This window comes from Ramlibacter lithotrophicus, assembly GCF_012184415.1.
Taxonomy (GTDB): Bacteria; Pseudomonadota; Gammaproteobacteria; order Burkholderiales; family Burkholderiaceae_C; genus Ramlibacter; species Ramlibacter lithotrophicus.
In genome coordinates, this window is sequence record NZ_VTOX01000005.1 from 1 (window position 1) to 54,030 (window position 54,030).

At 69.5% G+C, this 54,030-nt stretch carries 56 protein-coding genes, 3 tRNA genes and 1 pseudogene (1 of these 60 only partly in view); 21 read left to right on the forward strand and 39 right to left on the reverse strand.

Translation table 11 applies throughout. From position 1 onward, the window contains the following. Window positions 1–120 (forward strand): annotated as a pseudogene (locus RAMLITH_RS25790) (IS30 family transposase); the annotation flags it as partial. 159 nt (window positions 121–279) lie between these two features. Here RAMLITH_RS25790 and galE read toward each other — a convergent pair. The 8 genes from galE to epsA all read right to left on the reverse strand — a co-directional run bounded on the left by galE (window position 280) and on the right by epsA (window position 8,956). After that, the gene (galE, locus tag RAMLITH_RS14525; RefSeq protein WP_168108158.1) at window positions 280–1,314 is read right to left on the reverse strand and encodes a UDP-glucose 4-epimerase GalE; all 1,035 of its coding nucleotides are present in this window, start codon (window positions 1,312–1,314) and stop codon (window positions 280–282) included. Between the two features lie 8 nt (window positions 1,315–1,322). Beyond that, window positions 1,323–2,105 (reverse strand): WecB/TagA/CpsF family glycosyltransferase, encoded by a 783-nt coding sequence (locus RAMLITH_RS14530; protein WP_168108159.1) that lies wholly within the window; start codon window positions 2,103–2,105, stop codon window positions 1,323–1,325. Then, complete coding sequence (epsG, locus tag RAMLITH_RS14535; protein ID WP_168108160.1) at window positions 2,089–3,036, reverse strand: chain length determinant protein tyrosine kinase EpsG; 948 nt, start codon at window positions 3,034–3,036, stop codon at window positions 2,089–2,091. Before epsG ends, RAMLITH_RS14530 begins: the two co-directional genes overlap by 17 nt. Continuing rightward, window positions 3,033–4,415: a chain length determinant protein EpsF gene (epsF, locus tag RAMLITH_RS14540; protein ID WP_181017784.1), complete on the reverse strand. Its 1,383-nt coding sequence runs from the start codon at window positions 4,413–4,415 to the stop codon at window positions 3,033–3,035. The genes epsG and epsF overlap by 4 nt, the downstream gene beginning before the upstream one ends. Window positions 4,416–4,434: 19 nt before the next feature. Next, window positions 4,435–5,247: a polysaccharide export protein EpsE gene (epsE, locus tag RAMLITH_RS14545; RefSeq protein ID WP_168108161.1), complete on the reverse strand. Its 813-nt coding sequence runs from the start codon at window positions 5,245–5,247 to the stop codon at window positions 4,435–4,437. 24 nt (window positions 5,248–5,271) lie between these two features. After that, window positions 5,272–6,609 carry an outer membrane beta-barrel protein gene (locus RAMLITH_RS14550; RefSeq protein WP_168108162.1) on the reverse strand — a complete coding sequence of 446 codons (1,338 nt, stop codon included), beginning with the start codon at window positions 6,607–6,609 and terminating at the stop codon, window positions 5,272–5,274. Between the two features lie 138 nt (window positions 6,610–6,747). After that, window positions 6,748–8,175 carry an undecaprenyl-phosphate glucose phosphotransferase gene (locus RAMLITH_RS14555; protein ID WP_168108163.1) on the reverse strand — a complete coding sequence of 476 codons (1,428 nt, stop codon included), beginning with the start codon at window positions 8,173–8,175 and terminating at the stop codon, window positions 6,748–6,750. Next, window positions 8,168–8,956: an XrtB/PEP-CTERM-associated transcriptional regulator EpsA gene (gene epsA, locus RAMLITH_RS14560; RefSeq protein ID WP_168108164.1), complete on the reverse strand. Its 789-nt coding sequence runs from the start codon at window positions 8,954–8,956 to the stop codon at window positions 8,168–8,170. Before epsA ends, RAMLITH_RS14555 begins: the two co-directional genes overlap by 8 nt. Window positions 8,957–9,609: 653 nt before the next feature. Between epsA and RAMLITH_RS14565 the strand changes: the two genes are divergently transcribed. Next, on the forward strand, window positions 9,610–10,686 hold the full coding sequence (locus RAMLITH_RS14565; protein WP_168108165.1) for a glycoside hydrolase family 5 protein: 1,077 nt from the start codon (window positions 9,610–9,612) through the stop codon (window positions 10,684–10,686). A 15-nt stretch (window positions 10,687–10,701) separates the two neighbouring features. On the opposite strand, the gene RAMLITH_RS14570 is transcribed toward RAMLITH_RS14565, so the two are convergent. Genes RAMLITH_RS14570 through RAMLITH_RS14590 form a run of 5 tightly spaced genes read right to left on the reverse strand, consistent with a single transcriptional unit; the run spans window position 10,702 to window position 17,204 of the window. Further along, window positions 10,702–11,640 carry a dimethyl sulfoxide reductase anchor subunit family protein gene (locus RAMLITH_RS14570; RefSeq protein ID WP_168108166.1) on the reverse strand — a complete coding sequence of 313 codons (939 nt, stop codon included), beginning with the start codon at window positions 11,638–11,640 and terminating at the stop codon, window positions 10,702–10,704. After that, entirely contained in the window at window positions 11,637–12,347 is a 711-nt protein-coding gene (locus RAMLITH_RS14575) for a 4Fe-4S dicluster domain-containing protein (RefSeq protein ID WP_168108167.1), read from the reverse strand. The genes RAMLITH_RS14570 and RAMLITH_RS14575 overlap by 4 nt, the downstream gene beginning before the upstream one ends. Beyond that, window positions 12,344–15,250 carry a molybdopterin oxidoreductase family protein gene (locus tag RAMLITH_RS14580; RefSeq protein WP_168108168.1) on the reverse strand — a complete coding sequence of 969 codons (2,907 nt, stop codon included), beginning with the start codon at window positions 15,248–15,250 and terminating at the stop codon, window positions 12,344–12,346. Before RAMLITH_RS14580 ends, RAMLITH_RS14575 begins: the two co-directional genes overlap by 4 nt. Then, complete coding sequence (locus RAMLITH_RS14585; protein WP_168108169.1) at window positions 15,250–16,536, reverse strand: OmpP1/FadL family transporter; 1,287 nt, start codon at window positions 16,534–16,536, stop codon at window positions 15,250–15,252. The genes RAMLITH_RS14580 and RAMLITH_RS14585 overlap by 1 nt, the downstream gene beginning before the upstream one ends. A 47-nt stretch (window positions 16,537–16,583) precedes the next feature. Continuing rightward, window positions 16,584–17,204: a Rieske 2Fe-2S domain-containing protein gene (locus RAMLITH_RS14590; RefSeq protein ID WP_168108170.1), complete on the reverse strand. Its 621-nt coding sequence runs from the start codon at window positions 17,202–17,204 to the stop codon at window positions 16,584–16,586. 319 nt (window positions 17,205–17,523) lie between these two features. Here RAMLITH_RS14590 and RAMLITH_RS14595 point away from each other — a divergent pair, with 319 nt between their 5' ends. Together RAMLITH_RS14595 and RAMLITH_RS14600 are read left to right on the forward strand one after the other, a co-directional pair. Continuing rightward, window positions 17,524–18,681: a GAF domain-containing protein gene (locus RAMLITH_RS14595; RefSeq protein WP_168108171.1), complete on the forward strand. Its 1,158-nt coding sequence runs from the start codon at window positions 17,524–17,526 to the stop codon at window positions 18,679–18,681. After that, on the forward strand, window positions 18,678–19,334 hold the full coding sequence (locus RAMLITH_RS14600) for a response regulator (RefSeq protein ID WP_168108172.1): 657 nt from the start codon (window positions 18,678–18,680) through the stop codon (window positions 19,332–19,334). Before RAMLITH_RS14595 ends, RAMLITH_RS14600 begins: the two co-directional genes overlap by 4 nt. Before the next feature lie 576 nt (window positions 19,335–19,910). Here RAMLITH_RS14600 and RAMLITH_RS14605 read toward each other — a convergent pair. The 18 genes from RAMLITH_RS14605 to dsrA form a co-directional block, all read right to left on the reverse strand. Further along, a complete protein-coding gene (locus RAMLITH_RS14605; RefSeq protein ID WP_202883274.1) occupies window positions 19,911–20,429 on the reverse strand; it encodes an SCP2 sterol-binding domain-containing protein in 519 nt (172 codons plus the stop codon). 2 nt (window positions 20,430–20,431) lie between these two features. Continuing rightward, window positions 20,432–21,271 (reverse strand): uroporphyrinogen-III C-methyltransferase, encoded by an 840-nt coding sequence (gene cobA / locus RAMLITH_RS14610; protein ID WP_168108173.1) that lies wholly within the window; start codon window positions 21,269–21,271, stop codon window positions 20,432–20,434. A 23-nt stretch (window positions 21,272–21,294) separates the two neighbouring features. Then, on the reverse strand, window positions 21,295–21,642 hold the full coding sequence (locus tag RAMLITH_RS14615; RefSeq protein WP_168108174.1) for a HesB/IscA family protein: 348 nt from the start codon (window positions 21,640–21,642) through the stop codon (window positions 21,295–21,297). 11 nt (window positions 21,643–21,653) lie between these two features. Continuing rightward, on the reverse strand, window positions 21,654–22,013 hold the full coding sequence (locus RAMLITH_RS14620; RefSeq protein ID WP_168108175.1) for a TusE/DsrC/DsvC family sulfur relay protein: 360 nt from the start codon (window positions 22,011–22,013) through the stop codon (window positions 21,654–21,656). A 16-nt stretch (window positions 22,014–22,029) separates the two neighbouring features. Then, the gene (locus RAMLITH_RS14625) at window positions 22,030–23,436 is read right to left on the reverse strand and encodes a cobyrinic acid a,c-diamide synthase CobB (protein ID WP_168108176.1); all 1,407 of its coding nucleotides are present in this window, start codon (window positions 23,434–23,436) and stop codon (window positions 22,030–22,032) included. Continuing rightward, window positions 23,437–24,624: an NrfD/PsrC family molybdoenzyme membrane anchor subunit gene (gene nrfD, locus RAMLITH_RS14630; protein WP_168108177.1), complete on the reverse strand. Its 1,188-nt coding sequence runs from the start codon at window positions 24,622–24,624 to the stop codon at window positions 23,437–23,439. Between the two features lie 2 nt (window positions 24,625–24,626). After that, the gene (gene dsrO / locus RAMLITH_RS14635; RefSeq protein ID WP_337786157.1) at window positions 24,627–25,370 is read right to left on the reverse strand and encodes a sulfate reduction electron transfer complex DsrMKJOP subunit DsrO; all 744 of its coding nucleotides are present in this window, start codon (window positions 25,368–25,370) and stop codon (window positions 24,627–24,629) included. After that, window positions 25,367–25,795: a hypothetical protein gene (locus RAMLITH_RS14640; RefSeq protein ID WP_168108179.1), complete on the reverse strand. Its 429-nt coding sequence runs from the start codon at window positions 25,793–25,795 to the stop codon at window positions 25,367–25,369. Before RAMLITH_RS14640 ends, dsrO begins: the two co-directional genes overlap by 4 nt. Window positions 25,796–25,798: 3 nt before the next feature. Continuing rightward, window positions 25,799–27,757, reverse strand: a complete 1,959-nt coding sequence (locus RAMLITH_RS14645) for an NAD(P)-binding protein (RefSeq protein WP_168108180.1) — start codon at window positions 27,755–27,757, stop codon at window positions 25,799–25,801. Next, entirely contained in the window at window positions 27,741–29,069 is a 1,329-nt protein-coding gene (locus RAMLITH_RS14650) for an NAD(P)/FAD-dependent oxidoreductase (protein WP_168108181.1), read from the reverse strand. Before RAMLITH_RS14650 ends, RAMLITH_RS14645 begins: the two co-directional genes overlap by 17 nt. Window positions 29,070–29,173: 104 nt before the next feature. Then, window positions 29,174–30,670 carry a sulfate reduction electron transfer complex DsrMKJOP subunit DsrK gene (dsrK, locus tag RAMLITH_RS14655; protein WP_168108182.1) on the reverse strand — a complete coding sequence of 499 codons (1,497 nt, stop codon included), beginning with the start codon at window positions 30,668–30,670 and terminating at the stop codon, window positions 29,174–29,176. A gap of 11 nt (window positions 30,671–30,681) precedes the next feature. Further along, complete coding sequence (locus RAMLITH_RS14660; protein ID WP_168108183.1) at window positions 30,682–31,416, reverse strand: respiratory nitrate reductase subunit gamma; 735 nt, start codon at window positions 31,414–31,416, stop codon at window positions 30,682–30,684. A gap of 28 nt (window positions 31,417–31,444) precedes the next feature. Then, entirely contained in the window at window positions 31,445–31,777 is a 333-nt protein-coding gene (locus RAMLITH_RS14665; protein ID WP_168108184.1) for a TusE/DsrC/DsvC family sulfur relay protein, read from the reverse strand. A gap of 18 nt (window positions 31,778–31,795) precedes the next feature. Beyond that, window positions 31,796–32,095, reverse strand: coding sequence for a sulfurtransferase complex subunit TusB (tusB, locus tag RAMLITH_RS14670; RefSeq protein WP_168108185.1), 300 nt, complete (start codon window positions 32,093–32,095; stop codon window positions 31,796–31,798). A gap of 10 nt (window positions 32,096–32,105) precedes the next feature. After that, window positions 32,106–32,462: a sulfurtransferase complex subunit TusC gene (gene tusC / locus RAMLITH_RS14675; RefSeq protein WP_168108186.1), complete on the reverse strand. Its 357-nt coding sequence runs from the start codon at window positions 32,460–32,462 to the stop codon at window positions 32,106–32,108. Between the two features lie 192 nt (window positions 32,463–32,654). Further along, window positions 32,655–33,014, reverse strand: a complete 360-nt coding sequence (gene tusD / locus RAMLITH_RS14680) for a sulfurtransferase complex subunit TusD (RefSeq protein ID WP_168108187.1) — start codon at window positions 33,012–33,014, stop codon at window positions 32,655–32,657. Between the two features lie 2 nt (window positions 33,015–33,016). After that, window positions 33,017–34,084 carry a dissimilatory-type sulfite reductase subunit beta gene (gene dsrB, locus RAMLITH_RS14685; protein WP_168108188.1) on the reverse strand — a complete coding sequence of 356 codons (1,068 nt, stop codon included), beginning with the start codon at window positions 34,082–34,084 and terminating at the stop codon, window positions 33,017–33,019. Window positions 34,085–34,098: 14 nt separating this feature from the next. Then, a complete protein-coding gene (gene dsrA, locus RAMLITH_RS14690; protein ID WP_168108189.1) occupies window positions 34,099–35,391 on the reverse strand; it encodes a dissimilatory-type sulfite reductase subunit alpha in 1,293 nt (430 codons plus the stop codon). Window positions 35,392–35,582: 191 nt separating this feature from the next. On the opposite strand from dsrA, the gene RAMLITH_RS14695 reads away from it, so the two are divergent. The 10 genes from RAMLITH_RS14695 (at window position 35,583) to RAMLITH_RS14740 (ending at window position 41,953) form a co-directional block, all read left to right on the forward strand. Beyond that, a complete protein-coding gene (locus tag RAMLITH_RS14695) occupies window positions 35,583–35,798 on the forward strand; it encodes a DUF6967 family protein (protein WP_168108190.1) in 216 nt (71 codons plus the stop codon). Between the two features lies 1 nt (window position 35,799). Continuing rightward, on the forward strand, window positions 35,800–36,414 hold the full coding sequence (gene cas6 / locus RAMLITH_RS14700; RefSeq protein WP_168108191.1) for a type I-MYXAN CRISPR-associated protein Cas6/Cmx6: 615 nt from the start codon (window positions 35,800–35,802) through the stop codon (window positions 36,412–36,414). 29 nt (window positions 36,415–36,443) lie between these two features. Further along, window positions 36,444–36,773 (forward strand): TusE/DsrC/DsvC family sulfur relay protein, encoded by a 330-nt coding sequence (locus tag RAMLITH_RS14705; RefSeq protein WP_168108192.1) that lies wholly within the window; start codon window positions 36,444–36,446, stop codon window positions 36,771–36,773. A gap of 19 nt (window positions 36,774–36,792) precedes the next feature. Next, window positions 36,793–37,440 carry a hypothetical protein gene (locus RAMLITH_RS14710; protein WP_168108193.1) on the forward strand — a complete coding sequence of 216 codons (648 nt, stop codon included), beginning with the start codon at window positions 36,793–36,795 and terminating at the stop codon, window positions 37,438–37,440. Window positions 37,441–37,447: 7 nt separating this feature from the next. Beyond that, window positions 37,448–38,368, forward strand: a complete 921-nt coding sequence (locus RAMLITH_RS14715) for a TauD/TfdA family dioxygenase (protein WP_337786158.1) — start codon at window positions 37,448–37,450, stop codon at window positions 38,366–38,368. After that, complete coding sequence (locus RAMLITH_RS14720) at window positions 38,353–39,828, forward strand: 2Fe-2S iron-sulfur cluster-binding protein (RefSeq protein WP_168108195.1); 1,476 nt, start codon at window positions 38,353–38,355, stop codon at window positions 39,826–39,828. The genes RAMLITH_RS14715 and RAMLITH_RS14720 overlap by 16 nt, the downstream gene beginning before the upstream one ends. Further along, the gene (locus tag RAMLITH_RS14725) at window positions 39,825–40,184 is read left to right on the forward strand and encodes a S24 family peptidase (protein WP_168108196.1); all 360 of its coding nucleotides are present in this window, start codon (window positions 39,825–39,827) and stop codon (window positions 40,182–40,184) included. Before RAMLITH_RS14720 ends, RAMLITH_RS14725 begins: the two co-directional genes overlap by 4 nt. Before the next feature lies 1 nt (window position 40,185). Then, window positions 40,186–40,404, forward strand: coding sequence for a hypothetical protein (locus RAMLITH_RS14730; RefSeq protein WP_168108197.1), 219 nt, complete (start codon window positions 40,186–40,188; stop codon window positions 40,402–40,404). Beyond that, complete coding sequence (locus RAMLITH_RS14735; RefSeq protein ID WP_168108198.1) at window positions 40,404–40,838, forward strand: hypothetical protein; 435 nt, start codon at window positions 40,404–40,406, stop codon at window positions 40,836–40,838. The genes RAMLITH_RS14730 and RAMLITH_RS14735 overlap by 1 nt, the downstream gene beginning before the upstream one ends. Window positions 40,839–41,038: 200 nt before the next feature. After that, window positions 41,039–41,953 carry a hypothetical protein gene (locus RAMLITH_RS14740; protein WP_168108199.1) on the forward strand — a complete coding sequence of 305 codons (915 nt, stop codon included), beginning with the start codon at window positions 41,039–41,041 and terminating at the stop codon, window positions 41,951–41,953. Here RAMLITH_RS14740 and RAMLITH_RS14745 read toward each other — a convergent pair whose 3' ends face one another. Further along, entirely contained in the window at window positions 41,954–42,760 is an 807-nt protein-coding gene (locus RAMLITH_RS14745) for an alpha/beta hydrolase family protein (protein ID WP_168108200.1), read from the reverse strand. Then, a complete protein-coding gene (locus tag RAMLITH_RS14750; protein ID WP_337786159.1) occupies window positions 42,744–43,877 on the reverse strand; it encodes a DUF3182 family protein in 1,134 nt (377 codons plus the stop codon). Before RAMLITH_RS14750 ends, RAMLITH_RS14745 begins: the two co-directional genes overlap by 17 nt. Before the next feature lie 256 nt (window positions 43,878–44,133). Here RAMLITH_RS14750 and RAMLITH_RS14755 point away from each other — a divergent pair, with 256 nt between their 5' ends. The 7 genes from RAMLITH_RS14755 to RAMLITH_RS14785 all read left to right on the forward strand — a co-directional run bounded on the left by RAMLITH_RS14755 (window position 44,134) and on the right by RAMLITH_RS14785 (window position 49,819). Then, entirely contained in the window at window positions 44,134–45,309 is a 1,176-nt protein-coding gene (locus tag RAMLITH_RS14755; RefSeq protein WP_168108202.1) for a 2-hydroxyacyl-CoA dehydratase, read from the forward strand. 16 nt (window positions 45,310–45,325) lie between these two features. Next, window positions 45,326–46,675 (forward strand): 2-hydroxyacyl-CoA dehydratase subunit D, encoded by a 1,350-nt coding sequence (locus tag RAMLITH_RS14760; protein ID WP_168108203.1) that lies wholly within the window; start codon window positions 45,326–45,328, stop codon window positions 46,673–46,675. Next, window positions 46,672–47,496: an acyl-CoA dehydratase activase gene (locus RAMLITH_RS14765; RefSeq protein ID WP_168108204.1), complete on the forward strand. Its 825-nt coding sequence runs from the start codon at window positions 46,672–46,674 to the stop codon at window positions 47,494–47,496. Before RAMLITH_RS14760 ends, RAMLITH_RS14765 begins: the two co-directional genes overlap by 4 nt. Continuing rightward, window positions 47,493–48,479 (forward strand): acyl-CoA dehydratase activase, encoded by a 987-nt coding sequence (locus RAMLITH_RS14770; protein WP_168108205.1) that lies wholly within the window; start codon window positions 47,493–47,495, stop codon window positions 48,477–48,479. Before RAMLITH_RS14765 ends, RAMLITH_RS14770 begins: the two co-directional genes overlap by 4 nt. A 34-nt stretch (window positions 48,480–48,513) precedes the next feature. Then, window positions 48,514–48,840 (forward strand): ferredoxin FdxA, encoded by a 327-nt coding sequence (fdxA, locus tag RAMLITH_RS14775; protein WP_168108206.1) that lies wholly within the window; start codon window positions 48,514–48,516, stop codon window positions 48,838–48,840. Between the two features lie 26 nt (window positions 48,841–48,866). Further along, on the forward strand, window positions 48,867–49,310 hold the full coding sequence (locus RAMLITH_RS14780; protein WP_168108207.1) for a hemerythrin domain-containing protein: 444 nt from the start codon (window positions 48,867–48,869) through the stop codon (window positions 49,308–49,310). 95 nt (window positions 49,311–49,405) lie between these two features. Then, window positions 49,406–49,819, forward strand: coding sequence for a hypothetical protein (locus RAMLITH_RS14785; RefSeq protein WP_168108208.1), 414 nt, complete (start codon window positions 49,406–49,408; stop codon window positions 49,817–49,819). Between the two features lie 80 nt (window positions 49,820–49,899). On the opposite strand, the gene RAMLITH_RS14790 is transcribed toward RAMLITH_RS14785, so the two are convergent. From RAMLITH_RS14790 to purF, 6 genes are all read right to left on the reverse strand, one after another. Next, window positions 49,900–49,976, reverse strand: a tRNA-Asp gene (locus RAMLITH_RS14790). A gap of 68 nt (window positions 49,977–50,044) precedes the next feature. Beyond that, window positions 50,045–50,120 (reverse strand) — tRNA-Glu (locus tag RAMLITH_RS14795). A gap of 29 nt (window positions 50,121–50,149) precedes the next feature. Continuing rightward, window positions 50,150–50,225, reverse strand: a tRNA-Ala gene (locus tag RAMLITH_RS14800). Between the two features lie 90 nt (window positions 50,226–50,315). Continuing rightward, complete coding sequence (gltX, locus tag RAMLITH_RS14805) at window positions 50,316–51,725, reverse strand: glutamate--tRNA ligase (RefSeq protein WP_168108209.1); 1,410 nt, start codon at window positions 51,723–51,725, stop codon at window positions 50,316–50,318. Beyond that, window positions 51,722–52,933, reverse strand: coding sequence for an O-succinylhomoserine sulfhydrylase (locus RAMLITH_RS14810; RefSeq protein ID WP_168108210.1), 1,212 nt, complete (start codon window positions 52,931–52,933; stop codon window positions 51,722–51,724). The genes gltX and RAMLITH_RS14810 overlap by 4 nt, the downstream gene beginning before the upstream one ends. A 10-nt stretch (window positions 52,934–52,943) precedes the next feature. Beyond that, window positions 52,944–54,030, reverse strand: partial view of an amidophosphoribosyltransferase gene (gene purF, locus RAMLITH_RS14815; protein ID WP_168108211.1) — the 3' portion only. Its footprint extends 422 nt past the window's final position; the window shows 1,087 of its 1,509 coding nt (coding positions 423–1,509); its start codon lies off the right edge, out of view; its stop codon occupies window positions 52,944–52,946.

The following is a 54,030-nucleotide window of genomic DNA, read 5'->3' on the forward strand; positions in this document are numbered from 1 at the left end:
GGATTCACGCAGGAGCAACTCGATGCAGTGGCAGACAGGCTCAACACCCGTCCTCGCAAGACCCTCGGCTACAGAACGCCAGCGGATAAACTCGCCGAGACCGTTGCAACGACTGGTTGAACCCGCCCCGCAAAAGTTACGCAGAAGCCGCAAAGAAGACAAGGAAATGAAGAGAATTTTTCAATTCTTCTTTCCTGAATTTTCTGCGGCTTCTGCGTAACCTCTGCGGCTTCTGCGTTCGGCTGTCCGCTCCCGCTCCCGCTCCCGCTCCCGCTTCCTCTAACGCGAGACAGCCTCGCCCGCGTCGCGATAGCCGTTCGGATTCGCGCTCTGCCACCGCCATGCGTCCTCGCACATCTGCGCCAGCGTGCGCGTCGCGCGCCAGCCGAGCAGCCGCTGCGCCAGCGCCGGGTCGGCGTAGCACTGCGCGACGTCGCCGGGTCGCCGTGCCACCTGCTGGTACGGCACCGGCCGGCCGCTGGCCGCCTCGAACGCACGCACGACCTCCAGCACGCTGTGGCCGCTGCCGGTGCCCAGGTTCACGGTCAGGCTGCGGCCGCTCTCGATCAGCGTCCTGAGCGCCGCGACGTGGCCTTCGGCCAGGTCGCACACGTGGATGTAGTCGCGCACGCCGGTGCCGTCCGGCGTCGGGTAGTCGCTGCCGAACACCTGCAGGAACGGCCGCTGCCCGGTCGCCACCTGTGCGATGTACGGCATCAGGTTGTTGGGGATGCCCGCCGGGTCCTCGCCGATCAGGCCGCTCGGATGCGCGCCGACCGGATTGAAGTAGCGCAGCGTCGCCACTTTCCACGCGGGTTGCGCCACTTGCTGCGCCGCCAGCATGTCCTCGATCACCAGCTTGGTGTGGCCGTAGGGGTTGGTGTGGCTGCGCGGGAAGTCCTCGCGGATCGGCACGCTCGCCGGGTCGCCATAGACGGTGGCGCTGCTGGAGAACACCAGCGTGTCGCAGCCGGCCGCCTCCATCGCCTGCATCAGGCTGACGGCGCCGCCGAGGTTGTTGCGGTAGTACTTGAGCGGCTTGGCGACGCTCTCGCCCACCGCCTTGTCGCCGGCGAAATGGACCACGCCGCCGACGGCGTGGCGCCGCAGCACCTGTTCGACGAAGGGCGTGTCCAGCACGTCGCCGCGCTCGCACAGCACCGGCTTGCCGGTGATGGCCTGCAGCCGTTCCAGCACGCGCGGATGGCTGTTGGCGAAGTTGTCCAGGATCACGGGCGTGAAGCCGGCCTCGACGAGGGCCACGTACGTGTGGCTGCCGATGTAGCCGGCGCCGCCGGTCAGGAGGATGTTCATGAACGGGATCAGAGTGCCGTGCCGCGATTCGGTCTGGGGGTGCCCGCCGCCAGTGCCAGCGCGCGCGCGATGAACAGGGGATTGCCGATCACGTAGCGCTTGAACAGGCGACTGGGCTCGAGCGCGAGGCGGAACAGCCATTCCAGGCCGGCGCCGCGCATCCAGCGCGGCGCGCGCGAGGTCTTGCCGCCCATGAAGTCGATGATCGCGCCGCCGCAGACGATCAGGCACGGATGGTCGAGCGTCGCGCGCAGTTCGCGCGCCACCTCCTCCTGCCGGGGCATGCCCATGCCCAGCACGATCAGCGCGGGGCCATGGGCCACCGCCAGCCGGACGTACTCGGTCGTCGGCAGGAAGCCATGCGCCGTGTGGCACTCGCTGCCCGCCGCCAGCTCGGCCGTGACCTTCTCCCGCGCCCGCGACAGGTATGGCTCCTCGGTGCCGAACAGCGCGATCGGCCGGCCCGCGTAGCGCCGCAACAGCTTCGGGATCAGGTCGGTGCCGTTGAGGTTCAGGCCCGGATCCAGGTTCAGCAACTTGAGCAGGATCGCCATGCCACTGCCGTCGCGCAGCACCACGTCCGCCGCTCGCAGCGCCTCGAAGAAGTCGCGCGACGACGCCGCCGAATTCATGGCGTGGGCATTGACGAACGCCAGCACCGTCGGCTGCGCCGGCTGCGCCAAGTTGTCCAGCAGCCGGCGCTCGCCGCGTTCCGAATCGATGCGCACCAGCCCGCTCACCAGCTGCCGCCAGTGCCCTTGCCAGCCGCGCGCTTCAACGGCGATGGGCATGGTCGGGCGCTCCGTTGAGCACGGCGCCGACGACGGTGACGCCGAACTGGCGCAGGTCCTCGGACAGGCTGGCCAGCCGCGGCACCGAGCTGCGGTCGCGGCAGGCCACCATCAGCGCCGCGCCGGCTCGCGCGGCGATCGTCCCCGCGTCGGCGCAGGATTCGGCCGCCGGCGTGTCGACCAGGATCACCTCGTAGCTCGAACGCAGCGCCGAGATCAGGCGAGGAAAGCCCGGCCGCGCCAGCAGCTCCTGCGGGTTGGGCGGCACGGCGCCGGCCGGCAGCAGCCACAGGCCGGGCACGGCCTTGACTTCGCTCACGGCTTCCCAGCCGGCGCGGCCGGCCAGGAGCGCCGAGAGGCCGACGCGCCCGGGCACGCCGAACATCTGGTGCTGGCGCGGACGCCGCAGGTCGGCGTCGATGAGGATCGTGCGCTTGCCCAGTTGCGAGAACAGCACCGCCAGGTTGGCGGCGATCCAGCTGCGGCCCTCCCCGGCGCCGGGACTGACCACGGCCAGCGCGGCCTGGCGCTCGTCGTTCTCGAACCAGCGCAGCATCAGCTGGCTGCGCAGCGCCCGCAGGTGTTCCACGGCGTCGCTGTCGGGGTCGGTCGCGGCGACCAGTTCCGGCGCGAGGCCGGAATCGGGTGCCAGCGCGGAATGGCCGAACTGCGCCGCGAGCACCTGGTGCACGTCGTCGTCACCGAGCAGGCCGAGCGCCACGCCGGCGGCGCCGAACGGCAACCCGGCGCGGGTCTGGTAGTCGAGGATGCGCTGCACGTCCTCGGGGGCGAGCCGGCCGGACTCGACCAGCATGCGCCCCATCGGCTGCGCGGGCTCGCGCGTCGCGAGGCTGAAATCCATGTCGCCGCGCGCCGCCAGGCTGAGGTCGGTCTCGGAGCGTTGGGGCAGCGGATACACCTGGCTGTTCATGCAAGGCTCCTTTGGGGGGTGAGCGCCAGCCGGCGCGGGGCGTCCGCGAGGCGCAGCGGCGAAATGCGCGACCTGGGTGCGGGCACGACGCCCAGGATCGGCAGCTGGGTGACCATCTCGAGGTCCTCCACCGAGCGCACGCGGCGGTTGGCCAGTTCGGCCAGCAGCGCGCCGGCCATGCCGAGCAGCAGGCCGCCGCCCAGGGCGACCAGCATGGCCTGCAGCGGCGTGGGGCCGCTCGGCTCGAGCGGTTCGACGGCCGAGCCCAGGAACAGCACGTTGCTCTGGGTCGACAGGCTTTGCAGGCGCGACTGCGCCGCGCTCGCGCTGACGGTCTCGAACGCCTTCTGGGCGGAATCGACTTCCCGCTGCAGCACGCTCAATTCGCCGCGCTGCTTGTTGGTGGCCAGCACTCGTGCCTTCTGGGCCGCCAGCGCTTCCTGCAGGTCCCGCACCCGGTTGGCGCTGGCCTGGCTGGAGACGGCGGCCGCGGCGCCCAGGCGCGAGCTTTCCGACGCCAGCCGGCCCCGCATGGCGCGCAGCTCGGCTTCCATCTGCTGCATCTTGGGATGGTTGGGGCCCATGGTGGCGGAGGCCTCCTGGACCTTGGATTCCAGCTTGGCGACGTCGGCGCGCATGTTGTTCACCAGCGGGCTCTGCAGCACCTCGGTGGACGCTTCGCCGGCGCCGGCGCGGCGCCGGCCCTGCGCCACCATCAGCTGGGCCGACAGCTCGGCCAGGCGGGCCGTCTCGTAGTCGCCCTGCTCGTTGCTGGAGATGATGCCGGCCTTTTCCTGGAACGCGGACAGCTTCGTCTGCGCCTGCTCCAGGCGCTCGCGGGCGGCGGCAACCTGCTGGTCGAACCACTCGGAATAGCGCTTGGCCGGGGCCGTCTTCAGGTTGAGGTTGGTGTCGAGGTAGGCCTGCGCGAACGCGTTGGCTACGCGCGCGGCCTCGGACGGGCTGCGGCCGATCCACGAGATGTTGATGATGTTGCTTTCGCGGGCCGGCTTGACGTCCAGCTGGCGCTGGATGGCGTTCACGATCCACTGCTGAGGCGACGACCTCTTGCTCGCCTGCTCGCGCAGCCGCAGCATCGGCTGCTGGTCGGCCGGCAGCATCTCCACCACGCGCTCGGCCACCCGGTCGCTCTTGACGATGTCGATCTGGGTCGAGATGTAGCCGGGCGAGACCATGCCCTGCAGCGGCGTGGTCCCGGTCGGGTCGGTGCGCACGTCGACCAGCACCGGGGCCCGCGCCACGTAGGTCGCCGGGCGCAGGACGACCCAGGCGAGTGCGAGCGCGAGCGTCGCCAGCAGGATCAGCCCTGCCAGGCCGCGCCGCGCGCGCATGATCGAAAAGAATTGATGCAGACTCATCGGTGCTCCCTGGGACTCTTCAGAACAGGCTTTCCTTGACGAACAGGACGTCGCCGGGAAGGACGGGGTCGGTCAGCCGCGGCTCCAGCTGGACGACGGTGCCGTCCGGGCGCGTGCGGTTCAGGCGCACCCTCTCGCTGCCGCGATTGGTGGGGCCGCCGCCCTGGGCCAGGGCCTGCAGCACCGTCATCCCGCGCTCGATGCGGTAGGTGCCGGGGCGCTGCGCCTCGCCGTAGATGTAGAAGGTCGGAGCCTTGTTCACGTAGAGCGTGTCGCCGGGCTGCAGCAGGATGTCGTCGGCCGAGCGGTCGCCCTTGAATAAGTTGGGAATGTCGATGGACTTGCGGAACGGCTTGCCGTCGCGGTTGCCGCTGATGACGAGGACGTCGTCGCCGGTCGGCGTGACGCCGCCGGCCGCCGCGAGCATGTCGCTCACGCGGACGGTCGTGGTTTCCAGCGGGAAGCGGCCCGGCCGCTGCACCTGGCCGAGCACCGTCACCTGGTTGCCGCGCACCTGCAGCAGCACGATGTTGACCTGCGGCTGCTTGAGGATCTGCTTCTTCTGCAGCGCGTCGGCGATCTTCTTCTCGGCCTGGGAGATGCTCATGCCGCCGATCGGAACGCTGCCGACCAGCGGGTAGCTGATCGAGCCGCTTTCCGACACCCGTGCCTCCAGCGTCAGGTCCGGGTTCTGGTAGACCTGGACCTTGATGGCGTCGCCGGGCGAGAGCTTGTACTCCGGCGCGGCGGCCGCGGCGCTGTCCTGCGCCGACGCGAGCGTGGCGCAGACAGCGAAGACGAGCGCTATTGCTGATCGGAACAGGTGTGGCATGAGCAATCTCCCTTCATATGACCTCTAGAAAAATGCCTTCACGGCGGCCCCCACGGTGGTGTTGCGGTAGCCGGCGTTCAGGTTGGACTTCTGCCGCTCGCCGCGGATGTAGCCGGACACGGCGAGCCAGCGCCGCGGTTCCCACTCCACGCCTGCGGAGAGCATGCGGATGGATTCGTTGCGCCCGACCTCGCGCGAGCCGCCCGGAACGTCCTTCCAGTCGCGCGAGATGTAGTCGTAGCGTGCGTTGACGGCGATCAGCGACGTGGCCTTCCAGACCGGGCCGACGAAGAAGCGGTTGCTCTGGACGTGGCCACCGGTGGCCAGGCCCGTCGCCGTCAGGTCGCGGCTGACGCCGGCCAGCACGCGGGTCTTGCCGGTCACGTCCCAGGACACGGCGGCGCTGCCGACGATGCCGCTGAAGTCGCGCTGCGTGCCGGTGTCGTGGCTGCGGTCCAGGTGCGCCAGGCGTGCTTCCACCGCCGTCTTCCCGGTCACGGGCCACTTGAGGACGACGTCGAACTCGTCTTCCTCGAAGTCGCCGCGCGAAGCGCCGGGCGTCGGATCCGTGTACTCGCCATCGCCGCGGCGATAGCGCGCGGTGAGCGAGGTGCCGGAGCCGAGCTCGTACCCAACGCCGACGCGGCCGCTGCTGACTTCGGGGCTGGCGTCCCAGGTCGCGGGCTGGTCGCTGCTGGCCTTGCTGTGCGAGACCCCGGCCAGCAGCCGCAGCCGGGCGCCCGCTTCGTAGACGCCCTCGAGCACTTCGTTGCGTTCGGTGCGCCGGCCGACGCGGTTCACGAGCGCGACCGGGTCGGTGGCGACCTCGCGGTACTGCTTGCGGTCGGCGCTGGCCACGCCATGGAAGCGCGGCGTCAGAGCCCAGTCCCAGGCCAGCGAGTAATTGACGACGTTGTAGTCCAGGTCGGACTGCTTGTCGTACTTGTAGGTGTTGGCTTCGACGTCGGCGCGCAGGCGCTGCAGGCCGAAGCGGCGGTCGGCGCGCAGACCGACACCGAGGATGAACGCGGTGTCCGAAACGCCGCCGCCCGGCGTGCGCAGCACGTTGCTGTCGTGTTCGACGCCGGCCATGGCCCGCAGCTGGAATGGCGGGCTCTCCTGGTCTGAGACCGTGGAGGCCTGGGTGCCGGCCGGCTGGAAGCCGCCGCCGGCCGGATACCAGATGCTGCCCGGATACGGCATGCCCGCGGGCTGCGACGGCGTCGCCGGCAGCGTGGGCGTGGTCGGCACCGACGGCGCCGACGGTTGCGAGGCGGCCGGTGCCTGGGCGTGCACCGCCAGCGGCAGCACGCAGACCGATGCCACCGCGAGCAGGGGGCTGATGGTGAGATGTTTCTTCAAGGGAGTCCTCGCGCTTTCTTCTGAAGCGTCCCGTGCGCCGGGGCATGCGCCCATCGACTGCGCGCCATTCGGCATCGCATTGATGGGGATCTTCGCGTACACCCGGGTTCTCACCAATGGCTCCGTCGGACTAGTGGGCTAGTAGGCGGCGCTGTCCTGGAAGACCAGGCGTACGGTCTTCCAGATTATGTACAGGTCGAGTCGCAGCGACCAGTTGCGCAGGTAGTCGAGATCGCAGTGGATGCGGGCCTCCATCTTCTCCAGCGAATCGGTCTCGCCGCGGAAGCCGTTCACCTGCGCCCAGCCCGTGATGCCGGGCTTGACCTTGTGGCGCACCATGTAGCTCTTGATCAGCGGGCGATAGAGCTCGTTGTGCGCGACGGCGTGGGGACGCGGGCCGACGATGCTCATGCGGCCCTGCAGGACGTTGACGAACTGCGGCAGTTCGTCCATCGACGTCTTGCGCAGGATCGCGCCGATGCGGGTCACCCGCGCGTCGTTCTTGCGCGCCTGCTGGATCTGGCCGCCGTCCTCGGTGACGGTCATCGACCGGAACTTGTAGACGATGATCTCCTCGCCGTCGAGGCCGTAGCGGCGCTGGCGGAAGATGACCGGTCCCGGCGAGCTCAGCTTGACGGCGATCGCCACGCCGAGCATCACGGGGGAGATCAGCACCAGGATGATCGAGGCGAGCACCACGTCGCTGATCCGCTTGAGCACCCCGGCCGGGCCGCGGAACGGCGTCTCGCACACCGAGATCACCGGCAGCCCGCAGACGGAGTCGCTGCGGCCCTGGATCAGGTCGGTCACGAACATGTCGGGCACGAAGTAAACCGACGCGGTGGTGTCCTTGAGCGCGTCGAGCAGTTCCTTGATGCGCGGCTGCGACGCCATCGGCAGCGACAGGTAGATCAGGTTGATGCGGTTGGACTTCACGAACCCGGCGATCTCGGCCAGGCGCCCGAGGTGGCGGTGCCGGTCGCGGCCGTGCTGCCGGTCGGGGGTGCGGTCGTCGAAGAAGCCGACCAGCTCGATGCCGGCATCGGCGGCCGCGGCGAGCCGATCGGCCAGCGAGCAGCCCTGCTCGTTCATGCCCACCACGACGGCGCGCAGCGCCGGCCCCTGCAGCCGCACGAGGTGCGGCGCGGCCCGCCGCAGCGCCCAGTGGGCGCCGAGCTGCGCCACCGGCGCGAACCACAGCCAGTTGAAGACGATCGCCGGGTCGAACAGCGACATCTGCCCGGTGGCGAAGCCCATCAGCAGCAGCAGCCCGGCGATCCAGAGCCAGCTGAGCAAGGTGCCGGCGACGACGCGGGACGGCGACAGCCGCAACTGGCGCCGGCCCGGGAACGCCAGCGCGAACACGACGATCGACGCGATCAGCCACGCGGGGCCGAGGTCGTCTTCGTGGAACCACACCAGCAACCACAGCGACAGCACCGTGACCAGCGGCTCGAGCACCGCCTCCAGCGCCTGCAGCAGCCGGTTCTGCCCCAGCACGGGCACCGTCGGAATCGGCGGGACGTGCGGTGCGGCAATGGCCATCATCGGATCGGCTTCACGCATACGCGGTCATGCGGGTGAGTTTGGCGACGGCTTGCGCCCGGTTGGTGACATCGAGCTTGGTGAAGATGCTCTTCATGTGGTTCTTCACGGTGAACTCGCTGATGCTCAGGATGCAGCCGATCTCGGGATTGGTCTTGCCCAGCGCCACCCAGTCCATGATCTGGCGCTCGCGCTCGCTGAGCGCCGCCGGCTTGACGCTGCTGGTGTGCACGCCGTCGCGGTCGCAGGCCGCCTGGCGCACCGGCGCGGGCGGAATGCGCCGCAGCGCCGTGTCGATGAAAGGCAGCAGGAGCTTCAGGGCCGTGCCGCCGCCCGGGCGGATGGCGGTGTGCGTGCTCAGCGCCGCGAAGATGCGCTCGCCGCCGCGCACGCCGTCGGCCGTGCCGTGCACGAGCGCCGTGCGCATGCTGGCGATGGCCTGGGTCGAGGCCCAGCTGCAGCGGCCCAGCAACTGCTGGCAGCCGGTGATATCCACCTGGCAAGGCGCCTGCTGCGCGGCCACCCAGCAGTCGCGGAAGTAGCTGATCAGGGGCGCGATGCAGGCGGGCGTGAAGTTGTGGGAGCGCAGCCCGGCCACGCTGGACACGATGTCGTAGTGCAGTTCACCGGACCGGAAGTCGCCCCAGCCGACCAGCATGGCGTCGTGCGCGAGCCACTGCTGCACGTCGCCCTGCAACCACTGCCAGAGCTCGGCATGGGTGGCGACGGCGGCGCCCTGGCCGGCGATCTCGAGGAATTTCGCCGGGTCGCGCTCGGGGAGGGGAGATGTGATGTTGTTCATGACGAAGGGCTGGCTCGCACGTGAAAAATGCTGTGCTTCGAGGGAGCCCACTGTAAGAACCGCGTCGATTTTGTTGGTGTGGGAAACACGGTGTTCTTCATGTAGGACGAGCCCCATAGCCGGGAATCAGGTGCAGACGACATCACAAGCCGCCGGGGCGGACGTCATCGAAAGTGCTCGTCCCGTGTGCGTGTCGGAAGTGTCTGGCGGCAATACGCATGCCCGAAACAGACGGACACACCGACGGCGCGGAACCCCCGCCGATCACGACGCAGCGCGGCCCGGCGGCTCAGCCGCAATTCGCACGCCGTTTACACGCGGCCGGCCAATGGCGCGCCTCGCGACGGAAGTTACAGAAACCTGGCGCAAGGCCGCGTCGCGAACTGCCAACGAAGCGCCCGTCCGACGCGCCGCCCGGAGCCGCGGCGTGGTCCTGTCAGCCCGCAGCGGCGCCCGCTGGCGTGTGACCGGCGTCACAGTACGGCGTGGGCGGCGCGCCACGGTGCGGCGCCGGCAGGCTGCGTGCCGACCGGGGGACTGTAGGACGACGCCGCAAGGCACGGCGATTTCCTTGCGGGGCCGGTACCCCGCACAGCAGAATGCGGCGCCGCCGCCCGGTCGCCCCGGTGCGCGTCACAGCGACTTCTCGACCCATGCTCCGAACCTTTCCTGCCAAGCTCCTTCTCGCCGCCGCCACCGTCGCCACGTTCGGCGCCGCCGCGGCCCAGCCTTCCCGGCGCGACGCCGTGCCGCCGCCCTCCTGCACGGCCGTCACCCGGCAGACCTGCGCCACCGCGCAGGCGCTGGGACGCGGCATCAACCTCGGAAACATGCTCGAAGCCCCGCGCGAAGGCGACTGGGGCGTGCGCCTGGAACCCGCCTACATCGACAAGGTCGCCGGCGCCTTCGGCACCGTCCGCGTGCCCGTGCGATGGAGCAACCATGCGGCGCCGACGGCGGACGCCAGGCTCGACGAGGCGTTCGCGAAACGCGTGGACCAGGTGGTGGATGCGCTGCTGGCCAAGGGCGTGTACGTGATCATCAACATGCATCACTACAACCAGCTGTCCGGCACCGCGTTGCACCCGAACGAAATAGAGGTCGATCCGGCAGTGCTGGAAACGCGCCTGGTCAACATGTGGCGGCAGATCGCGCAGCGCTACCGGGACCGGTCGCCCAGGCTGCTCTTCGAGCTGCTCAACGAGCCCCACGGGCGCCTCAACGGCGAGCCCTGGAACACGCTGGCGCCCAGGGTGCTGGGGGCGGTGCGCGCCACCAATCCGTCTCGCACCGTGCTGATCGGCCCCGGCGAATGGAACAGCGTCTACGAGCTGAAGAAGCTGCGGCTGCCGCCGGACCGCAACATCATCGTCTCGATCCACAACTACGACCCGTTCAACTTCACGCACCAGGGCGTGGAGCATCTGGCCAAGCCGTTCCCCCTGGGCACGACCTGCTGCGACGCGACGCAGCGCAAGGCGATCACCGACGCGCTCGACACCGCCCGCGGCTGGAGCGCCGCGAACGGCTATCCGCTGCACCTGGGCGAGTTCGGCACCTACGAGAAGGTCGACATGCCCTCTCGGGTGGCGTACACGCGGTTCGTGCGCGACGAAGCCGAGCGGCGCGGCATTCCATGGACCTTCTGGGAATTCGCCTCGGAGTTCGGCGTGTGGTCGCCCAAGACCGGCGAGTGGATCGAGCCGCTGCGGCGGGCGCTGCTGGATTAGGGCCGGCCCGCCGGGTCAGGACACCCGCTGGTAGAAGATGTTCTGCGGGTGCCGCGCCTGGGCGAAGAACACCCAGCGCTCGGCCACCAGCCCCGCCGCCTGCACGGCGACGGCGGCGAGCAGGGGCAGGGCCGAGCCGGTGCGCCAGCCCCAGGCCACCAGCACCAGCGGCACGGCGAACCCGAACAGCATCGCGGCCCATTTCACGCGCCGCAGCGCCTGCGCGCCGAGGCGATGGAAGAACTCGCGCGTGTTGAAACTCCCAGCCGACATGCCCATCGACATCTGCACCAGGCGCCTGGCGTCGATGCCGGTGGCCGACTGGATGGTCGAGCGTGGCCTGAGCGCCGCGTTGCGGCGCAGGCTCGCCAGACGGCCCAGCGCCGCGGCGACCGTGAGCAGGACGGCGGCCGGCCCGGCCCCCGCGAGCAGGCGCGACTCGCCAGCCAGCGCCGCCAGCCCGGCGGCCAGCACGGCGCCGGACGCGAGCCCGATCAGCAGGTAATTGAGCAGCGTCAGCGGATGCGCCCATTCCTGGATGAAGCGGATGCCGGCGTAGATCATTCCCGTGCACAGCCACAGCAGCAGCGACAGGACGATGGTCGCGAGCGCGAACAGCGCCCCGGCCGGCGGCCCGGCGCGCCCCGTGACCAGCGCCAGCCACCACAACGCGAGCACGCCCATCAGCGCTGGCAGCGCGAGCACCTCGCGCGACAGCCACGAAGTGCGCCACATCGCCGCCGCCCGCCAGGCGCGCAACGGCCGCGCCAGGTGGAAGAACGAGGCGACGAGCCCGATCGCCAGCAGCCCGAACGAGAGGGCGATGGCAGTCGACAGGAAGGCGCCGGCCGCCGGCAGTGCCCCCGCCAGGACGGCGACGGCAACGCACACGGCCAGCCCCTGGCCGAAGCCGGCCAGCACGGTGAAGAAGACGACGGACCAGGCTGGGTTCATGGCTGGGGTTCGGACTGCGGTTGCGCCGCCGGTGAGCGGCGCGGCAGGTAGCGGTTGGCGGGCCGGGTGCCCCACTCCGGCATCAGCTCGTAGCCGCCGCGTTCGGCGATCGCGGTCGACACGGGCGAGCGCGGGTCGTTGACGTCGCCGAACAGGCGCGCGCCGGTGGGGCAGGCTTTCACGCAGGCGGGCTGGCGGTCGGCTTCGGGCAGCCCGCGGTCGTAGATGCGGTCGACGCACAAGGTGCACTTGGTCATCACGCGCATTTCTTCGTCGAACTCGCGGGCCCCGTACGGACACGCCCACGAGCAGTACTTGCAGCCTATGCACTTGTCGTAGTCCACCAGCACGATGCCGTCTTCCTTGCGCTTGTAGCTGGCGCCGGTCGGGCACACCGGCACGCAAGGCGGGTCCTGGCAATGCAGGCAGCTCTTGGGGAAGTGCACCGTGTCGGTGGCCGGGAAGGTGCCGGCCTCGTAGGTCTGCACCCGGTTGAAGAAGGTGCCGGTCGGCTGCGCGCCGTACGCCGACTGGTCGGACAGCGGGCCGGCCGCGCCCGACGTGTTCCACTGCTTGCACGAGGTCACGCACGCATGGCAGCCGACGCACACGTCCAGGTCGATCACCAGGGCCAGCTGGCGCGCGAGCGTCGGCTCTGGCCGCTCGCGCACGCCGCCCGCCTCCGTGCGCCAGTCGCGCGCGTTCATCGGCTCCTCCTGCCGGCGAAGTAGGCCAGCCACGCCGGCGGCCGGGCGCGGGTGCCGGGCACGGCCGGCATCGCCGCCACCTGCGGATACGTTTCGTGCGGCTCGCCGCCCGCGGCCGGGCGCAGGCGCACCCGCACGTCGTACCAGCCGGCCTGGCCGGTGACCGGGTCGCTGTTGCTGACGATCGAGCGCGGCGAACCCGGCGCCGGCAGCTCGCTGGAGATCAGGTGATTGAGCAGGAAACCCTGGCGCGACTCGTCGGCGTCGTCGGCCAGCCGCCACGCGCCGCGGCCCTTGCCGATCGCGTTCCAGGTCCACACCGTCCCAGGCTCCACGGCCTCGCTGTAGCGCAGCTGGCAGCGCACCCGGCCCCACTGGCTCTCGACCCAGGCCCAGCCGCCGTCGGCGACGCCGGCGGCGCGCGCCGTCGCCGGGTGCGCGTGCAGCCAGTTGTGGCTGTGGATCTGCCGCAGCCAGGCATTCTGCGAGTCCCACGAGTGGTACATCGCCATCGGCCGCTGGGTGACGGCATTGAGCGGGTAGGCGCCGCGGTCGGTCGCGCCGTCTTCCAGCGGCGGATACCAGAACGGCAGCGGGTCGAAATACGTTGCGATGCGCTCGCGCAGGTGCGGCGGCGGCTGCCGCCCTGTCGACTTGCCTTGCGCGGCAAGCCGGAATCCCTGCAGGACATCGGAATAGATCGCCAGCTGGATGGGGTCGTTCTTCTGGCGCCAACCCTTGGCCTGCGCAAAGTCCAGGTAGGCCCGGTTCCAGTTGCGCATGTACTGCATGTCCTCGGGCAGGTGGTGCTGGAAGACGCAGTTGTTGGCCGCGTACATCTCCCACTGCTTCGGGTTGGGCGCGCCGCGCAGCGGCTCGGTGCCTTCGCTGCCGCGCCAGCCCATGAGAAAGCCGACGCCGGGCTGCGCCTCGAAGTTGACGATGAAGTCCTGGTAGCCGCTGAACTTGCGGCCGCCCTGCGCCGTCGTGAACGCCGGCAGCTTCAGGCGCGAGGCGAGTTCCACCAGCACTTCCTGGAACGGCTTGCAGCCCGGTGGCGGCGCCACCACCGGGACCCGCACCGAGTCGACCGGGCCGTCGAACTCGGAGATCGGGCGGTCCAGCATGCTCATCACGTCGTGCCGCTCCAGGTACGTGGTGTCGGGCAGCACCAGGTCGGCGAAGGCGACGGTCTCGCTCTGGAAGGTGTCGCACACCGCCAGGAACGGGATCATGTAGCCGCCGTCTGCGTCCTTGCGCGTGAGCAGCTCGCGCGTGGCCAGCGGGTCCATGCTGGAGTTCCAGGCCATGTTGGCCATGAACAGCAGCAGCGTGTCGATGCGGTACGGGTCGCCCCGGGCGGCATTGGCGATCACGTTGTGCATCAGGCCGTGGGCGGCCAGCGGGTACTCCCACGAGAACGCGTGGTCGATACGCAAAGGCGTGCCGTCGGGCAGCACGGCCAGTTCCTCGGGGCTGGCGGGAAAGCCCAGCGGCGCGGCATTCAAGGGCGTGTTCGGTTGCACCTGCTCCGGCGAATTGAATGGCCGGTAATTGGGAACGATGTGGCGCGGGTACGGCGCCTTGTGGCGAAAGCCCCCGGGCGCGTCGATGGTGCCGAGCACCGACATCAGCACCGCCAGCGCACGCACGGTCTGGAAACCGTTCGAGTGCGCCGCCAGGCCGCGCATGGCGTGGAACGCGACCGGGCGCGCCGGCGTCGTCTCGTGCCGGCGGCCCCACGCATCGATCCAGGGGATCGGCAGTTCGAACGCCTGGTGCAGCGCCGTCTCGCCCATTTCGCGCGCCAGCTGTGCGATGCGCTCGGCCGGGATGCCGGTGATCGCCGACGCCCACGCGGGTGTGCAGTCCGCAACGCGCTCGACCAGCAACTGGAACGCGGTCGCCACCCGGGTGCCGTCGGCCAGCGTGAACCGCCCTTCCAGCGCCGGATCGGCGGCGCCGGCGACGCCCTCGGGATATGCAGCGATGGCCCGGCCCGCCGCGAGGTCCCACACCAGCTTGTTGTGGGGATGGCGGCCGTCGGGCGGCGGGCCGGCCGCCGGGTCGAAAGCGAACAGCCCTTCGCGCTCGCCCTCGTCCAGCACCACCAGCTGCGGCGCGTTGGTGAAGCGCTTGAGGAAGGCGCGGTCGACCAGGTCGTTGGCGACCAGCTCGTGCAGCAGCGCCATCAGCAACGCCCCGTCGGTGCCCGGCCTGATCGGGATCCACTCGTCCGCGATCGCCGAGTAGCCGGTGCGCACCGGGTTGACCGAGATGAAGCGGCCGCCGCCGCGCTTGAAGCGCGAGAGCGCCGCCTTGAGCGGGTTGCTGTGGTGGTCCTCGGCCGTGCCGAGCATCACGAACAGCTTCGCGTGCTCCAGGTCGGGGCCGCCGAACTCCCAGAAACTGCCGCCGACCGAATAGATCATGCCGGCGGCCATGTTGACCGAGCAGAAGCCGCCGTGCGCCGCGTAATTGGGCGTGCCGAACTGGCGCGCGAAGAGGCCGGTGAGCGCCTGCATCTGGTCGCGCCCGGTGAACAGGGCGAACTGCTTCGGGTCGGTCGCACGGACGCGCGACAGTCGTTCCTCCAGGATCGCGAAGGCGCGGTCCCACGAGATCGGCTCGAACTCGCCGGCGCCGCGCTCGCTGCCCCGCTTGCGCAGGAGCGGTTGCGTCAGCCGCGCCGGCGACAGCTGCTTCATGATCCCCGACGACCCCTTGGCGCAGATCACGCCCTTGTTGATCGGGTGCGCCGGGTTGCCGTCGATGTAGCGGATCTCGCCGTCCCGCAGGTGCACCCGGATTCCGCAGCGGCAGGCGCACATGTAGCAGGTGGTCGTCTTCACCTGCGTGCCCGCCGCCGCGAACGGCGGTCCCAGCGGGTCGTGCAGCGGCATCAGAACTTCTTGCCCCACGACAGGCCGGCGGAGAACTGCCGCATGCGCACGGTTTCGCTGCCGCCTCCACCGGGTCCGAACATCGCGTCCATCAGCGAGGGCCCGGTGACGCTGACCCGCGGCGCGTACATGAAGGCGGCGGTGATCTCGCTGTTGCCGGCCATCGCGTAGGTGAAGCCGGCCGTGTAGTGGCTCTTCATCACGCCGGGCGCCAGGATGTTGAAGCTCACGTCCGCCGGCTGGACCGGGTTCTCGCTGCGGTTGTAGCCGGCGCGCACGGTCCACTGGGGCGTCATCTGCCAGGCCGCCCCCAGGATGAACACGTCGATGTCGCGCCAGCCGAAGCCGGGGCCGCCGGGCGCGCCCAGCGGCGCCTGCGGCATGCTGGCACGGCCGACCGAGGGGACTCCTGAGTAATTGATGCGCTCGTAGTCCGCGGCCACCGTCCAGTTGGGCGCCGGCCGGAAGGCGACGCCGAGCCCGAAGTGCCCGGGGATGTCGAAGTCGCCGTTGTTGGCGAACAGGCCCCGGTACTTGTCGAACTCGCTCATGCGCATGCGCGGCGCGTAGGCGAGCCCCAGGTCGAAGTTGTCCGTGAGCCGGCCGAAGTAGCCCAGACGCACGCCGACGCCGCGCGAGCTGTCGCTGCCAACGTTGGTGACGTTCCCCGGCGCCTGCGAGAAGCCCGGCATGCCCGCGAACGCGTGGATGCCCTCGGCCTTGAAGCGCTGCCAGCCCAGCAGCAGCGAGGCCCCGACCGAGTGACGCTCGTTGAACTTGTACGCCACTGTCGGTGCCACGATCAGCTGCATCAGGTCGACGCCGAGGCTGCCCTGGCCGCACAGGATGTTGGCCGGACCCTGGCCGCAGTTGAAGCCGCCGCCGGGATAGTCGGTATTCATGCCGCCGTTGCCGTAGACGGTGACGCCGACCGACAGGTTGTTGCCGATCATCCGGTTGTAGCCGCCTTCGGGCACGAGGAACCACTCGCTGTCGCTCTCCACGAAGCCGTTGAGCGAAGGCATCGCGGCGCCAGTTCGCCGGGCATCGCGCCGCGGGCTGAAGAGGTTGACGCCGACGTCGAAGCGGTTGCCCGACCACACCATGCTCGCCGGGTTGGTGGCGCCGCCCATGCTGTCCTGCGCCATGGCGGTGGACGCGCCGCCCATGCCCAGGGCCTTCATCCCGTAGCCGTGCGGAAAGTAGCCGTTCGTCGCCAGGGCCGGGCCGGCCGCCAGTGCGGCCGCGAACGGCGCGAGCCTGGCAAGTCCCTTCAGGATCGTCATGGGTTGTCTCCTCTTTGTGTGACAGAAAAATCGTGATCGCGCGCGCTTCACCAGCACGCCTGCAGCGTGCCGCCGGCGACGCGGCACTCCAGTGACTGCAGCGGCCGCTGTCCCTGCGTGCAGGCGCCCGAGCGCACGTCGAAGCGCCAGCCGTGGCGCGGACAGGTCAGCGTGTTGCCGTCCAGCGCCGCCAGCGCGATGGCGTTGCCTTCGTGCGGACAGCGCGCGTCGAACACGCGCCAGCCCTGCGCGCCGCGGTGCGCGAACACCGCGCGGCCGTCGCGTTCGATGCGCTGCGTGGCGCCGGCCGCAATGGTGTCTTCGGCGGCGAGGTCGTGCCAGCGCGACGGTGCGCCGGCGGACGCCGCGGGCTGCGGCAGGTCCATCGCGAGCATCACGTCGACGGCCCACACGATCTTCGCCAGGCCCAGCGCCGGCATCGCCATCAGCAGCGCGTCGAGCACTTCATCGCGCGTGCAGCCTTCGCGCAGCGCGCGGGCGAGGTACTGCCGCAAGCCGCGCTCGGTGCGGGCATGCACCTTGGTGATCACCGAGATCAGGTTGCGCGTCTTCGGGTCGAGCCGGCTGCCGCAGTCCTTGAGGAACGCGAAGTAATGGCCCATCGCCTCGGGCCGCGCCTTGACGAGGTGATTCAGGGCATCGCTCATTGGGCAACCCTCGCGCGCAGCGCGGGCCCGCGGCGGCCGCAGCGTCGAGGTGGCACGGGCACCGGCATCTGAAGTGGTCTCCCTGGCGATGCACCGCGCACCGCGTCTTCGTGTGGGGACCGATTACCGCAGCGCGCGCCGGATGCGTCTATCACCGCGAAGGGGGAGCGGGCACTACCCAGAGTGGGTATGGATGGGAAGAAGCCCGCGCGGGCTACTCCTTGGGGATACTCCCCATGGTAGCCGGCAGGCAAAGACGATTGAATCGCGATGCCACTGCCAGCCACCTGCCCCTTCTCTCTTCAGACGAACCAATTCCGTGATTGCCGACAGCGCCGCAGGCGGCGCGGACCCCGCCATCCTGGCCGAGATCACGGCGGGACTCGCCGCCGGCCAGGAACTGCGCGAACTGCTCGAGCGGTTCCTCGAACCGGTCGTGCGGCTGGCCCAGGCGCAAGGCGGGGCCGTGCGCATGCTGTCGCTCGCCGGCGAAGGCTTCGAGCTCGTCAGCAGCATCGGCCTCGCGCCCGACGTCGAAAAGCAGGAGCACTGGGTCTCCAGCCACTGCGGCTTCTGCGGCGTCGCCTCCGACGAGGCACGCACCGTGTGGTCGACCGACCTCTCCGCCTGCGCCCGCCGCAGCCGCGGTGCGTTCTTCGGCCGCGAGTGCCGCGGCGCGCTGGCCGTTCCGCTGCAGCATCGCGGCCGCGTGCTGGGCGTCTACAACCTGTTCTTCGACGCCGGCCACCAGCCCGGCCCCGCCGTCGCGCCGCTGCTGCGCTCAGTGGGCGACCTGCTGGGGCTGGCGCTGGACCACCTGCGGCTCGAGGCTGAACACATGCGGGTGACCGTAACGCAGGAGCGCCAGCGGATGGCCGGCGAGGTGCACGACGCGCTGGCGCAGAACCTCGCCTTCGTCAAGTTGCGGCTGCCGCTCCTGCGCGACGCGATCGAGACGCATCACGATCAGGATGCGCTGCGCTACCTGGACGAAGTGCGCGACACCGTCGGCGACGCGCATTCCAGCCTGCGCGAGATCATCACGCACTTCCGCACGCGCGGCGAGGCGGGGGGCCTGAACGCCGCGCTGGAGTCGCTGGCGGCCCGCTTCGGCGTGCGCACCGGCATTGCGCTCCAGCTCATCAACAGGATGCCGCAATTGAGGATGAACTCCGAAGCCGAAGCCGATGTCTACTACATCGTGCAGGAAGCGCTCGCGAACGTGGAGCACCACGCGCGGGCCCGCCACGGCTGGCTGCGCGTCGAGCCGGCGCCGGCAGGCGCGGAGATCCGCATCGAGGACGACGGCGTCGGCGTGGCGGGGGCCTCGGGCAGCCCGGGCCACCATGGCGTGGAGATCATGCGCGAGCGCGCACAGCGCCTGGGCGCCGAGCTCACGCTCGATGCACGGCGCGGAGGCGGGACAGTGGTGCGACTGGTGCTGCCGGTCGCCAACGGAGAGGGAGGCGCTGCTTGAACCAGCCATTGAAGATCGTGATCGTCGAGGACCATTCCCTGTGCCGCACGGGGCTCACGGACCTGCTCAACCAGCGCGGCCAGATGCAGGTGGTCGCGGCCACCGGCGACGGGGAACTGGTCGCGCAACTGTTGCGCGACCACCAGCCGGACCTGCTGGTGCTGGACCTGCGGATGCCGTCCATCGACGGCCTGTCGCTGCTGCGCCGCCTGCGGGCCGCCGGCTTCGAGACGCCGGCGCTCATCCTCACGATGAGCGATGCGCAGGAAGACCTGAGCGCTGCGCTGCGGCTGGGCGTGCGCGGCTACCTGCTCAAGGACATGGAGCCCGAGGACGTGATCGCCGCGATCGGACGCGCCGCGCGCGGCGAACTGGTCGTCGCACCATCGCTGATGCTGAAGCTGGCGCAGATGCTGCAGACCGGCGCGCCCGGCACCGAGCGCAAGGACCTGATGGGGTCGCTGACCGAGCGCGAACTGCAGATCCTCGAGCACCTCGCGCGCGGCGAGAGCAACAAGACCATCGCCCGCGCGCTGGAGATCAGCCACGACACCGTGAAGCTGCACGTGCGCCACATCCTGGCCAAGCTCAATCTCAGCTCGCGCGTCGAGGCGGCGGTGTTCGCGGTGGAGGCCCGGGCGAAGGCACGATAGGCGGTTGTACGCCGCGCGTCATCGGGGTCAGACCACGATTCGGGACGACGCCGTGGCCGGAGGGTTGGCTCGCGAGTCATCGGGGTCAGATCACGATTCAGGACGGGGGGTCGCCGGAGGGCTGGACCGCATACGAAATCGTGCTCTGACCCCGATGACGTTGCTCGCACGTTGCACCGTGCCTGCGGCAGGCGCTGCCCGGCGTGACCTCATACCGGGTCGGTCGCCGCTCGCGCGCCGACTTCGCTGCGCTGTTCGCCCCGGGGCCGGCGCCGTCGAACTCGCTGCGCGCCGCAAACGGCGCTCCGCTCAAATAAACGCCGGCGAGTCAGACCACGAAGCGGGCCCAGGGGCCCGCTCCGGCCCCAGGGCGAACACCGCAGCCGCCCCAGAAATCGGCCTCGCCGGACAGCGCCCGCCGCAGCAGTGACGTTCCAGCGCTCCAACGGCGATACACGACTCCTTCTTCCTCCTCTCCTCTCTCCTCTCTCCTCTCTCCTGTCTGCTGCCTTCTCTGCGGCTTCTTCGCGTCCTTTGCGTCCTCTGCGTCCACCTGCCCGCTTTCGCATTCGAATCTCACGGACACGTCCCCCAGTCCCCCGCCACCTTTCCCACCAGCAGCAGGAAACTCTCGAACGGCACCATGTTGCCCATGGCTTCCATCTTCGGCCCCTCGAAGTTCAGCCGGCCGAACATCATCGCCCGCATCGGGCCGTATTCGCCGGCGCCCATCTCGCGCCAGCGCGGCGTCTCGGCCCACATCCGGTAGTCCGAGCCCGGATCCAGCGCCTGCGCCGTCGCCGCGCCGGCCGCGACGCACTGCGCCTTGTCCTGCTTGAGCGCGATGCGCATCTCCACCCGCTCGCTGCCCTGGCAGTCGGCGCGCCAGATCTGCATCGTCTTGAACCCGCGGCCGGCGTCGTTCTTCACCCAGCCGCTCTCGACCAGCCTGGCGGTCAAGGTCTCGTCCTCGTTCCACGCCGCGCACAGCGCCTTGGCCCAGGCGGAGGACATGGCGCGGCTCGATTGCGCGGCGGCCGGCAGCGCGAGCGCCAGGGAGGCTGCCGCGAGCAGCATCGGTCGAACGAATGGCATGGTCAGGCTCCGGTGAGGATGGAAGGCGTTTCCGTGGCGGCGGCGAAGCGGCCCTGCGGCTCGAACCACGCGAGTTGCTCGCGCAGCCGCACCACTTCGCCGACGATCGTGAGGCATGGCGACTTCAGCCCGGCGGCGTCCACGGCGGCTGGCAGCGTGGCCAGGGTGCCGGCCACCACCCGCTGGTCGAGCAACGTTCCCTGCTGGACGACGGCCGCGGGCCAGTCGGGCGGCAGGCCGTGTGCGACGAGCTGCTTGCAGATGCGCTGCAGGCCGGCCAGTCCCATGTAGATCACCACCGTCTGGCGTGGCCGCGCGAGCGCCGCCCAGTCCAGGTCGCCGCTGCCGTCTTTCAGGTGGCCGGTGACGAACACGCAGCTGTGCGCGTAATCGCGGTGAGTCAGCGGGATGCCGGCGTAAGCCGCCACCCCGCAACCGGCCGTGATGCCCGGCACGACCTCGAACGGCACGCCTTCGGCCGCGAGCACCTGCAGCTCCTCGCCGCCGCGGCCGAACACGAACGGATCGCCGCCCTTGAGCCGCACGACGCAGTCGCATTCTCGGGCCAGCCGCACCAGCAGCGTGTTGATGTCCTCCTGCACCACCGTATGCCGGCTGCGCTCCTTGCCGACGTAGATGCGCCTGGCCTGCGGCCGCACCAGCGCCATCACCTCGGGGCCGACCAGGTGGTCGTAGACGACGGCGTCGGCTTGCGCCAGCAGGCGCGCCGCGCGCAGCGTCAGCAGGTCAGGATCGCCCGGGCCGGCGCCAACCAGGTACACGGTGCCGCAGCTCGCCCGGCACGCGGCCAGCATCGTCGGCAGGTCGACAAACGAATTCATGCCTGGTCTCCTTGGTGTCTCATTCAATCGCAGCTGGAGCAGCCGCCGCTGCCGCAGCCACGGCGCCGGGTGGCGCAGTCTGGCGGCTGCGGTGGCTGGACGAAGATGAAGTCGTGCCCGCCGCCGTCGAGTTCGACGTAATCGAGCACGGTATCCGCGAGCAAGGGTCGGCTCGGCCCGGCGATCAGCACCGTGAGACCGGCGAACACGGCCACCTCGTCCTCGGGCGCCGGCTCGTCGAAGCCCATGCCGTACGCGATGCCGTCGGGCGCGGGCTTGGCGGCGACGCGCAAGGCCATGCCGGTGGCGCCGCTGCGCGCGGCGGCAGCCTGGATCTCGCGCGCGGCGGCAGCGGTGAGTTGAAAGCTCATGGACGGCCCCTTCAGTGTTCGCCCTTGGTGCGCAGCAGGCCGGCGAGGCGGTTGCCCTGCTTCTGCGGGCCGCCGACCGGAAACAGCTCGTGCAGGTGGTGGTTGCTCCCGCGCTGGGGACCCCAGGCCTGCGTGAAGTGACGGATCATTACCCGCACCTGGGCCTGCACGCCGTGCTGCTGGTAGTGCTCGCGCAGGAAGCGGATCACTTCCCAGTGTTCGTCGGTCAGGGTGAGGTTCTCCTCCCGTGCCAGGGCCCGGGCGAAGTCCTCGGACCAGTCCTGCAGGTTGCGCAGGTAGCCTTCGGAATCGGTGGCGATGTCGCGTCCATTGACGCGCACGCTGCGCTGCAGGTTGGTGTGCATGTGCATGCGGATCTCCGTGCGGTCAGGCGGCGAACAGCGCTTCGCCGGCGGCGCGAGCACTGCGGCGCGCGCGCCATTCGCGCGCGAACGCCACGAACCGCGGCGCCCACCCCGAAGCCGCGGCGCTGCGCAAGTGGGTGTAGGAAGCCAGGAGGTTGTGCACCCGCAGTCCGTCGCGCGCGCCGGCGATGCCTTCGCCGCGCGTCACTTCCCAGGCGTAGTCGAGGCCTGCCGGCAGGTTTTCGAGCCGCGAATGGTGGAACTCGTGTCCGCGCGCGAGTCCGCCCGGCGCACCCCCCGGCCACGGCATGGCGGCGGTCTCGCGCAGGTGGGCGTACCCGCGGCCGACCGGGTGTGGCTGCATCACAGCGTCCCCCGGGATCACGCCGGCCATGCGCGCGCTGCTGCCGTTCCACGCGATGCCGCGGGCCAGGTACATGAGGCCGCCGCATTCGGCATAGGCCGGCAGGCCGTCCTCGATCGCCTCGCGCACCGACGTGCGCATCGCGACGTTGGCTTCCAGCTCGGCCATGCAGGTCTCCGGAAAGCCGCCGCCGATGAACAGGGCGTCGGCATCCGGCAGGCGCGTATCGTGCAAGGTGTCGAACGGCACCAGTTGCGCGCCGGCCTGCTCCAGTGCCGCGAGGTCGTCGGGGTAGTAGAAGCTGAAAGCGCGGTCGCGGGCGATGGCGATGCGCACGTCGGCCGGCCCCGGCCGGCCGGGGGCCAGCGGATCGAGCCCGGCGCCCGCCGCAGCCGCGGCCGCGCGCACCGCCGCGAGGTCGACCTGCGCCCCGACGATGCGCCCGACGCGCTGCACGCGAGGCCTGGCGTCCTCCACCTCGGCGCAGGTGACCAGTCCGAGGTGGCGCTCGTCCAGCGTGAGCCGCGAGTCCTCGGCCACCGCGCCCAGCACCGGGATGTCGGTGTAATGCTCGACGGCCGCCCGCAGCTTGCCCTCATGCCGCGAGCCGCCCACCCGGTTGAGGATCACCCCGGCAATGCGGACGCCCCGGTCGAAGGCCTGGAAGCCGAGCAGCAGCGGCGCAATGCCGCGCGTCATCCCGCGCGCGTCAATGACCAGGACCACCGGCAGGCCGAGCCGCGCCGCCAGCGCCGCGTTGCTGTTGCTGCCGTCCAGCGCCATGCCGTCGTGCAGCCCCTTGTTGCCTTCGACGACGGCAAGCTGCGCGCCGTGCAGCCCTTCGCGAAAGCAGCGCTCCACCCCGGCGTCGTCCATCAGATACGGATCGAGGTTGAGGCACGGCCGCCCGGCCGCGTGCCCCAGCCACATCGGGTCGATGTAGTCCGGTCCCTTCTTGAATGGCTGCACGCGCGTGCCTTGTGCCGCCAGCGCGGCGCACAGGCCCACCGTCACGATGGTCTTGCCGGACGACTTGTGGGCGGCGGAGACGAGCAGGCGGTCCATTCAGGCCCTTTTCGCGGCCGGCGCCGCATCGTCGTGCGGCGCCATGTCGAACAGGCGCAGGCCGGCGACGGTGATCAGGAACGCCGCGCCGATACCGCCCAGCCCGAGCAGCAGTTCCGGCAGGCTGGGCGCGTACGCTGCGACGGCGCCGTCAGCGAAGCTGCTGGTTACCGCCCGCCCCGGGAAGATCTCGAGCGGATACGCCTGGCCGCCGATGATGAAGGCGTACAGCCAGGCGAAGGCCCCCAGTACCACCAGCCCACTGGCCGCGAGACTGCAGCGCTCGCGGCCCAGGCGCGGATGAAACACCAGCACCAGCGGCAGCACCGACCCGAGCAGCACGTAACCCAGCCAGAACAGGAGCGCGTAGCGGGCGCCGCCGCCCTGCCCCAGCAGCAGGAAGGCTTCGAAGCCGCCCCGCCGCGTCTCGTACAGGTGGGTCATGTGCTGCACGGCCACGAAATACAGGCTCGCGGCGACGAAGATCCCGAGCAGGCGCACCATGCGGGCGCGCACCTCGGGCGGCCACCAGCGGCCGCTCCAGGCGGAGACGCCCGCCTGCACCAGCACCAACACAGCCAGTCCCCACGCCAGCGACAGCACGATGAACAGCGGCGCCAGCACCGCCGACTGATAGGCCTCGCGGGCCACCAGGAAGCCGAAGATGGACCCGGTGCCGGTGGTCAGCACGAAGCGCCACATCAGCACGGCGATGCCGGCGGGCTTTGTCCAGCGGCCCAGGCCCGGCTCCAGCATGGTCCACAGGTAGACGATGACCACGGCGGCCATGCCGGAGTACAGGAACACGTTCCAGGCGAACACGGAGCGGAAGTTGTAGTGGGTGGCCGCGACGACGACCCGGTCCGGACGGCCCAGGTCGAGCATCAGCACCATCAAGCCGCCCGCGAGCAGCGCCAGCGAGAGGAGTCCCGACAGCCGGGCCCGCGCCTTGTACGCCGGCTGGCCGAAGACGGAGCCGACCGACGCCACGTTGAGCACGCCCGAGGCGGCCACGATCATGAAGATCGCGAACACATGCGGCAGGCCCCACACCACCTCGTTGCCCATGCCCGTGATGGCGTGGCCGTGCGTTTCCATGAGGTGCGCAGCGCCCAGGCCGGTGGCCGTCACGGCGCCGCCCACGGCCAGCAATAGCCAGAACATGCGGGTGGAACGGATGCTTTCCATGGTCACACTCCGCGGTAGCGCACGCCCGGGTCGAGCCGGAGGTCGGCCCGCAGCTGCACCGTGTTCCACTCGCGCACCCGGCGCGAGATCTCGCTGTCCGGATCGTTCAGGTCCCCGAACACGATGGCGTGGTGCCCAGCCTTGGCGCAGGCCTCGGCGCAGGCGGTGACCTTGTTGCCGCTGTCGAGCCGGTGCACGCACAAGGTGCAACCTTCGACGCAGCCCTTGCCGCGCGGCACGTCGGCCCGCTGGTCCTGGAGCGGCTCGTGAACGAACGATCGCGCCTTGTACGGGCAGGCCATCATGCAGTAGCGGCAACCGATGCAGGTGTGCCGGTCGACCAGGACGATGCCGTCGGCCCGCTTGAACGAGGCGCCGGTCGGGCAGACGTCGACGCAAGGCGGTTGCGCGCAGTGCTGGCACATCACCGGCGCCGACACGGTGCGGCCGCTGCTGATCTCCTTGATCTCGATCTTGCGCACCCACTGCGCGTCGGTCGGCCTGGGGTCGGCCGGCAGGCCGTTCTCGGCGCGGCACGCCTTGACGCAGTCGTCGCAGCCGGGCGCGCATTTGGTCGCGTCGATCAACATGCCCCAGCGCACCCCCGGTGCGGCCTGCGCCGGCGCGGCCTGCGCGATCTCGACCAGGCGCACGCCCGGGGCCAGCATCACGCCGCCGAGGCCAGCCGCCGCGACCGCCAGGAAGCCGCGGCGGCTGGGGCGGGTTTCCTCTTGCGCCGCGCTCACTGCCTTGCTCCCCTCAGCGCCGGCTGCACCACCGGCACCGCCAGCGTCGCGCCGGCAGGATGCGGCGCCGGCCCCGACGGCTTCGAAGCGTGGCATTCGAAGCAGTCGATCCTCACGGCCGCGTACGCGTGGCAGCTCACGCAGAAATTCGTTTCGCCCCTGGCGACGCTGCCGGTCTCGCGGCTGGCATGGCAGTTGATGCAGCCCTTCAGGCTGAACTGGCCGCTGCGCGCGCCGGCTCGCACCGTGTCGTCGCGCTGGTGCTTGAGCATCTCCATGTGGTTGCGTCGCATCACGGCCGGCTCGGCGACGCACTGGCTGCCTTGCACCGCCCGCTCCACGACGGGCAGCGGCGTGCGCCCCGCAGGCTGCGCGAGCGCGGCCGAGGCGGCGACGGTCCAGGCGAGCACCAGCGCGAGCCGCATGCCTTACTCTCCGAGCCCCATCTGGATGTAGCCCGTCGGGCACACGTCCTTGCAGATGTGGCAGCCGATGCACTTGCTGTAGTCGGTGTCGACATAGCGGCCCGTCGTCGACTTCGCCTTGGGCACCTTGAACACCGCGGTCTGCGGGCAGTACACCACGCAGTTGTCGCACTCGAAGCACTGGCCGCAGCTCATGCAGCGCTTGGCTTCGGCCTGCGCCTGGGCCTCCAGCAGCGGCAGCATCCGCTCCTCGAAGTTGTCCAGCGCCTCCTCCTTGCTGAGGGTCAACACCTTGCGCCGGTTGCGCGGCGTGTACTGGAAGTGGCCCAGGAACAGCTCGGTGCTCGGAATCACGTAGCGGTCGGAGCGGTTCTCGTAGTTGTGGATGGCGCCCACGTTCTGGTCGGTGCCGTGCAAGGGCGCCTCGATCCTGGCGGTCGGCAGCCCCTTCTCCACCATCTTGCGCATCAGGTCGAAACCGTGGACGTCGATCTTCGGGCGCTTGTCGATGGCCTCCCCGCGCAGGTGCCGGTCGATGCCATCCGCCGCGATGGCCCCCTGCCCGATCGCCGTCGTCAGCAGGTGCGGTCGCACCACGTCGCCGCCGACGAACATGCCGGGCTGGCCCTGCACCTGGTAGTTCCTGTCGGCGGTGATGCCGCCCTTGCCGTTGTTCAGCCTCTCCAGGCCGGTGAAGTCGACCGCCTGGCCGATCGCCGAGACAATCAGGTCGGCTGCTATGTCCTCTTCGGTGCCGGCCACGGTCTTGATCTCCAGCCGGCCACCGACGAACTTCGCCTCGCACTGCGCCACGCGCAATGCCGTGGCACGGCCGGTGGCGTCGCGCACCACGCCCACCGGCGACAGCCCGCCGCGGATCGCGATCCCTTCGGCCAGCGCCTGCTCGATCTCGTGCTTGTTGGCCTGCATCTTGTCGACGGTGAAGACCGAGGTCAGCGTGACTTCGGCACCCTGCCGCGCGGACAGCGCGGCGACGTCGTGCGCGGTCTGCCCGGCGATCACGTGCTCGGGCCGGTCGCTCTCGTGCGCATGCTCGATATGGCCCAGGCGGCGCGCCACCGTGGCGACGTCGATCGACGTGTCGCCGCCGCCGACCACCACCACCCGCTTGCCGACGTGCCGCATCCGCCCGTCGTTGAAGGCCTTCAGGAACGCGGTCGCCGTCACGCAGTTGGGCGCCTCGGCGCCATCCACCGGCAACGCCCGCCCGGCCTGGGCGCCCAGCCCCAGGAACACGGCGTCGTAATCGGCCTTCAGCTGCTCCAGCGTCACGGCGGTGCCGATGCGGCAATTCATCCGCGTCTGCACGCCCAGGTCGAGGATGCGCTGGATCTCGGCGTCGAGCACCTCGCGCGGCGTGCGGAAGCCCGGGATCCCGTAACGCATCATCCCGCCCAGGTGCTCGCGTTCGTCGAAGATCGTGACCGAATGGCCTTTGCGCGCGAGCTGGTACGCAACCGACAGCCCGGCCGGCCCGCCGCCGATCACCGCCACGGTCTTGCCGGTGCGCTCCCTGGGCGCCGGAAACGCCAGCTTGTGCTCGATCGCCCACTCGCCGAGGAAGTGCTCGACCGAGTTGATGCCGACGAAGTCCTCGACCTCGTTGCGGTTGCAGCCCGATTCGCAGGGCGCCGGACACACGCGGCCCATGACCGAAGGCAGCGGATTGGCTTCCGTCAGGCGGCGCCAGGCGTATTCCTGCCACGGCACGCCCGCTGGCGGTTTCTCGATCCCGCGCACGATGTTGAGGTAGCCCCGGATGTCCTCGCCCGAGGGGCAGCTGCCCTGGCACGGCGGCGTGCTCTGGACATACGTCGGGCACTTGTGCGAATGGTCCGCGTCGAAGATCTCCTGCTGCCAGGCGAGCGGCTGGTGGTCGCCGTCCTTGAAGCGGCGAAAGGTGACCGGCTTGGCCTGGACGTTCTCAGGGATGGCGGACATTGGTGAGATCCTGTGCTGTGGTTGCGACCGGCTGGCCGTGCTTGATCACCCGCACGATGCCCAGCGCCTTGAGGATGTATTTCTCGTAGATCGGTTCGGACGTCCCGGTGCGCAGCTTGCGCATGAAGTACTTCTCGTAGGCGATCTTGGCCAGATGCACCCACTTGCCCTTCTTGAACCAGTTCACGTTGCGCGGCGGAATCTGCGGCAGCGCCACGAAGGCGGCGCCGGTGTCGCCCATGTCGGCCAGGCAGATCGCGTTCCAGGTGCCCTTGGTGCTGGCCGTGCTGCCGGCGAGTTCGTCGGCGATGTTGTGGACGATCGCCGTGACCATGGTTTCGATCATGTAACCGGTCTTGGGCGCGCCCGTCGCCACCGGCGTCACCTCGACCGGGGGAATGGCCACGCAGACGCCGGCCGAGAAGATGTTCTTGTAGGCCTTGCTGCGCTGGTAGTCGTCGATCAGGACGAAGCCGCGCGGATTGCACAGGTTGGGCACGGCAGCCACCGCGTCCACGCCCTTGAACGCGGGCAGCATCATGGAAAGCCTGAACGCGATCTCGTGCTCCTTGAACACGTCGCCGCGGTCGTCGAGCTGCGTCACGAACAGCTTCCCGGGCTCCACCTTCGTGGTCTTCGCGTTGGTGATCCACTTGATGTCGTGGTTGCGCATGTCGGACTCGAGCAGCGACTTGGAGTCGCCGACGCCGCCCAGCCCCAGGTGGCCGATGTACGGTTCGCTGGTCACGAAGGTGATCGGCACCTTGTGGCGCAATTTGCGGCGGCGCAGGTCGGTGTCCAGGATGAACGCGAACTCGTAGGCCGGGCCGAAGCAGCTCGCGCCCGGCATGGCGCCGACGACGACCGGACCCGGGTTCTGGAGGAACTCCTGGTAATCGGCCCAGAACATCTCGGCATGGCCGACGGCGCAGACCGAATGGGTGTGGCCGCCGTGCGGGCCCGATCCCGGCACTTCGGCGAAGCTCAGCTTCGGCCCGGTCGTGATGACGAGATAGTCGTAGTCGAGGACTTCCCCGCCTTCGAGCTCCATCCGGTTGTGGTCGGCGTCGATCCTGGTCGCGGCCTTTGGAATGAAGCCCACGCCCTTGCGCTCCAGCAGCGGCGCGATCTGCACCACCACGTCCTCGCGCTTGCGCCAGCCGACCGCCAGCCAGGGATTGGACGGGACGAACTGGAAGTAGTCCAGCGCGCTGACGACAGTGATGCGGTGCTCCTTGGGGAGCATGTCGCGCATCTCGATCGCGCAGGGCATGCCGCCGATGCCGGCGCCGAGGATGACGATGTGGGCCATGGTCATGCCTCCCGACGAGCCGCCTCTAGGGAGGCATGCGCCCCCTCGGGGGGCAGCGAACAAATGTGAGCGTGGGGGTTCATATCGCCTCCTCTGCAATCGATTCAATGCGGCTCGCCGAGCCGGATGGCCTTGGAGACCAGCTGGTGCACGCCGCCGACCATGCTCATGTCGAAGCCGTAGTAGGGCAGCACCTTGCTGAACTGCGCCTTGCAGATGGCGCAGATCGTGGCCATGAAATTGACGCCGTGCTGGTCGACGACGTGCTTGAGCGCTTCCATCCGGGGCAGCGCGCCCTTGACGCGCAGCTCCATCAGGTCGTCGGTGAGCAGCCCGCCGCCGCCCCCGCAGCAGAAAGTGCCCTCGTGGATGGTCTCCGGCGCCATGTCGTGGAACCGGTTGGCCACGGCCTTGATGATCTCGCGCGGGATGACGAACTGCCCGCCCGGCATGGTTCCCATGCGCGAGCCGCGTGCGACGTTGCACGAATCGTGAAAGGTGATGATGCGGTCGTCGTTCCTTTCCTTGTCGAACTTCAGGGCCCCAGCCTGGATCAGGTCGTAGGTCAATTCGCAGATGTGCTGCGGCACCGGATAGCGCCGGTCCAGCCAGTCGAACGGACCCATCAGCGTGTTCCAGAAGCTGTAGGCCACGCGCCAGGCGTGGCCGCATTCGCCGACCACGATTCGCCGCACGCCCAACTCCTGCGCCGCTTCCTTGACGCGCAAGGAGATGTTGCGCATTTGCTCGTAGTTGCCGATGAAGAGGCCGAAATTGCCGGCTTCGCTGGCCTTGGAGCTCAAGGTCCAGGAGATTCCCGCGGCATGGAACACCTTGGCATAGCCGATCAGGCTTTCCACGTGCGGCTCGGAGAAGAAGTCGGCCGATGGCGTCACCAGCAGCACTTCGGCCCCTTCGACGTCCAGGGGGAAGCGGACGTCGATGCCGGTCTCTTCCTTCGTGTCCTCTTCCAGGCCGGCGAGCGTGTCGGCCAGCGCCGGCTCGGGAATGCCCAGGTTGTTGCCGATGCGGTGCACCTTGCCGATGATCTCGTTGGCGTACTTCTGGCCCAGTCCGACCGAGTCCATGATCTCGCGCGCCGCCATGGTGATCTCGGCGGTGTCTATGCCGTAGGGGCAGAACACCGAACAGCGCCGGCATTCGGAGCACTGGTTGTAATAGCTCCACCACTGGTCCAGCACGTCCTTCGTCAGATCGGTGGCGCCGACCAGCTTCGGGAAGTGCTTGCCGGCGAACGTGAAGTAGCGGCGGTAGACCGAACGCATCAGGTCCTGGCGGGCGACCGGCATGTTCTTCGGATCGCCGGTGCCCAGGAAGTAATGGCACTTGTCGGAACAGGCGCCGCAGTGCACGCAGGCGTCCATGTAAACGCGCAAGCTGCGGTACTTGTCCAGCAGTTCGCCCATCCTGGCGAGCGCGCGCTGCTCCCAGCCGTCCGCCACCTCGCCCGGAAAGCCGATCGCCGACTGGATCGCCGCGGAGGCGACGAACGGCTTGCTGTGCGCCATCGCCCCGACGGCGACCAGCGGGATCACCGGATAGGGCTTGAGCGTGGGCGTGTCGAAAGCTGCGGCGGCCACGATCTTTCCTCTCAGGAACGGCGTTCCAGCCGGGCCGCCCAGGGGGCGACATGGCGCTGTTCGCGCGACGTGTCGGCCTGGTTGCGGGTGGGGCTGAAGAACAGCGCCGGGCCGTGCATCAGCTTGCTGATCGGGAAGATCGCCATCAGCAGCGCGACCAGCGCCAGGTGCACCAGCAGCGGCGGATCCAGCGGCAGCGGCTGCAGGTCCAGGCGCAGCAGGCCCAGGGTGAATGCCTTCACCGCCACGATGTCGGTGTGGTTCACGAAGCGCATCACGAGCCCGCTGGCGCCGATGGCGACGAGGAGCAGCAGGTGCAGGTGGTCCGACGGCGTGGAGATGTAGCGCACCCGGTCGACCAGCCAGCGCCGCGCCCACAGGCCGGCCAGCCCCAGCACCATCGCGATGCCGGCGTATGCGCCCACCGACTGCACCAGCACGATCGGTTCCCATACCGGCTGCTGGAAATAGCGCACGTGGCGCAGCAGCACGACCAGCAGCGCGGCGTGGAAGGTCCAGCCGAACAACCAGGTCCACTTGCTGGAGCGGAACAGGCTTTCGAAGAACACCACTTCGCGCGCCATCCGCAGCGCGACCCCACGCCGCGTGGTGGGTGCCGGCGTGGTCGGGATCTTCAGCGGCGCGGGCGTGCGCAGGTAGCCGCGGAGCTTCAGCGCGACGCCGGCCACCAGCACCGATGCCGACAGGTACAGCAGCGCGGCGTAGACGGCGGACAGGGTGGCCATGGTGCGGACTTCGCGCTGACGGATGGCCTCAGACGCAGCCGGTCGGCTTGGGCAGGCCGGCGATCTTGCACGCCTGCTTGGCCGGGCCGTAGGGAAACAGCTCGTACAGGTACTTGCTGTTGCCCTTGTCGGGCCCCAGCTGCTTGCCGATGGCCTTGGTCAGCACCCGCACGGCCGGGGCGATCTGGTACTCGTTGTAGTAGTCGCGCAGGAAATTGACGACCTCCCAGTGGTTGGGCGTCATGTCCACGTTCTCCGTCTTGGCGATGATGTTGGCCAGGTCCTCGTTCCATTCGGCGAGGTTGACCAGGTAGCCCTCCTCGTCCGTCTCGTAGGTGGCGCCGTTGATTTCGATGGGCATGGGTGCTCCTCTTTCGCGTCAAAGCCAGGATTGGCAGGTTGGATGTCCGGCGGCCAGGTCGACGAAGCCGGCGTAATCGACGGGCTCGATGCCCGCAAGGCGGCGCGCGGCCATGCCGCGCGCCTCGAGGTCCGGCAGCAGCACGTAGACCTTCAGCCGCTGCAGCGCGCTGTCCAGGCCGCAGCGAGCCGCCAGCGCGGGGCTCGCGGCGTACACCGCGTCCTCGATCAGCAGGACGCTGTGCCCGTCCTGCGCCAGGCGCAGGCAGCTTTGCAGCGCGCCGGCGGCATCCGGAGACTTGTTGACGATGTGCAGCATGGGTGGCCCTTCAGAAGGAAAGGACGACGTCCTGCGCCGCCATCAGGTCGGCCAGTTCGGCGCCGGAGAGCACCGCCACCGGCACCATCAGGTCGTCTTCGGTGAGGCCGCGCCGCTGCAGCGACTCGCGTTCGACGTACAGCTTGTTGATGTCGTAGTCGTCCAGCGCCCGGTAGGTGGGCGAGAAGTTCTTGACGCCGATCGCCTTGGTGTTCTGCGCCTTGGCGAGCTGCCAGACGCCGTCGTCCATGAAGACGAGGCTGCAGTCCTGGTCGAACGTCGCGGCGATCAGGACGACCTCGAGGCTCTCGAGCGCATAGACGGTGCCGTACGGCGCCTTGCGGTTGACGAACATGAATTTCTTCATCGCGATTGCTCCGCCGCTGTGCGCGCCATCCGCGGCGCATGAAAACCGGGTGCTCCCTCTCCCGCCTGGCGGGAGAGGGTTGGGGTGAGGGTTGGCGCGCCACTTGGCACCCTCGTCCCCCGCCTTCTCGCGCAAGCGGGAGAAGGCGCCAGGGCGGCGGCGCAGGCGGTGCGATAAGAGCCGGCCTTCATCTCAGTCCCCGAACGTCACCAGCCGGTCGCTCTTGATGCCGGCGTCGACCAGCTGCCCCAGCCCGGAGATGCGGAACCCCGGGGCCAGCACTTCGTCCTTGATGCCGCGGCGCAGCGCCGCGGCGACGCAGACCACCAGGTCGACCTGGTGCTCCGCATTCAGCTTTGACCAGCGGTTGACGATGTGGCGGTCGTCCTGCGGCGGCTCGGTCAGCTTCGTCGCGTTGTAGACGCCGTCGTGATAGAAGAAGACGCGCTTGACCTCGTGGCCGCGTGCGATGGCCGCGGCCGCGAAGTTCCAGGCGGTGTCGGCCGCCTGGTGGGTGTAAGGGCCTTCGCTGACCAGCAGGGAGAATCGCATGATTAGAAGCGGATGTGCGCCGACGCGTTCAGGTTGGCGCGCGAGCCGCGCCAATCGTCGATCAGGTACTTGGTGAACGGCAGGTCGCACTTCTCGAAGAAGCGCGGCCAGCCGATGCGCTCGACCCAGTCCGACAGGCGCTCCCAGGGCCGCGCGTCTTCCTTGTACGTGTACAGGATCTTCTTGACGATGGCCGACACTTCCGGCCAGCGCGGCGGGTTGTTTGGGATGCCCGAGGCGACCATCTTCATGAAGGTCGGCTTGCCGCGGGCGTTGGAATTCTTGCCGCCCACCCAGATCGCGAGCTTGGAATGCTCGGGATCGTTGATCTGCATCGGCGGGCACGGCGGGTAGCAGGCGCCGCAGCAGATGCATTTCTTCTCGTCGACTTCCAGCGACGGCTTGCCGTTCACCAGCGCCGGCCGGATCGCCGCGACCGGGCAGCGCGCCACCACGGCCGGCCGCTCGCAGACGTTGGCCACCAGATCGTGGTTGATCTTCGGCGGCTTGGTGTGCTGCATGATGATCGCGATGTCGGCCTGGCCGCCGCAGTTGATCTCGCAGCAGGAGGTCGACATGTGGACGCGGTTGGGCATCTCCTCGCGGATGAACTCGGTGTAGAGGTCGTCCATGAGCGCCTTGACGGCGCCGGAGGCGTCGGTGCCCGGAATGTCGCAGTGCAACCAGCCCTGGGTGTGGGCGATCATCGAGACCGAGTTGCCGGTGCCGCCGACCGGGAACCCGCTCTCGGTGAGCGCGTTGATCAGCGGCGCCACCTTGTTCGGGTCGCCCACCATGAACTCGATGTTCGAGCGGATGGTGAAGCGCACGTGGCCGTCGGCGTAGGTGTCGGCGATGTCGCACAGCTTGCGGATGGTGTACACGTCCATCTGCCGCTGCGTGCCGGCGCGCACGGTCCACACCTCGTCGCCGTCCCACGCGACGTGGTGCAGCACGCCGGGGCGCGGGCGGTCGTGGTACTTCCAGTTGCCGTAGTTCTTCGCGAGTTTCGGGTGCAGGAACGGCCTGTTGTCGGGGCAGCCGCTTTCGATGGGGGTGCGATGGGCCATGCTGGCGCTCTCCTTCAGGCGGCCTTGCGGGCAGTGATCTTGGCGACTTCCTCGTCCCAGCCGTCGGTGCGGACGTACGGGTTGGTGCGCGGCGTCGACACCATGTGCGGGTCGATCTCGACGCCGACGCCCTCGAGGAAGTTGACGAGGCCGATGCGCTCGATCATTTCGCCGGTGCGCTCGTGTTCCAGCGCGTTCTCGGCGAAGAAGTCGATCACCCGCTGGCCCAGGTCGACCAGCGCCGCATAGTCCTCCTCGGTCTTGAGCGGCATGAACGGCACCACCACGGTGCCCATCAGGTCGCCGATCTTCAGCGTGCGCTTGCCGCCGACCAGAATCGTGGCGCCGGTGTCGGTGCCGTGGGCCAGGGCGCCCGTCATCACGTTGATGCAGTGCATGCAGCGCACGCAGTCGCCGTTGTCGATCTCCAGGGCGTGCGTGTCGCTGACCTTGACGCTGGTGATCTTCGGGCCGGCGCGGACGTCCTTCACCTCCTTGAGCATGATCGCCTTGGTCGGGCAGCGCGTCACCACGTCGTTGACCAGTTCGTTCATGCCGTGCTTGTCGAACCACTTCCGGGCCAGCGTCTCGTCGCTGCGCATGTTGTCGCGCCAGGTGCCGATGACGGCCATGTCGGCACGCTGGATCGAGTTCATGCAGTCGTTCGGGCAGCCCGAGAACTTGAACTTGAACTTGTAGGGCAGCGCCGGGCGGTGGATGTCGTCGGTGAAGGTGTTGATCACCGTGCGGTGCGCCTTCGCCTCGTCGTAGCAGCTCTGCTCGCAGCGGGCCGCGCCGACGCAGCTCATCGACGTGCGCACCGCCGGGCCGGCGCCGCCGAGGTCGAAGCCAAGCTCGTTGATCTCGTCGAAGGCGTCCTGGACCTTGTCGGTCTTCGCGCCCTGGAACATGATGTCGCCCGATTGCCCGTGGAAGGCGATCAGGCCCGAACCGTGCCGCTCCCAGATGTCGCACATCCTGCGCAGGATGTCGCTGGTGTAGTGCATGCCCGGCGGCGGCTGCACGCGCAGGGTGTGGAACTCGGCGGCGTCGGGAAAGACCGGCTTCTCATGCTCGTCCTTCAGCTCGGTGAAGCGCGGGATCACGCCCCCGCCGTAGCCGAACACGCCGACGGTACCGCCCTTCCAGTAGCCCTTCTTGGTGCGGTACGAGGTCTCCAGCGTTCCGAGCACGTCGACCATGTAGTCCTTGTCCTGGGCCAGGCGCTTCAGGCCCGTGACGAAACTGGGCCAGGGCCCGCCCTCGAGCTGGTCGAGGTTCGGCGTCTCATGCATCTTCTTCGCCATGTGCTTGTCTCCTGCACGTTGAAGGCACGAATGTGCTTTCGGCGGCCGCCGCGCGCCATCACCCTCGTTGGTTAGTGGCGCGAATCGGAAGGGGCAGGCGCCACCTACCCGGATGGCGTAGCCGGCGCTCACCCGCAGCGGGTATGGACGGGCAGCGGGCGCCTCGCGCTCAATGCCGGACTCGAACCGCCATGAAAGCAACCCTGTCCCTCTCCAAGCTGCGCGTGCCCGTCGGCGGGCAGGAGATCGAGCTGCAGCAGGTCGACCACGAGAGCGGCGGCATGAGCCTGCTGCGCACCCGGATCCGGGAGAAGAGCCGCTTCACCGTGTTCGACATCGACCCGATCACCGCGCGGCAATGGGGCGAAGCGCTGCTCCAGTGGGCGCGTGCCCAGCCCGAGGAGTGACGTGGCAGCCGTGGTCGCCGAGATGATCGACGTCGCCTTCGCGCTGGAGGGCGATGCCGTGCCGCGGGAGCACCGGTTTGCGCTCGCCGAGGCGCTGCAGGACGCGCTGCCCTGGCTCGGCGACGAGCAGCATGCCGGCGTGCACCGGCTCAAGCTGGTGGCGAGCGGCGACGGCGCCGAAGCGCTCGTGTCGCCTCGCACCCGCCTCATGCTGCGCGTGCCGCGCGGCCGCGCCGAGGCGGTCGATGCCCTGGCCGGGGCCGAACTGTCGCTCGGCAGGCGCCGGATTCGCGCCGGCCGGTCGCAGCGGCGCGAATTGCTGCCGCACGGCACCCTGTACGCGCCGCTGGTTGCCGCGGACAGCCGCGACGAAGCGCAGTTCCTGGTCGCAGTACAGCTCGCGCTCGACGCGCTGGGCGTGCGGGCGCAGCCGGTGTGCGGCCGCTGGCAGGCGGCCGAAGCCGGCCGGCTGATCGGCTGCAGCCTGATGCTGTCGGGACTGGACCGCGACCAGTCGCTGGCACTGCTGCAACGGGGGCTCGGTCCGCACCGGCGACTCGGCTGCGGCCTGTTCGTCCCGCACCGGTCGGCGGCCGCCGTCGGCACGCCGGCCTGACGCCAGACTTTCATCCCAGGGAGAAACACATGGCATACACCGTCGATGACCACGAACTCCTCGCCGACGAGCAGGGCTTCCTGCTCGGCCCCGACTACCGCGACGAGGTGGTCGACGCGATCGCCGCCGCCGAAGGCATCACTTTGACCGCCGACCACTGGACGGTCGTCCGCTACCTGCGCGACCAGTTCCGCGAGCACGGCCACACGCCCAATTTCCGCAACATGCTCAAGGACCTGGCCGAAGTGATGCCGGGGTGCGACAGCAAGTCGCTGTACGCCCTCTTCCCGACCGGGCCCGCGAAACAAGGCGCCAAGGTCGCCGGACTGCCGCAGCCGCTCGGCAAGGGCGGCTACTGAAACTGGAATCCGACCCCAATTGAGCGCGCTGCCCACTCCCGCCACGCCGCGACTGAAGACGCACTGGTTCCGCCATGCCGGCAGCCGCGGCGCCGACCAGCAGGCCAGCGCCGCCGCGTTCATCGTCTGGCGGGTGGCGCGGCACACGCTGGACCGCACGCGCCATGCCGGCTTCGGCGTCGAGATCGGCGAGCCGTATTTCCGCTTCCTGCGCGAGGTGCTCGCGTTCCTGGTCGCCGTCGCCGACCGCATCGCCCACGCGCGGCTGGAGCCGGTGCAGCGCATCGGGTTCACCACGGCCCTGGTGCATCACCTGGCGCGCATCCTGCAGGACAGCGAGGACGACCTGATCGGTCCCGCGCCGCCGGGCGAGCCAGCCAACGGCGAGCGCTTCATCGACCTGGTGAACGAGTTGTGTGCTCACTATGCCGAGTTCGGCGCTGACCCCACCGCCGGCGCCGGCGGCTTCCACCCCGACTTCGCGTTCCTGCGCTACCTCGGCACCCGGCTGGAGCCGGCCCTGCCGCCGCACGACCGGCGCTGGATCGTCGACCAGGTCATCGACGTGCAGGCGCCCGAGGCGGTGGCCATGTTGCGCCGGTCGCTCGCCGACCTGTTCGATCCGCCCGCGCGGGCCAGGCGCGCGGCTTCCGTGAGCGGCGACTGAGATGCTCGTGATCGAACCGCGTTCGCGCTGCCGGGCCGCCAATCCGTTCGACCTCGGCAACGAAGCCGGCTACCGGCGCTGGCGCCACTGGAAGCTGGCGCTGCAGCCGCGCCAGTTGCAGGACCTGTTCGTCGACGTGCGCGATCCGCACGACCTCTCGGCCGGCGAACGCAGCGCCCTGCAGGCATGCATCGCCCGAGCCGGCGTCGCCATCTACCGCTCGCGCGTGGTGGACGACGACCCGGACCTGCCGCGCCGGCTCGGCGCGCAACTGGGCCTGCACCGCCTCGACGCCAACTGGTTGGCGCAGGAGGACGGCGTCTCCAGGATCACCGTGTCCGGCGCGAGCGACGGCCACGGCTTCATCCCGTACACCAACCATCCGATCGGCTGGCACACCGACGGCTATTACCACCCGCAGCGGCGGCGCATCCGCGGCATGGTGCTGCATTGCGTGCGGCCGGCCGCCAGCGGCGGCGAGAACGCCCTGCTGGATCACGAGCTGGCGTACATCGCACTGCGTGACCGCTCGCCTCGGCTGGTGCAGGCGCTGATGGAGCCGGATGCCATGACCATCCCGGAGCGTCGCGGCGAGGATGGCGTCGCCCGGCCCGCGCAGGGCGGTCCGGTGTTCTCCATCGACGATGACGGTTGCCTGCACATGCGGTACACGGCGCGCACGCGCTCCATCGCCTGGAAGGACGACGAAGTCACGGCCGCGGCGGTCGCGATGCTGCGCGACGTCATGAAGCAGTCCCCCGCGGTGTGGCGGGTGCGCCTGCAACCCGGCATGGGCATGGTCGGCCACAACGTGCTGCACGAGCGCAGCGCCTTCACGGACGACCCGCGTTCGCCGCGCCTGCTGCTGCGCGCGCGCTTCCTCGACCGGGTGCAGCCCCCCACGGAGGCCTCGTGGCGCAATGGGTGAGCATCTGGCGCGCCGCCCAACTGGCCGGCATTCCGCGCGCGACGCTGCAGCGGCAGGTGCGCGCGGGCGAGCTCGAGGAGAACGAGGGGCTGGTGTCCACGCGCTCGCTGCTGGCGCTCTATCCGCAACTGCAACTGGAGTCGGCCGGCCTGGCCGAGCGGGTGGCGCAGATTCGCGACGAGTCGTTCGGCCGGCGCGTGCGCGAGCGCCTGCTGCCGAGCCAGGAAGTGCTGGCGCAGCGGCTGTTCCGCCAGAGCCAGGAACTGGCCGACGCCCAGCGCCACCTGCAGCGCTACCACGCGCTGGTGGTGGTCTTGCGCGACGGGATCCGGCAACGCCAGCGCGAAGCGGGTGGCGATGACCCGCGGCTCGCAGCGCTGGAGCGCGAGCTCGCCGCCGGGCTGGCGCGGGTGCTGGCCACCGAGGCGGTGGACGCCCTGCACGTGATGGACGACATGCTCAAGCTGATCTCGGCGCACGTCACGGTGCGACCCAGCGGCCGCCAGTTTGTGGTCGAAGGCCACGACACGCTGCTGCAGGCGGCACTGCGCGCCGGGGTGAACATCAATTACGGCTGTGGCAACGGCAGCTGCGGCATGTGCAAGGTCCGGGTCATCGCCGGCGAGGTGGCGCGCACCGGCCACAGCGACTACGCGCTGTCCGAGGCCGAGCGCAGCCAGGGCCATGTGCTGGCCTGCACCCACACCGCCGCCAGCAGCGAGCTCACGATCGAGACGCTGGAGGCGGGCGGGCCGGCCGACATCCCGCTGCAGCACATCACCGCGACGGTGCGGGCGCTGCGCGAGCTGGCGCCGGACATCTTGCACCTGCACCTGCAGACGCCGCGCACGCACCGGCTGCGCTTCCTGGCCGGGCAGTCGGTCGCGCTGGGCCTGGCCGGCGTCGACGGCGCGCCGGCCCGGCACCCGGTCGCCAGCTGCCCTTGCGACGACCGCAACCTGCACTTCTTCCTGCCGCGCGATGCGGAGGACCCCGTCGCCACCCGCCTGTTCGAGGGCGCGGTGCGGGCGGGGGACGCGATCAGCGTGTGGGGACCTTACGGCCGCTTCACTCTGGCCGAGGGCTCGCAACCGCTGGTGTTCGTCGCCTGCGACCATGGTTTCGCGCCGGTCAAGAGCCTGATCGAGCATGCGCTGTCGCTGGACGCGGCGCCGTCGATCACCTTGTTCTGGCTGGCGACCCGCGCCGGCGGGCACTTCCTCGCCAACCAGTGCCGCGCCTGGTCGGCCGCCATCGACCTGTTCGAGTACAGCCTGTTCACCGACACGGAGGCCGCCGCCGGCGCCCTGCAGGTAGCCCGCGCGATGCGCGCCGACGTGTTCCAGATCGACTGCGAGTTCCATCTCGCGGGCCCGGTCGACTTCGTGATGACGATCGCCGCGCAACTGGCCGAGGCCGGCGTGTCCGAAGGCCAGATCCACGTGGAGGTGCTGCCATGAGTTGCCACTGCGCCAGTCCGCCGCCTTCCGAACCCCAGGCGGAGGCCGGCTGCAGCGGCGGGGAATCCTTCGCCTTGCGCGTGCTCGGCTGCGACATGGAGCCCGAGTTCCGCGAAGGCGACATCATCATCGTCGAGCCCGACGGCGCACTGAAGGACGGCAGCTTCGTGCTGGCGCGCCCCGGCGGCGAATGGACGCTGCGCCAGCTCGCGCGCACGGAGGCTGGCTGGTTCCTGCGCGCCCTGAATGCCCCGACGGCGCCCGAATTGCCGCTGGCCGACCTCTCCTGCGTGCACGGCGTGGTGATCCAGAAAGCCGTGCCCGGCCGGCGCCGACTCACCAGGAGCTACATCTGAAATGCCTTACTTCCTCTACGCCGTCCAGCCGTTCGCCCAGCTGGAACAGCTCGCCGAATGCCCCACCTTCCCCGAGGCCTCGCGCCAGGCCAAGTCGCTGCGGGCCGCGCAGCCGGCGCCGGGCGCGCGGCGAATCCGCATCGTCTTCGCCGACACGCCGCTGGCCGCGGAGGACCTGCTGCTGCAGGTGCGCGAGGCGCCCCCGGACGGCGACGACTGATGGACGAGCACGCACCGTCCGGCGAGTGCTGCGGCAGTGCCGCCGCCTGCGTGTTCGCCAAGGCGCTGCTGGCACGGACCGCGGCCTGCGAACTCGCGCAGCGTTCGAGCCTGGGCGAGCAGGAGCTGATCGTGTGCGGCTCACCGATGGCCCGCGTGGACTGCGCCACGGTCGCGGCCCTGCTGCACGAGCGCGCCCGGTTCGCGCTGCGGCTGCCAGCGCCTGGGCGTCCCCTGATGCACGTGCACGCGCTGCGGCTGCAGTGCGGCGGCCTGGCGGCGCTGACCGAGGTCATGGGTGGCCACGCGGATGTTCACCGGCTGGTCGCCGCTGCGCACGAGCGCCGCGGCGGCCTCGCGGATCTGCCCTGGGACCGCATCGTGCCCACCGTCGCGGGCTGGCAGCCGCGGCGCCGCGCCGCGCGGCGCGAGTAGCAGCCGCGCCGTCGCAGCGGGCGCGCCACTGTCGCAGATTGAGACCAGCGCGCTCGTTCTTGTCCTTCCTCAAAAGCGTCCCGGAACGCCACACCCGTGGCCGATCGCGTCCATAAAATCGGCGCCATCTGCTCCGGGGGGCTGCACTGGCTGCCGTCGACGTACTCACCAATCCATCCCTGGCGACCGCCTTCCAGTCCTTGCGCCTCGGGAAGACGGCGCCGGTGCGCCGCGCGGCCCATGCGATCGCCAGGCGCGGCCGTCCCGGCGCCGACACCCATCTGCAAGGGCAGGCCCTGCTGGTGCTGGCGCACGCCTACGTGCTGGAATCGAGGTTTCGCCTCGCGTATCGCTGTTGCTCGCAGGCGCGCGAGCGCTTCGCGCGGCATTCCGACGACCGGGGCCTCGCCGAATCGGCCGGGGTGCTCAGTTACGTCCTGAGCACACTGGGCCTGCACGAGCTCGCGGCGCGGGCGGCCGTCGAATGCATCTCGATGCCGCGGAGCGCCCGCGCGCCGCTGGTCCAGGCGTTCGGGCTCAACTATTCCGGCGTGGCAGCGTTCTGGGCCCAGGACTTCGCTACCGCCAGCGGCGTGCTGGAGGCGTCGGCCTGGTACGCGGGCGAGGCGCCGGGCGGCGGCGCCGGCTTCCACCCCCTCGTGAACGCCGGCCTCTGCGAGGCCCTGCGGATCGTGCACGGCGAGGCGGACGCAGATCTCTCGCAGATGGAATTCATCGTCGCGCGGGCCCGCGCCATGGAACATCGGGGCCGGGTAGGCACCTTGCCACTGGGAAGCCGCGACATCGGGCTGCTGTTGCTCGCGTTCGAGGAGTGCTTCCTGGCCTGCCGCCTGGGTAACCTCGAGGAGGCGGACGTGTGCTACCAGGTCTGCCGGGACCTCGCGACGCGCCTGCCGCCCACGAGCTGGCTGTACGCCGTCACCTGGTGGGCCAGGGTCGAATGGGCGCAGGCCCGCGGACGCCGCGCGGAAGCACGCTCGTCCGCGGCGCAGATGGCGGCGTCGGCCAGGCTCGGAGAGCACACGCCGTTGCGGGTCCTGGGTCTCTCGATCGAGCACAGCCTGCGCTTCGCCGGCGGGCAGCGACAGCCCTGATCAGCCCGTGGCGCCGGGCGTGCGCTGCGCCGAACCGGCCAGCGGCGTCTCGGCCGCCGGCCCGGTCTTGCCGGCGCGAGCGCCGAGCACCATCTCGGTCATCCAGTTGACCAACAGCGAGGTGTACGTCTGCTGCCACTCCTTCTCCGACAGGGCGTGGTCCGCGCCGGTGATCATGCGGTAGGTCAGCGACTGGGCCTGGGCGCAAGCCCCAATGTAGTTCTGGATCACCTGGTGCGGCACCAGCGAATCGTGCTCCGATTCGACGATCAGCACGTCGCCGCCGAACGCCGCGCAGGCGCGCAGCGCGCGGTTGTCCTCGGGACGCACCGCGCCATGCCGGTACGCGGCGAGTTCCTGGCGGTTCAGCTTGCCCTTGGGAACGTCCCAGTCGCCGTCCTGGTACAACGCCGGCACCCGCAGCGCCAGCCATCGCACCGGACGAAGCGCACTGGCGATCGCCGCCAGGTAGCCGCCGTAGCTGCTGCCGACGATCGCGACCGCAGCCGGGTCCACCGCCGGATGGCCGACCAGCACGTCGTAGGCGCAGACGACGTCGCGCAGGTTTTGTTCGCGGCTGACCGTTTCGCGCTGGTCCTGGTGCCGCACGTGGCCGCGCAGGTCGAACGTGAGGCAGATGCAGCCGAGCGCGGCGATCTCGTGGGCCCGCGCGATGTACTGGTCCTGGCTGCCGTCCCAGCCGTGCACCAGCAGCACGCCGGGCACCATGGTGTCGGGGCCGACCAGCGTGCCGGCGATGTGCTGGCCGTCCACCGGAATGTCGATCGGGTTAGTGCGCGTCGACATGCGGTTCGACCACCGTGTACTTGGTGAGCAGGCCGACCTGCGGATCGATCGCCCGGAAATGGACCGTCGCGCCCGGCGGCGGCTCGGGGCTGGCGCCGAAGATCTCCACGCACCTGGTGCGCACACGGGTGCGCGCCGGCTCGCGGCGGAAGACCTCCAGCGCGGCCAGCTCGGCGCCGGTAGCGCCGCCGGCGCGCCAGGACTGTTCCAGCACGCCCGAGCGCCATTGCCCGGCCGCGTCGCGCCCCAGCGCGACGTCGTAATTCCTGCGTGAGGCGAAGAAGCCGGGATAACACGAGGCGACGCAGGCGTCGTAGCGCCGCGCCTGCTCGATCGCGTGGCGGATCTCGGGCCCCGGATCGGGCTCGAGCAGCGATTCGAGACCGCCGCGAGCTACAACGAGCTCCGAGCCGCCGAACACCTCCTCGCCGCGGTTGTCGCGCGTCAGCCGCTGCCAGCCGTAATAGCTGGCCATGAGGCCGGCAACCTGGACCTGCCCGACGCTGAACGTGCGGACCTGGTCCAGGTCCTGTTCCAGGACCAGTCCGTGCCGGGCGAGTTCGGATGCGTCCGCTGCTGCCAGCGACCGTTCCAGTTCGGCCGCGTCGCGCGCGACCGACTGGCCGCGCCCGCCGGTGGCGCGCACCGGCTTGACCCGCACCGGCCCTTGCGCGAGCAGTTTCATGCCGGCCCGGCCGGCATCCTGGAGACTGAAGACGCTGTAGCCGGCCAGCACGGTGTCTCCGGCGCATGACGCGAACGCGGGGTTCCAGCCGGGAATCGCCGCTGCATCGGGCCCGACCAGTGGATGGCTGATCGCCTTGGTGGCCACGAAGGGGTATGGCACGACGCCGCCGAAGAGATCGTCGACACAGTGGATGCCGAGCGCCACCGCCTGGTCGGTGGTCAACGTGGTGGACGGCAGGAAGTACAGGTGCGACGCGCCATGACGGCCTGGCTGGTAGGCGCCGCTCGCTTCGTATCCCCGCAGCGCGGCCAGTTGCCGGGCGAACGCCAGGTGCGTGATGCGCTCGTGCTCGCTCGCATGGTCGTGCTCGTCGGGCGCATGGGTCACGACGACGCCGCGCGGGCCGGCAGGACTGGGCTGCAGGGACACGGTATGGCTCCCGAAGGCTGTGGCGCATTCTGACGGGTGCGCCGGTCGCGGCCGTGTCGGACGGGAAGCCGAACCCGGGCGGGACTGGCCGGGCAGCGGGCGGCGGCTCGCGCCCGCGCGCAGGCTGGACGGCGTCGCGGCCATTGATGCATCGACGAAGAATGTTTGATCCAGATCAAAACCACACCGCATGGCGGCGAGGCAATATTGGTATTCCGGTACCGCAATACGCCTATAGCCGTTCACAGGAGACGACATGGAGACCCAAGGACCAGGCCCCGAGGCCGAACTGGACGAGATCCTCGAGTACTGCAACAGCCTCAGGCAGTCGCCGGTCCCCCGCGACGACGCCCTGCCCGACGGCTTCAGCGGCACGCTCGGGCACTTTCCCGTCTACTTCCCCGAGGAAATCGCACACGCGGCCGGCCTGCTGCCGGTGGGTGTCCTGGGCGGCGGCAACAAGCTCGAGCTCAAGCATGCGGACGCCCACATGGGATCGTTCATCTGCTCGATCTGCCGCTCGACCTCCGAGATGGGGCTGAACGGCTCCCTGCAGGGGCTCAAGGGCTTCATCACCCACCCGATCTGCGACGCGGCCAAGCACCTGGCCGGCATCTGGAGCCGCAACTTTCCCGACCAGCTGGCGCAGATCCTGTACCTGCCGCAGAACCCCAACACCCCCGGCGCCATGCGCTACGTCGCCGCCGAGTACCAGCGGCTGCGCGGCGAGCTGGAGCGCAAGTCCGGCCAGGAAGCCAGCGACGACAAGCTGCGCGCCAGCATCCGCGCCTACAACCGCAACCGCGCCCTGTTGCGCGAGCTGTACGCCATCCGCCGCGACGAGCCGTGGAAGCTGAGCTGCACCGAGTCGTACCTGCTGGTGCGGGCGCGCACCCGCATTCCGTGCGAAGCCCACAACGACCTGCTGGAGCAGGCGATCGCCGGCATCCGCGCGCGCAACCGCCAGGCCCAGGACAAGCCGCGGGTGGTGTTCGTCGGCGGATTCTGCGAGCAGCCGCCGCTGGAGATGCTGGAGGCGATCGACGACAACTGCTACGTGGTCGACGACGACCTGCTGATCGGCCTGCGCTGGATCACCGGCGACGTGCCGGGCAACGGCGACCCGATCTGGGCCCTGGCCGAAAGCTTCATCCAGCGGTCGGCGGCCAGCCCGGTGCAGCACGACGAGCGCAAGACCAAGGAAGGCTACCTGATGGACATGATCGCCGGCAGCCGCGCCGAGGCGGCGATCGTGACGGCCGCCAAGTTCTGCGAGCCGGGCCTGGACGAGCAGGTGGCCTGGTCCAAGCACCTGGACGAGGTCGGCGTGCAGTACCTGGTCCTCGAGTTCGAGGAAAAGATGACCTCGTTCGAGCAGATGGCGATGCAGCTCGAGACCTTCGCCGAATCCCTGCTCTTCGCCACCGCCTGACCCGGAAGGACACACCATGACCACAGCCACGCTCGAACGGCCCGACGCGCCAGCCCTCGCCGGGGAATTCGATCCGATCGCGGACGGCCAGCGCCTGATGAAGGCCTGGTACGCCAACCTGGAGCAGGCCAAGGCGCGCGGGCAGAAGGTCGCCAACGTCTTCGTGATGGGCAACGCCATCGAGATCCTGCGCACCTTCGACTTCCAGCTGGTCTTTCCGGAGATCAACTCGCTGCAGACGGGCGTCAAGAAGGTGTCCGAGGAGTACCTGCGCGAGTCCGAGGACTACGGTTACTCGCCGGACGTGTGTTCCTACGTCAAGGCCGACGTCGGCCTGATCCTGCGCCAGCAGAAGCACCCGGCGGGCACCATCCCGCACGCGGATATCGCGATCACCTCGAACATGTGCAGCACGTTCATCAAGTGGGGCGAGATCTGGGAGCGCATGCTCAAGACCCCCACTTTCACGCTGGACCTGCCCGGCCAGCGCGGCGCGGGCTGGCAGGTGCGGCGCGGCGACGCCCAGCACATGGCGGACGCCCATTGGGTGGAAGCCCAGTTCCGCGAACTCATCACCCGCTGCGAGAACATCACAGGCCAGCGCTTCAGCTTCGACCGCCTCGCCGAGGTACAGGATCGCGTCAACCGGATGGTCTACCACTGGAACAACGTGATGGCGCTCAACCGGATGTGCCCGGCGCCGTACAACGCGATGCTCGACGGGCTGACCTACATCGGCATCATGAACGTCTACCGCGGCACCGAGGAAGGTGTCGAGTACATGCGCCGCCTGGAGGAGCAGTTGCGCGCGAAGGTGGCCCGAGGCGAAGGCCGGGTGCCCGAGGAGCGCTTCCGGCTGCTGTTCTCCGGCACCCCCTGCTACGTGTCGATGCGCCGGCTGGTCGAGCTGTTCGAGTCCTGGGGCGGCGTGTTCGCCTATTCCGACTATCTCACGTTCGCGGCCGGCGGCATGGACGCGGGCGAGATGGTCTACGACACGTCCCGTCCGCTGGAGAGCCTGGCCGAGATCTCGGCCCTGGCGGCGCAGCGGGGCCTGTCGAACCAGTTCTTCGCCCACGAGCGGCTGGCCCAGCAGATCAAGGACTACGAGGTCGACGGCGTCGTCTTCCACGGCATCAAGAGCTGCCGCTTCGTGTCCTCGGGCATGGCCGACACGCGGAACTACCTGAGCCAGCGCATGAACATCCCGAGCCTGTACGTCGAGTCGGACCTGATCGACCCGCGCTACTGGTCCGACGCCCAGATCAAGAACCGGGTCGATGCGTTCTTCGAGTCGCTGCACCAGCGCGGCGGGCCGCCGCCCAGCGAGCGGGTGCAGGCAGCCACCAAAGGAGGTGTGAAATGAGGTACGTCGGCGGCGTCGACGTCGGATCCACCCAGACCAAGGCGGTGATCCTGGACGAGGACGGCAAGGTGGTCGGGCGGGCCCTGCTCGACATGGAGACCAGCATGGTCACGATCGCGCAGGACGCCTTCCGGGCGGCCCTGGCGGACGCGGGCCTGCAGGAAGAACAGGTGGCGCGCGTCGCCAGCACCGGCTACGGGCGCTACAACGTGTCGTTCGGCGACGAGCAGGTGACCGAGATCACCTGCCACGCGCGCGGCGCCGTGGCCCTGTTCCCCGGCACCCGCACGGTGATCGACATCGGCGGCCAGGACACGAAGGCGATCGCCGTCAAGCCCGACGGCCAGGTCGCCGACTTCACGATGAACGACAAGTGCGCCGCCGGCACCGGGCGCTTCCTCGGCGCGGCGTCGTACGCACTGGAGATGTCGCTGGGCGAGCTGGGGCCGCTGGCGCTGAAGTCGCGCAACCCGGTGCGCATCACGACCACCTGCACCGTGTTCGCCGAGTCCGAGATCATCAGCCACCTGGCCAAGGGCATCCTGCCCGAGGACGTGCTGATGGGCGTGCACCAGGCGATCACCAGCCGTTGCGTGTCGCTGGCCCGGCGGGTCGGCGTGCACTCGGAAGTCACCTTCACCGGCGGCGTGAGCCGCAACGTGGCGATCGTCAAGCTGCTGGAGGACGCCGTTGGCATGAAGATCAACGTCAGTCCCGACGCGCATTTCTGCGGCGCCCTCGGCGCCGCCCTGTTCGCCCGCGAACACGCGTTCGCGCCCGCCGCGCAACCGGCCGAAGCCCTCGCCCAGGAGGCAGCATGACCCACGTCGTCGGATTGGACATCGGATCGACCTACACCAAGGCGATCTGCCTCGACGGCGACCGCAAGGTCGTCGGCACCGCGGTGCGGCGCACCGGCTTCAAGCTGGCGCAGGCCTCGGAGGCCGTGTTCGAGGACCTGCTGGCCAACTGCGGGCTGCAGCGCCCGGACATCCTCTACGTCGGCGCCACCGGCTACGGCCGCTACACCGTGCCGTACCGCCACGCGCAGATCACCGAGCTGACGGCGCATGCCCAGGCGGCGGTGCACCTGTTCCCGGACACCCGCACCATCCTCGACATCGGCGGCCAGGACATCAAGGCGATCAAGGTCGACGCACAAGGCCGGGTGAAGGCGTTCCGCCTCAACGACAAGTGCGCCGCCGGCACCGGTGCCTTCCTGGAGAAGACCGCGCGCTACCTGGGCCTGACGACGGAGGACATCGGTCCCTACGCGCTGCGCTCGACGGCCCCAAAGTCGATCAGCAGCGTCTGCGCCGTGTTCGCCGAGTCGGAGGTGATCAACCACCTGTCCAACGGCATTCCGGCCGAGGACATCATGATGGGGGCGATGGTGTCGCTGGGCGGCCGCGCGATCCAGCTGATGCGCCGCGTCGGGCTGGAGCCCGGCTTCATGCTGACCGGCGGCATGACGCGCAACGAGGCCATGGTCAAGGCGCTCGAACAGGCGCTGGGCGAAACCTTCCACGTCGCGCCCAACGGGCTGGGGCAGCTCAACGGCGCCTACGGCGCGGCCTACCTGGGCCTGCGGCGGGTCGAGAAGCTGCTGGCCGAAGGCAAGCCGATCCCGCCGACCGCGGCCCAGCTCGGCCAGGCGCAGACCACCGCCACCGTGCGCCGCTGGTCGGCCATGGCGGCGACGCGCAGGCGCTTCGAGCCGTGCGGCGACACCGGCGAGTGCCCGGTCGTCATCAAGGTGACGAAGCCGGCGCCGGCCGCCGCATCCGAGCAGGCCCCCGCCTGAGGGTGGCGCCGGTCACCCGAATGCGGAGGCAGCCATGACCCATGTCGTCACCGAATCGTGCATCAACTGCAAGCACACCGACTGCGTGGAGGTGTGCCCCGTGGACGCGTTCCACGAAGGACCGAACTTCCTGGTCATCGACCCCGACGTCTGCATCGACTGCATCGCCTGCGTCGCCGAGTGCCCCGTGGCCGCGATCTACGTCGACAGCGACGTGCCGGCCAGCCAGCGCCAGTTCCTGGCATTGAACGCGGAGCTGGCGCGCGACTGGCCCGTGATCGTCAGGAAGCGCGAGCCCCTGCCCGACGCGGCCCACTGGGCCGACGTGACCGGCAAGATCGACCATCTGCAGCACCCATGAGCGGGCGCGCACCGAAGGAAAGCACCATGGAAACGATCAGCAGCTATATGCAGCAGGACCATGTCCTCATCGACGGCATCGCGGAGCGCGCCGCCGCAGCCGCGGCCGCGCGCGACTGGACCGCGTTCGCGCGCGATGGCGCCGAGTTCCTGCAGCGCCTGCGGCGGCACATCCAGGTGGAGGAGCGGCTGCTGTTCCCTGCATTCGAGCTGCGCACCGGGATGACGACCGCCGGCCCGAGCGTGCAGACGCGGGTGGAGCACGAGCAGATGGCGCCTATCCTCCAGCAGATGGAGGCCGCCCTGGCGGCGCGCGACGCCACCGGCTTCCAGCTCTCGACGAAGGCCCTGTTCGACATCCTCGTGCCGCACAACCAGAAGGAGGAACAGATGATGTACCCCATGCTGGACGAAGCGGTGGGCGCCGAGGCAGGGGCGCTGCTGGCGCAGGCCAGGGAGATGGCGAGCTGAGATAGATATCGATGAGGCAATACACCGATTGGTGTATTGCGATGCGCAGCCTGGGGTGGTCTCTTTGTGTTCCCTTCCGTCGCCAAGGAACCGTCATGCCTCACGCCCTCATCATGCGATCCGCCGCCGTCGTCTCGTTGATCTTCGGCCTTTCGCTTCTGTTTGCGCCCAACGCCTTGCTCGCGTTGTACAAGGCCCAGGGCCTGAACTCGCCCGGCGTGTACAACTCGATGCTGCTCGGCGCCTACCTGATCGCCATTGCAGTCATCAACTGGAACGCGGCCAGGGAGAGTGCGCACGACGCGAGGCACGTGATCCTGGGGACATTCATTGCCATGGCCATCGGGTTCGTGGTCGCCCTGCAGAGGCAGTTGACCGACCCGAGCGTGACGCCGGCGGCATGGCTGAACGTGGCGATCTTCCTCGTGTTCTCGCTGCTGTACGGTTACCTGCAGTTCGCCCACCTGATGGCTGCCACCCTCGCCGAAGGCCCGGCCATTCGACCATGAGTGGAGCAAGGCGGCTGGCGCAAGAGTCAAACAGCCAACGAAAAAAGGGTCAGCTCGTGCGAGCTGACCCCTTGAAGACTTGGCGGAGTGGACGGGACTCGAACCCGCGACCCCCGGCGTGACAGGCCGGTATTCTAACCAACTGAACTACCACTCCGCGTGGTGCAGCGTCCGCCCTTGCGGGCCAAGTGCTGCGGCTTGTGCTTCATCCACCTGCGTGGAATCTGGCGACCCTACGGGGATTCGAACCCCGGTACTCACCGTGAAAGGGTGATGTCCTAGGCCTCTAGACGATAGGGTCAAAACCTTGGACGAACCGATCGACAACCTTGGTGGAGGTAAGCGGGATCGAACCGCTGACCTCTTGCATGCCATGCAAGCGCTCTCCCAGCTGAGCTATACCCCCGTCGGGTGTCGAGCCTCAAATTATAGCGTGATTTTCCGGGCCGGTTGAGCATCGGACGATTCGACGCTCATTTTTTTCATCCATCCGCCGTCACGCCGCCTGCAGGCGCCGCAGCACCGCGTCGCGCCCGCACAGTTCCAGCACGGCATCGACCGACGGCGTCTGCGGCGTGCCCATCACCAGCACCCGCACCGGCATCGCCAGTTGCGGCATCTTCAGGCCGGTGGCGCGCAGCACTTCCTTGATCGCTTCGCCGATGGCCTGCCGGTTCCACGGACAGGTCTCGAGCATCTTCGCGAGCATCCCGATCGCCGGCCGCACCTGCTCCGTGACGTGCTTCCCCACTTCTTCCACGGCTGGCTGCACCGGGCGGTAGAACTTCTCGGCCCAGTCGGCGAGCGCGACGGTCGTGTCGCAGCGGTCCTTGAACACGGCGCAGATCCGCGCGACATGGTCCTCGAAGATGCTCTCGACGCCGCGCTTCTTCAGCTGCTGCGCCACCAGCACCGCCAGCTGGTCGTCGGCCGTCATCCTGATGTGCTGCGCATTCACCCAGCGCAGCTTGGCCTCGTCGAACTGCGCGGCGCTGCGGCCCAGGTGGTCGAGGTCGAACCATGAAATGAACTGCTCGCGGCTGAAGATCTCGTCGTCGCCGTGCGACCAGCCCAGGCGCGCCAGGTAGTTGACGACGCCGTCGGCCAGGAAGCCTTCTTCGCGGTACTGCGTCACCGGCTTGGCGCCGTTGCGCTTGCTCATCTTCTCGCCCTGCTCGTTCAGGACCGTGGGCAGGTGTGCGTACACCGGCGGCTCCTGCCCGAGCGCGCGGAAGATGTTGATCTGGCGCGGCGTGTTGTTCACGTGGTCGTCGCCGCGGATCACGTGCGTGATCTTCATGTCGATGTCGTCGACCACCACGCAGAAGTTGTACGTGGGCGTGCCGTCGGGCCGGGCGATGACCAGGTCGTCGAGTTCGTCGTTGCTGATCTCGATGCGGCCCTTGACCTTGTCGTCCCATGCCACCACGCCGCCCTGCGGATTGCGGAAGCGCCAGACCGGCTGCACGCCTTCGGGCACCGGCGGCAGCGTCTTGCCTGCCTCCGGACGCCAGGTGCCGTCGTAACGCGGCTTCTCCTTGTTGGCCATCTGCCGCTCGCGCAGCGCATCCAGCTCCGCCACGCTCATGTAGCAGGGGTAGACCAGCCCCTTGGCCTGCATCTGCGCGATCACCTCGCGGTAGCGGTCCATCCGCTGCATCTGGTAGTACGGGCCCTCGTCGGGATCGAGCCCGAGCCACGACATGCCTTCCAGGATGACGTCGACGGCGGCTTGCGTCGACCGCTCGAGGTCCGTGTCCTCGATGCGCAGGATGAAGTCGCCGCCGGTCGCGCGCGCGAAAGCCCACGGATAGAGCGCGGAGCGGATGTTGCCCAGGTGGATGAAGCCGGTCGGCGACGGTGCGAAGCGGGTGCGCACGCGCGCCCCGGTGGGAGTGGTGCTCATAGAGTGTCCAGGCCGCGCGCGAGGTCGGCCTTCAGGTCGTCGAGGTGTTCCAGGCCCACCGCGACGCGGATCAGGCCCTGCCCGATGCCGGCGGCCTGCCGCTGTTCTTCCTTCAGGCGGCCGTGCGAGGTCGTTGCCGGATGCGTGATGGTGGTCTTGGTGTCGCCCAGGTTGGCGGTGATGCTGACGATGCGCGTGTGGTCGATGACGTGGAACGCATTGCGGCGCAGCGCCTCGGGTCCATCGCCTTGCACGTCGAAGGAGACGACGGCCCCGCCCTGCCCCGACTGCTGGCGCATGGCCAGTTCATGTTGCGGATGCGATGGCAGGCCCGGATAGTAGACGCGCGCCACCTTCGGCTGCGCCTCGAGCCAGCGCGCGAGTTCGAGCGCACTGGCGCATTGCGCCTGCATGCGGATGCCCAGCGTCTCCATGCCCTTCAGCACCACCCACGCGTTGAACGGCGACAGCGCCATGCCGGCGGTGCGCACCACTGGATCGAACACGTCGCGGATGTACTTCGCCGGGCCGCAGATGGCGCCGGCCAGCACTCGCCCCTGGCCGTCGAGGTACTTGGTGCCGGAGTGGATGATCAGGTCGGCGCCGAGTTCGGCCGGCCGCTGCAGGGCCGGCGTGCAGAAGCAGTTGTCCACCACCAGCAGCGCGCCGACCGAATGCGCGAGTTCCGCCAGCGCGGCGATGTCGCACACGTCCGTCAGCGGATTGGTCGGCGTCTCGGCGAACAGCAGTTTCGTGTCCGGCCGCAGCGCCGCGCGCCACTCACCGACGTCGGTCTGCGACACGAACGTGGTCTGCACGCCGAACTTGCCGAACTCGCGGCCGATCAGGTTGAGCGTCGAGCCGAACACGGAGCGCGAGCACACGACGTGGTCGCCCGCCTTCAGCAGCCCCATGCACAACATGAGGATCGCGCCCATGCCGCTCGACGCGCCGATCGCGGCTTCGGTGCCTTCCAGCGCCGCCAGTCGGTGCTCGAAGGCGGTCACCGTCGGATTGGAGGTACGCGAGTAGGTGTAGCCTTCCTCGGTGCCGGCGAAGCGGCGCGCGGCGGTCTCGGCGTCCGGCTGCACGAAGCTGGAGCTGAGGTACAGCGCCTCGGAGTTCTCGCCGTACTGGCTCGGTTCGATGCCGGCACGCACCGCCAGGGTCTCGCGGTGCAGGCCGGGGGGAAGCTTTCTCTCGGTCATGGCAGGCGGGTCAGGCGTCCTGCGCGTTGGGCAGCGCCAGGCGCGAACTGTTTTCCTCGAGCGGATCTTCCTGGCCGACGCGCGCCTCGTTGATCTTCGCGATGTCGTCGGGGTTGATGTCGCCGGTGATGTAGACGCCGTCGAAGCAGGAAGCCTCGAAGCCGTCGAGCTTCGGGTTGAGCGAGCCGATCGCCTTCTTCATGCCCTCGACGTCCTGGTAGATCAGCGCGTCGCAGCCGATGATCTCGCGCACCTCCTCGATCGTGCGGCCATGCGCCACCAGCTCGCGGCCGGTCGGCATGTCGATGCCGTACACGTTGGGGTAGCGCACCGGCGGCGCGGCGCTGGCCAGGTACACCTTGCGCGCGCCGGCGTCGCGCGCCATCTGCACGATCTCCTGGCTGGTGGTGCCGCGCACGATCGAGTCGTCGACCAGCAGCACGTTGCGGCCCTTGAACTCGCTGGCGATCGCGTTGAGCTTCTGCCGCACCGAGCGCTTGCGCACGCCCTGCCCCGGCATGATGAAGGTGCGACCGACGTAGCGGTTCTTCACGAACCCCTCGCGGTACGGGATGCCGGTCAGCTGCGCCAGCTGCATGGCGCTGGGCCGGCTCGACTCGGGAATCGGGATCACGACGTCGATCTCGTTGGGCGGCACGGTGGAGATGACGCGCTTGGCCAGCGCCTCGCCCAGGTTCAGGCGGGCCTGGTACACCGAGATGCCGTCCAGCACCGAATCCGGACGGGCGAGGTAGACGTACTCGAAGATGCACGGCTGCAGGGTGGGGGCGTCGGCGCATTGCTGGCTGTGGACCTGGCCCTGCAGGTCGATGAACACCGCTTCCCCGGGCGCGACGTGCCGCTCCAGCGCGTGGCCCGTGCCCTCCAGCGTCACCGATTCGCTCGCGACCATCACCGTGCCGTCCTTGCCGCGGCCGATCGACAGCGGGCGGATGCCGAAGGGGTCGCGGAAGGCCAGCACGCCGTGGCCGGCGATCAGCGCGATGACGGCATACGAGCCCCGGATGCGACGGTGCACGTTGCGCACGGCCTCGAACACTTCCTCCGGCTTGAGCGGGAGCCCGCGCGTGGTCTTC

What these genes read in the sequence shown, in the direction of transcription:
- galE (WP_168108158.1), bottom strand. Translation starts at nt 1,314, where the DNA reads ATGAACATCCTCCTGACCGGCGGCGCCGGCTACATCGGCAGCCACACG.
- RAMLITH_RS14530 (WP_168108159.1), bottom strand. Translation starts at nt 2,105, where the DNA reads ATGCCCATCGCCGTTGAAGCGCGCGGCTGGCAAGGGCACTGGCGGCAG.
- epsG (WP_168108160.1), bottom strand. Translation starts at nt 3,036, where the DNA reads ATGAACAGCCAGGTGTATCCGCTGCCCCAACGCTCCGAGACCGACCTC.
- epsF (WP_181017784.1), bottom strand. Translation starts at nt 4,415, where the DNA reads ATGAGTCTGCATCAATTCTTTTCGATCATGCGCGCGCGGCGCGGCCTG.
- epsE (WP_168108161.1), bottom strand. Translation starts at nt 5,247, where the DNA reads ATGCCACACCTGTTCCGATCAGCAATAGCGCTCGTCTTCGCTGTCTGC.
- RAMLITH_RS14555 (WP_168108163.1), bottom strand. Translation starts at nt 8,175, where the DNA reads ATGCGTGAAGCCGATCCGATGATGGCCATTGCCGCACCGCACGTCCCG.
- epsA (WP_168108164.1), bottom strand. Translation starts at nt 8,956, where the DNA reads ATGAACAACATCACATCTCCCCTCCCCGAGCGCGACCCGGCGAAATTC.
- RAMLITH_RS14565 (WP_168108165.1), top strand. Translation starts at nt 9,610, where the DNA reads ATGCTCCGAACCTTTCCTGCCAAGCTCCTTCTCGCCGCCGCCACCGTC.
- RAMLITH_RS14570 (WP_168108166.1), bottom strand. Translation starts at nt 11,640, where the DNA reads ATGAACCCAGCCTGGTCCGTCGTCTTCTTCACCGTGCTGGCCGGCTTC.
- RAMLITH_RS14575 (WP_168108167.1), bottom strand. Translation starts at nt 12,347, where the DNA reads ATGAACGCGCGCGACTGGCGCACGGAGGCGGGCGGCGTGCGCGAGCGG.
- RAMLITH_RS14580 (WP_168108168.1), bottom strand. Translation starts at nt 15,250, where the DNA reads ATGCCGCTGCACGACCCGCTGGGACCGCCGTTCGCGGCGGCGGGCACG.
- RAMLITH_RS14585 (WP_168108169.1), bottom strand. Translation starts at nt 16,536, where the DNA reads ATGACGATCCTGAAGGGACTTGCCAGGCTCGCGCCGTTCGCGGCCGCA.
- RAMLITH_RS14590 (WP_168108170.1), bottom strand. Translation starts at nt 17,204, where the DNA reads ATGAGCGATGCCCTGAATCACCTCGTCAAGGCGCGGCCCGAGGCGATG.
- RAMLITH_RS14605 (WP_202883274.1), bottom strand. Translation starts at nt 20,429, where the DNA reads ATGCCATTCGTTCGACCGATGCTGCTCGCGGCAGCCTCCCTGGCGCTC.
- cobA (WP_168108173.1), bottom strand. Translation starts at nt 21,271, where the DNA reads ATGAATTCGTTTGTCGACCTGCCGACGATGCTGGCCGCGTGCCGGGCG.
- RAMLITH_RS14615 (WP_168108174.1), bottom strand. Translation starts at nt 21,642, where the DNA reads ATGAGCTTTCAACTCACCGCTGCCGCCGCGCGCGAGATCCAGGCTGCC.
- RAMLITH_RS14620 (WP_168108175.1), bottom strand. Translation starts at nt 22,013, where the DNA reads ATGCACATGCACACCAACCTGCAGCGCAGCGTGCGCGTCAATGGACGC.
- RAMLITH_RS14625 (WP_168108176.1), bottom strand. Translation starts at nt 23,436, where the DNA reads ATGGACCGCCTGCTCGTCTCCGCCGCCCACAAGTCGTCCGGCAAGACC.
- nrfD (WP_168108177.1), bottom strand. Translation starts at nt 24,624, where the DNA reads ATGGAAAGCATCCGTTCCACCCGCATGTTCTGGCTATTGCTGGCCGTG.
- RAMLITH_RS14640 (WP_168108179.1), bottom strand. Translation starts at nt 25,795, where the DNA reads ATGCGGCTCGCGCTGGTGCTCGCCTGGACCGTCGCCGCCTCGGCCGCG.
- RAMLITH_RS14645 (WP_168108180.1), bottom strand. Translation starts at nt 27,757, where the DNA reads ATGTCCGCCATCCCTGAGAACGTCCAGGCCAAGCCGGTCACCTTTCGC.
- RAMLITH_RS14650 (WP_168108181.1), bottom strand. Translation starts at nt 29,069, where the DNA reads ATGGCCCACATCGTCATCCTCGGCGCCGGCATCGGCGGCATGCCCTGC.
- RAMLITH_RS14660 (WP_168108183.1), bottom strand. Translation starts at nt 31,416, where the DNA reads ATGGCCACCCTGTCCGCCGTCTACGCCGCGCTGCTGTACCTGTCGGCA.
- RAMLITH_RS14665 (WP_168108184.1), bottom strand. Translation starts at nt 31,777, where the DNA reads ATGCCCATCGAAATCAACGGCGCCACCTACGAGACGGACGAGGAGGGC.
- tusB (WP_168108185.1), bottom strand. Translation starts at nt 32,095, where the DNA reads ATGCTGCACATCGTCAACAAGTCTCCGGATGCCGCCGGCGCGCTGCAA.
- tusC (WP_168108186.1), bottom strand. Translation starts at nt 32,462, where the DNA reads ATGAAGAAATTCATGTTCGTCAACCGCAAGGCGCCGTACGGCACCGTC.
- tusD (WP_168108187.1), bottom strand. Translation starts at nt 33,014, where the DNA reads ATGCGATTCTCCCTGCTGGTCAGCGAAGGCCCTTACACCCACCAGGCG.
- dsrB (WP_168108188.1), bottom strand. Translation starts at nt 34,084, where the DNA reads ATGGCCCATCGCACCCCCATCGAAAGCGGCTGCCCCGACAACAGGCCG.
- dsrA (WP_168108189.1), bottom strand. Translation starts at nt 35,391, where the DNA reads ATGGCGAAGAAGATGCATGAGACGCCGAACCTCGACCAGCTCGAGGGC.
- RAMLITH_RS14695 (WP_168108190.1), top strand. Translation starts at nt 35,583, where the DNA reads ATGAAAGCAACCCTGTCCCTCTCCAAGCTGCGCGTGCCCGTCGGCGGG.
- RAMLITH_RS14705 (WP_168108192.1), top strand. Translation starts at nt 36,444, where the DNA reads ATGGCATACACCGTCGATGACCACGAACTCCTCGCCGACGAGCAGGGC.
- RAMLITH_RS14725 (WP_168108196.1), top strand. Translation starts at nt 39,825, where the DNA reads ATGAGTTGCCACTGCGCCAGTCCGCCGCCTTCCGAACCCCAGGCGGAG.
- RAMLITH_RS14730 (WP_168108197.1), top strand. Translation starts at nt 40,186, where the DNA reads ATGCCTTACTTCCTCTACGCCGTCCAGCCGTTCGCCCAGCTGGAACAG.
- RAMLITH_RS14735 (WP_168108198.1), top strand. Translation starts at nt 40,404, where the DNA reads ATGGACGAGCACGCACCGTCCGGCGAGTGCTGCGGCAGTGCCGCCGCC.
- RAMLITH_RS14745 (WP_168108200.1), bottom strand. Translation starts at nt 42,760, where the DNA reads ATGTCGACGCGCACTAACCCGATCGACATTCCGGTGGACGGCCAGCAC.
- RAMLITH_RS14755 (WP_168108202.1), top strand. Translation starts at nt 44,134, where the DNA reads ATGGAGACCCAAGGACCAGGCCCCGAGGCCGAACTGGACGAGATCCTC.
- RAMLITH_RS14760 (WP_168108203.1), top strand. Translation starts at nt 45,326, where the DNA reads ATGACCACAGCCACGCTCGAACGGCCCGACGCGCCAGCCCTCGCCGGG.
- RAMLITH_RS14765 (WP_168108204.1), top strand. Translation starts at nt 46,672, where the DNA reads ATGAGGTACGTCGGCGGCGTCGACGTCGGATCCACCCAGACCAAGGCG.
- RAMLITH_RS14770 (WP_168108205.1), top strand. Translation starts at nt 47,493, where the DNA reads ATGACCCACGTCGTCGGATTGGACATCGGATCGACCTACACCAAGGCG.
- fdxA (WP_168108206.1), top strand. Translation starts at nt 48,514, where the DNA reads ATGACCCATGTCGTCACCGAATCGTGCATCAACTGCAAGCACACCGAC.
- RAMLITH_RS14780 (WP_168108207.1), top strand. Translation starts at nt 48,867, where the DNA reads ATGGAAACGATCAGCAGCTATATGCAGCAGGACCATGTCCTCATCGAC.
- RAMLITH_RS14785 (WP_168108208.1), top strand. Translation starts at nt 49,406, where the DNA reads ATGCCTCACGCCCTCATCATGCGATCCGCCGCCGTCGTCTCGTTGATC.
- gltX (WP_168108209.1), bottom strand. Translation starts at nt 51,725, where the DNA reads ATGAGCACCACTCCCACCGGGGCGCGCGTGCGCACCCGCTTCGCACCG.
- RAMLITH_RS14810 (WP_168108210.1), bottom strand. Translation starts at nt 52,933, where the DNA reads ATGACCGAGAGAAAGCTTCCCCCCGGCCTGCACCGCGAGACCCTGGCG.